Genomic DNA, 55,844 nt, shown 5'->3' on the forward strand with positions numbered 1-55,844 from the left:
CAAGACCCCGGCGGCGCTGGCGCTGTTCGACCACTAAGCGCCGATCACTGACTCTCGACACCTAACCCTTGCCCCCTGAAAGCCGATCACTGAGAAGGTTGTCATGACTCCCTTGCCTGCATCCCTGCGCTGGCTGTACTCCCTTGAATGGCGCCGGGGGTTCTTCGACTGGGCACGCAGCGACGGCGTGACCTGGGTGTATATCTTCAAGGTGCTGGCCGCCGCGTTCCTCACCCTGTGGCTGGCCATGCGCCTGGAGTTGCCGCAGCCGCGCACGGCGATGATCACCGTGTTTATCGTCATGCAGCCGCAGAGCGGGCAGGTGTTCGCCAAGAGCTTCTACCGCTTTCTCGGCACCCTGGCCGGGTCGGCGGTGATGGTGGCGCTGATCGCCCTGTTCGCCCAGAACACCGAGCTGTTCCTCGGCTCGCTGGCGATCTGGGTTGGCATCTGCTCGGCTGGCGCCGCGCGTTATCGCAACTTTCGCGCCTACGGTTTCGTGCTCGCCGGCTACACCGCGGCGATGGTCGGCTTGCCGGCCCTGGCCCACCCCGACGGGGCCTTCATGGCGGCGGTGTGGCGGGTGCTGGAAATCTCCCTGGGGATTCTCTGCTCCACGCTGGTCAGCGCCGCGATCCTGCCGCAGACCGCCAGCGCGGCCATGCGCAATGCCCTGTACCAGCGTTTCGGCGTGTTCGCGTTGTTCGTCACCGACGGCTTGCGCGGGCGCAGCCAGCGCGATGCCTTCGAGAGCGGCAACGTGCGTTTTATCGCCGAGGCGGTGGGCCTGGAAGGCCTGCGCAGCGTCACGGTGTTCGAGGACCCGCACATGCGTCGGCGCAACGGTCGCTTGAGCCGTTTGAACAGCGAGTTCATGGGCATCACCACGCGCTTCAATGCCTTGCACCAATTGCTCGAACGCCTGCGCAACAGCGCCGCCGAGCATGTGCTGGTAGCGATCAAGCCGGGCTTGCAGGACCTGGCCGAGCTGCTCGACGGTTTCTCCGGCCGGGCCCTGACCAGCCCCGACGCCGCGCGCCTGGCCACGCAGTTGGCGAGCTACAAGGCCGAGCTGCCGGCGCGGGTGCGCAGCATGCGCGCGCTGTTCCAGGAGCACGAACCGAGCGACGCCGAGCAGCTGGATTTCCACACCGCCTATGAGTTGCTCTATCGCTTCGTCGACGAGTTGCACAGCTACGCCCAGACCCACGCCTCACTGGCCGAGCACAGCCACGAGCGCGAGCGCTGGGACGAGCCCTACACCCCGCAGACCAACTGGCTGGCTTCGGCCGCCTCGGGCATCCGCGCCTCGTTCATCCTGATCGTGCTCGGCAGCTACTGGGTTGCCACCGCCTGGCCCAGCGGCGCCACCATGACTCTGATCGCGGCGGCCACCGTCGGCCTGTCGGCGGCCACGCCGAACCCAAAACGCATGGCCTTCCAGATGGCCTGCGGCACCTTGATCGGCGCGTTGGTGGGCTTCGTCGAAATGTTTTTCGTGTTTCCCTGGATCGACGGTTTCCCGCTGCTGTGCGTGATGCTGGCGCCGGTAATCGTGTCCGGTGCGTTCCTCGCCTCGCGGCCGCGGTACGCCGGCGTCGGCCTGGGGTTGCTGATCTTCTTCAGCACCGGCTCGGTGCCGGACAACCTGACCGTCTACAACCCTTACGCCTTTATCAACGACTACATCGCCATGGTCATGGGCATGCTGGTGTGCGCCGCCGCCGGGGCGATCATCCTGCCGCCCAACAGCCGCTGGCTGTGGCGCCGCCTGGAGCAGGACCTGCGCGGCCAGGTGGTGTACGCCATCAGCGGCAAGCTCAAGGGCCTGGCGTCGAGTTTCGAGAGCCGCACCCGTGACCTGCTGCACCAGGCCTACGGGTTGGCGGCGGGGCAGCCCCAGGTGCAGCGCGAGCTGTTGCGCTGGATGTTCGTGGTGCTGGAAGTCGGCCACGCGATCATCGAACTGCGCAAGGAGCAGGCGACTCTGCCGGTGCACCCGGCCTACGCCGAATCCCAGCCATGGCGCCAGGCGATCCGGGTCATGGGTCGTTCGCTGGTGCGGTTGTTCCTGCAACCGAGCCCGAGCAACCTGGAACGCGCGCTGGTCGCGGTCGACCACGCGATCGGCCGGGTCCAGGCCAGCGACGAACCCTTCGCCCCGCACTTCGACACCTCGGTCCTGCGCCGGGTGAAGAGCTACCTGCATTTCATCCGCACGTCATTGCTCGATCCGCAATCGCCGCTGGCGGTATACGCCGCCGTGCCGCCCCTCCAGGCCTCGCCCCAAGGACTTGAACATGCCTCGTGAAATCGCCTTCCACGGCGTGTACATGCCGACCATGACCCTGATGTTCTTCGTTGCCGCGGCCCTGGCCTGGGCCCTGGACCGCTTCATCTCGGGCTATGACCTGTATCGCTTCTTCTGGCACCCGGCGCTGCTGCGCCTGAGCCTGTTCTGCTGTCTGTTCGGCGCCATGGCGCTCACTGTCTACCGTTGAGAGTCCTTTGATGAAAAAGTTTTTCAGCCTGCTCGCGACCCTGCTGGTGCTGGCCCTGGCCCTGTGGATCGGCCGCACCCTGTGGGAGCACTACATGAACACCCCGTGGACCCGCGACGGCCGGGTGCGCGCCGACATCATCAACGTCGCCGCCGACGTCACCGGCGAAGTGGTAGACGTGCCGGTACGCGACAACCAGCTGGTGAAAAAGGGCGACCTGCTGATGCAGATCGACCCCGAGCACTACCAGATCGCGGTCAAGCAGGCGCAGTCGCTGGTGGCCTCGAAGAAGGCCACCTGGGAGATGCGCAAGGTCAACGCCCACCGCCGCGCCGACCTGGACAACCTGGTGATCTCCAAGGAAAACCGCGACGACGCCAGCAACATCGCCGACGCGGCCCTGGCCGATTACCAGCACGCCCAGGCGCAGCTGGAGGCGGCGGAATTGAACCTCAAACGCACCCAGGTGCGGGCGGCGGTGGACGGTTACGTGACCAACCTCAACGTGCACCGCGGCGACTACGCGCGCATTGGCGAACCGAAGATGGCCGTGGTCGATAGGCACTCGTTCTGGGTCTACGGCTTCTTCGAGGAAACCAAGCTGCCCCACGTGCGCGTGGGTGATGAGGCCGAGATGCAGCTGATGAGCGGCGAAGTGCTCAAGGGCCATGTGGAGAGCATTTCCCGCGGCATCTACGACCGCGACAACCCGGAAAGCCGCGAGCTGATCGCCGACGTCAACCCGACCTTCAACTGGGTGCGCCTGGCCCAGCGCGTGCCGGTGCGCATCCACATCGACGAAGTGCCGGACGGCGTGCTGCTGGCGGCGGGGATTACTTGCACGGTGGTGGTCAAGCAAGACAGCGAGGAGTGAGGCATTTGGTAGGAGCGAGCTTGCTCGCGATAGCGGTGTGTCAGGCAAACCGCGGCGCCAGCATCGTCAGCAAGCTGGCTCCTACAGGTCCATTAATCCCTCTTATAGCGTGCCGCCCAGGCCAAAGCGCTTCATCAATCCCTTCTCCAGCAAACCTTTGGGCAGCAGATTGGCCATCAACGGCAGCGCCCGGCTGCCGTTACCAATGCGTACCAAGCGCGGCGGCTGGCCCTGCTGCACTGCCTTGAGCAGTCTGGCGGCAAATTCGCTGGCTGGCGTCGGTTTGTCCTGGGACGCCTTGGCCCGTGCGCGGATGCCTTCGCGCAGGGGAAACCACGGCGATTGTTCGGTGATCAATTGCTCGGCCTCGTGACCGGCGTTTTTGGCGAAGCTGGATGCAATCGCGCCGGGCTGGACTTCCATCACACGGATGCCGAACGGCGCCAGCTCCATGCGCAGCGCATCGCTCAAGGCATGCACCGCCGCCTTCGAGGCGCAGTAGGCGCCGGCAAAAGGCGTCACCAGAACCCCCGACACACTGCCGATATTCACCACCAATCCCTTGCTGCGGCGCAGCACCGGGAACAGCGCCCGGGTCACCCCGACGATGGCGAACACATTGGTCTCGAACTGGCGCTGCATGGCCTCGACCCCGCCATCCAGCAACGGGCCCATGGCGCCGTAGCCGGCGTTGTTGATCAGCACATCGAGGCCGCCGTATTGCTGGTTGATCCGCTCGCTGAGCGCGCTGAGGGCCGGGCCGTCGTTGACGTCCAGTTGCACGGCGTTGAAGCCGGCGGCTTGCAGCATGGTCACATCCTCGGTCCTGCGGGCGGTGGGCAGGACGGTGAAACCGGCGGTCTTGAAAGCCTCCGCCAGGGCGCGGCCGATGCCGCTGGAACAACCGGTGATCAACGCGACGGGCATGGCGCGGTCCTTGTGCGGGTGGTCGGGGAGGGGAATCAGTCGGAGAAACTACCTTGCAAACGCTCGGCGCGAAACTCCAGGGTTTGCGGGCGATAGCCGGGGCGCAGCGGTGGCAGCGGCAAACAATCTTCCCAGTTGGCGCCGGCCTGCAGTTCACCGGGGCCGCGATAGCGTGGGGCGGTGTACTGGTTGTCGGCCAGGTTCACGGTGTCGCCCGGGGCGTAGGCCGCCACGCGCCAGCGCAATTCAGTCAGCGGCACGTCGTTGCCGTTGTTCATCTTCAGCAGCAGCGGGCGATCCGCCGGGCAATGCTCGGGGGCGTAGCTGATGCGCAACTCCAGGCGCGCCAGTTGCTGGGCTTCGCGGTTGTCCAGCCAGACCACCCACACCGCCACCAACCCCAGGCCGAAGGCCGCGGCCAGGGAGACGGGCAGGGCTTTGGCGGGGTAACGCACGAGCAGGATCAGCCAGGTGATAACCAGCAGAACGCCGATGAACATGACGCGAACCTCGGGGAAACGGGAGGGGCCATCCTACCTAAGCGTAGGTGGGGTTGGCCATGGTTGTGGCGTATCGCGGTTGCTCCTGTAGGAGCGAAGCTTGCTCGCGATGGCGTCCGTTTTGGCGCTGCACTTTTTGGATCGAGTACATATCCGTTGCTGCGGTAACGGCTGCTTATGGTTTCGCCCTTACGGCGACTCACTTTTTTCAAACGCCAAAAAAGTAAGCAAAAACGCTTGCCCCTAGCGTACGGCCTTCGCTGCGCTCAGGTTCCCTCGCTCCGGTGTCCATCAGGGGGCATCGCCTACGGTCGGCTTCGCTTCGACCTCCTCTCGATGCGTCCGGCTTCGCCGTACGGCGCTGCGCGCCATCCCCCTGATGAACACCTCCGCTCGGCCTGCCGACGGGGCGAGTGGATCAAGAGCAAGATCAAGAGCCAAAGCCAAAGCCAAAGCAGCGTCGCGAACACGATGTTGCGGTTTGATGGTGATTGGGTGGCTGGCGCTAATCTTGTAGCCGCTGCCGAGCTTGCGAGGCTGCGTACGACCGCGAAGCGGGCGCGGCGATTTTGGGTATTGAAGGGGCTTCAGGGCATCGTGGTTTGTAGAGGGGCTGAGAGCCATATAGGCCGTTTTCAGTATCAGCGAGTCAGTTTCAGCAACGCATACATGATCGAACCCCAGGTCAGTAGCACGACGTCCATCCAGTTTCTGATGGTCAACAGGCGTTGGAGATGGGGAGGGAAGTTGTCTATATCTTCCGAGGAAAGAAAGCCTCTGCGAACCGCAGGTCCAGGCCAAAGCATCGATCCTCGAACGGAGGCCAGCATAAAAAAATGGGTGAGCCGGCCCTCGTAGGGAAGGCTCTCGGCCCAGCGATAAAAGTGCTGGCTGCGTTGCAGGGCCTCCAGCATTTCTCTCAGGTAGCGACGGCTCAGGTAGTAGCTGAACGAGAGGTTTATTACGCCCAGTAGAAGTGGACTGGCGGCCAGTACGAAGCCTAACCATGAGTACCAAAAACTCTTTGCCATCATGGTCGGGTTACCCCGTAAATAACTTCCTCAGTCCTCTCCCGGTTCATCACCGGAATAGCTGTCTTGGATGCCTTCATCCAACGAAACGTGCAAAGCCCCATGAAGGTCATCAGCTATCCAGTTTCAAAAACGTATACACGACGGCTGTCCATACGATTACGATGCCGTCCAACGTATTTTTTACAGTCAGAAGGCGTTTCAGTCGTGGAGGGAAGTTGCGTACATCCTTTGCACAAAGGAAGCCTCTGCGGACTCCGGCGTTAGGGAAGAGCATCATTCCTCGAACGCTGACAAACATCAGAACGCGCTCGAACCATCCCTGATAGGGAAGCTTGTCGAGCCATCCATAGAAGTAAGAGCTCTCCTGCATGGCTACCAGCATCTCTTTCAAGTGGCGGCGACTCAGGTAGTAGCTGAATGTAAGGCTTACAAGAGCTAGCAGAATTGGACAGAGGAGCAGTACAAGAGCGATCCCTGAATACCAGAATTTCTCATCTACCATGGCTGCGCGCTCTCATAAATAATTTCCCCAACCCTTTGCCCAAGCACATCACCAGAATCTGTCCCCAGGGATGTTCCTACACCTACCAAGGTTGCAACACATATCACCCCGCCAATTGCAGTAGAGGCCCCGAGAGCAGCACAAATAAGCCTGCTTCCTGCCATTGCGGTTTCAGTACCCAGTATTCCTCCAGCGGTTGACCCCGCAAACTTCCCCGTCTCAGTAAACATCACCTTCCTGCAGCTCTCATCCCCCGAACCCGCCTGACAAACCTCCTGAACCTTTAACACCGACGAAACCCCACCCAGGGCAATCCCCACATACCCGCCTGCCTGCATGTATTTCGCCGCGCGACTGGTTGATTTTATGTGGGCGACATAACCGGGTATTTGCCCAGGCCCACCGGCCTTGTCCCATTGGTGGACCAGGCTGCGGCTGGAGAGGCCCAGGGCGGTTTTCAGCTTGGGGTGGTCGCCCAGGCTGGTGTAGCCGCGCAGGCGGGTGGAGTTCAGCAGTTGCGCGTCGAGCTGCTTTAGCAACTGCTGGCGCCGGGCGAAGAACTCGGGGGATTTGAGGTGGCCGTGTTGGCGGTAGCTGTCTTGATGCAGACGTTCCATGTCGTGCAGGGTCTCGCGCAGTTTGTCCAGGTGTTTGCCCATGGTCGCGGTGCCGATGCCCAGCCAGGTCGAGGCCTGGCCGGTGAAGCCGGCGATCTTGGCCTGGTGGCGGAGCATGAAGTCGGCTTCGGCGGGTGTCAGCGGTTCGAGGGCGATCTTAACCTGTTCGGCGGCCTGCATCAGTTGTGCTTCCTCGTAGGTGCAGGCGTGGTTGGCGGGATCGCTGAGCACGATCAGGCTGCCGGCCTTGACCGTATCGCCAAGGCCAGGATTGAGGGACAGGTATTTGGCCATGGCGCCGGGCGCGGGGCTGTCGAACAGGCGGCGCTGCAGTTCGGCCAGCGGCATGTTTTGGGGCACGATGTAGAAGCCGGGGGCCGTGGGTGGGACGGCCCCGACCGGCTCGGTGGCGGGAGATAAGGTTGGCGGCGTGCCCAGTATCGCGGCGTTCTTCGGCCGTGCTCCGGGTAGCGGCGGGTTGGGGTTGGCCGGGCGCGGCACGCGGGGCATCGGCGTTGGTTCGCCGCGGGAGTCGGTGGTGTATTTGTTGCCGGACGGTTGCTCGGCCATCGCTGTGTTCGCTGTGTGTTTTCGCCTGGCGAAACACTAAGCAGCGACAGAGATGAAGTCGTTGAGAGCTATCTGAAACGCCCGCTGGCGCTTTCTAAATGTCGCGTAGGAATGGGTGAAACACGACCCTGTAGCCGCTGCCGCAGGCTGCGTACGACCGCGTAGCGGGCGCAGGATTCGAGGGCGCCGGAGGACCTGCGGTCCTTGCGCAGCCTCGCAGGCTCGGCAGCGGCTACAGGGACCGGGGAATAGCAATATCGCGGGCAAAAAAAGCCCCGTCCAGTCGGCTGCGGATAGGGGACGCAGTCGGCTGGACGGGGGCAAGGGCTTGCTGATAACGACTCCCTGCTTTTACTTGCAGCTTGCCGCTCGAAACTCGCCGCTGCTCTTACTGGGCGATGGTTTTCACCGACACACCGCGCTCCACCGGCGTCGAGCGCCCGTAGATGTCTTCGAAACGTTCGATGTCGTCTTCGCCCAGGTAGCTGCCCGATTGCACTTCGATGATCTCCAGGGGGATCTTGCCCGGGTTGCGCAGGCGGTGCACCGAGGCGATGGGGATGTAGGTGGACTGGTTTTCGGTGAGCAGGAACACGTTCTCGTCGCAGGTGACTTCGGCGGTGCCGCTGACCACGATCCAGTGTTCGGCGCGGTGGTGGTGCATCTGCAGCGACAGACAGGCCCCCGGCTTGACCGAGATGTGCTTGACCTGGAAGCGCCCGCCCATGTCCACCGAGTCGTAGGAGCCCCACGGACGGTAGACCTCGCAGTGGTTCTGGGTCTCGCTGCGGCCCTGTTCGTTGAGGGTGTTGACCAGTTGCTTGACGCCTTGGACCTTGTCCTTGTGGGCGATCATCATGGCGTCCTTGGTTTCCACGACCACGATGTTTTCCAGGCCGATCACCGACACCAGTTTGCCGTTGCCGTGGATCATGCAGTTGCGGCTGTCCTGGATCACCACGTCGCCCTTGCTGACGTTGCCGTCGGCGTCTTTCTCATGCACATCCCACAGCGACGACCAGCAGCCGACGTCGCTCCAGCCGGCGCTCAGCGGCACCACGCAGGCGCGCTGGGTCTTTTCCATCACCGCGTAGTCGATGGAGTTGTCCGGGCAGCAGGCGAAGGTGGCGTCGTCGAAGGTCACGGTGTCGGCGTCCTGGGCGCTGCGCTCCAGGGTCAGCAGGCAGGTGTCGTAGATGTCCGGGTCGTGCTTTTTCAGCTCCTCGAGGAAGCGGCTGGCGCGGAACAGGAACATGCCGCTGTTCCAGAAGTAGCCGCCGGCCTCGACGAACTCGGTGGCGCGCTTGACGTCGGGTTTCTCGACGAAGTGCGAGACCCGGCTCACGCCTTCCGGCAGCAGCACGTCGTGGGTCGACTTGATGTAGCCGTAACCGGTTTCCGGCTTGGTCGCCGGCACGCCGAACAGCACCATCTCGCCGCGCTCGGCGGCCACGGTGGCCAGGGCCAGGGCGCGTTGCAGGGCTTTCTGGTCTTCCAGCACATGGTCGGCCGGCAGCACCAGCATCAGCTCGTCGCGGCCTTCGTTGACCAGCATCATCGCGGTCAGCGCCACGGCCGGCGCGGTGTTGCGCCCGAACGGCTCCATCAGGATGCGCTGCGCTTCGAGTTTGCGCGCCGCCAGCTGCTCGTTGACGATGAAGCGGTGGTCCTTGTTGCAGACCACGATCGGCGTGTCCATGCCCTCGAACACCAGGCGTTCGAGGGTTTGCTGGAACAAGGTGTGTTCGCCGGTCAGGGCGAGGAATTGCTTGGGGAATTGCTTGCGCGAAAGCGGCCAAAGACGTGAGCCGCTACCACCTGACAAGATTACCGGAATCATGTTGTTACTCCTTCACATATCGTTTGGGTTAGAGCTACTGCGTTCTGTCGTTTCACTCTCTTGTTGTTGTCCGGGGAGCAGCGGCAAGCGACAAGCTTCAAGCGGCAAGAAAAAGCGCTTCTCTTGCAGCTTGCAGCTTGCAGCTTGAGGCTTGCCGCTGCCGTTAACGGGTCGACACCGGGCGCTTGACCCAGACCGGCGACAGGCTGCTGCCGTTGCCGGTGACGTAGAGCACCGCGGCCTCGCCGCGCTCCAGGGCGACCGGCTTGAGGTCGCTGACTTTTTTCTCGCCCTCGTACAGCGCGAAGCTGACCTTCACCGGGTTGATCTCGCGTTCGCCGCGGCCCTTGGCGGCCACCGCCTGGACCACGTCGGTCTTGCCGTCGGCGGTCTTCAGGGTCAGGGCCTTGTCGCTCAGGTTCTGCACGCGGACCAGGGACTTCTGCTTGTTCTTGAACGGCGGTTCCTCGATCAGTTGCGGCTGGCCGCTGGCGTTGTTGACCAGGGTGTAATAGTGGTCGGCGGCGAGTTTCACCGGCACGCTCTGGCTGCCGACCTTGGCGGTGTAGTCGCCGCCGGGCATGAAGCTGAAGTCGCTGCTGGCCAGCGGCGCGACGTCGCTGACATTGGTGCTGCCGACGGTGGCGCTGACTTCCTGGTTGCTGGCGTTGTAGATGCGCACGAAGGACGAGCCTTTCGGCGCGGTGGGGCCGTAGAGGGCGGCGTCGCCGCCGGCGAAGGCCGACAAGGACAGCACGCTCATGCCGGCGGCCAGGGTGATTGCCTGGGCGAGACGACGCGGGTGGGTAGTGAAAGTCATGGGTGTCACCTCTCTTTTTTCAGTTTTGCGCCCGATCGGGCGTCTCGGATTTATTGATTGCAGCTACGTTCTGTTGGCGCGCGCCGGCTTGTTTGAGCTCTGCGACCCACTGCGGGTCGGCGTCGCCGATTTCGTTGTTGACCGGCAGATAGCGTTCGGGGAATTCCCAGATCAGCACCTGGGGCGGGCTGTTCTTGAAGGCGTCGCTTTTCAGGTAGCCGAGCATCGGCAGTACCGGGCCGTGGCCGTCCTCGGCGTAGCTGACCACGTCGCTGTGCAGGGCCTGCTTGAGGGCGCCGACGAAGTTCCAGCTGGGGTTGGCGCTGTAGCTGGTGCCCACCAGGGCCACCGGCACTTCGTGGTCGGCGAACAGCGCATCGTCGGCGGCCGGCTGCTCGTCGGCGGCACGGGTCACGCGTTTTTGCAGCGGCTCCTGGGCCGGCATCAGGTTCTCGAACAAGGGGTCCAGGGGCAGGAACAGGCGCAGGTCGCCCTTGTGCACCACGGTCTGCTCGGCTTCGGTGACGAAGCGTTGCGGCGGGCCCATCAGCGGCGCCTTGTCGGCAATCGCCTTGGCCAGCTGGTTGGCGGCGATTTCGGCGCCGGCCGGGGTCCAGTGGGTATCGGTGCGCAGGAACACTTGCTGGCCATTCTGCTTGGCCTGTTGCAGGGGGCCGAGCAGGTCGGGGGCGAGGATCTTGTCCGCCGCGACGCGGGCGTGGAAGTCCTTATAGAGGTTGGCGTGGATGCGGGCCGGCTGGACGTCGCCCAGGTGTTCCGGGTACAGGCGCGCCTTGGCCGGGACGATCGCCATCACCAGTTTCACGCCTTTGTCTTTCAGGGCCTGGCGCACGCCTTCGACCAGCGCGTAGTTGCCTTGCAGGTTGAGTTCTTCGTTGACCACCGGGTGGAATTCTTCGTCGCTGTACAGCCACTGGTCGCGGCCGAGCACCACGCCCGGACGGCCTTCGTTGAACAGCTTGAAGTCCAGCGCCGCCCACAGGTTGGTGCCCAGGCGCTTGATCGGGAACTGGTCGTCGTAGTGGGTTTCCACGGCCTTGGTCCAGCGGCCGTCGAGCACGGTGGCGTCGTTGTTGGTGCTGAAGTCGAAGAAGCTGCGCAGCGACCACAGGCCCAGGACCATCAGGGTCACCAGGAACAGGGCGATGTAGAAGATGCGTAATGAGCGGGTCATGGTCGGATCCCTCAGAACTGGAAGTAAAGGAACGGCGAGAAGCTTTGCGCCGAGAGTTTGAGAATCGAGGCGATGAATAGCAGCAGCACCAGGGCGCGCATGGCATAACGCGGCCAGTCGGCGACCCAGTAGGCCGGCTGGACCTGGGCTTCGACGCCGACGCTGTAGCCCGGCTGGTGGATGCTGCCCGGCTTGTCCCCCGGTACCGCCTTGATCAGGCCGGGCAGGGCAGCGGCCGGGCCGTCGGTGTCGGCCTCAGGCTTGCGCTTGACCGGCGCCGGGTTGCGGTACAGGTCGCGCAGGCCGAAGAACGCCAGGGTGGCGTAGGCCACGACCAGGGTCGCCACTTGCAGGCCGGTGAGGCTGGCGCGGTTGAGTTCCGACAGCGACCAGTCGCCGAAGCTGAACATGGCGCCGTACATGCGCCCGGCCACGTGCAGGTTCTCGGCGCGGAAGATCACCCAGCCCATCACCACCAGCAGGAAGGTCAGGGCCCAGCGGACCGGGTTCAGGCGGCGCGGGTTGGTGTCGATGCCCAGGGCCTTCTCGATCGCCAGCCACATGCCGTGCCAGGCGCCCCAGACGATGTAGGTGATGTTCGCGCCGTGCCACAGGCCGCCCAGCAACATGGTCAGGAACAGGTTGCGGTAGGTCATCAGCGTGCCTTGGCGGTTGCCGCCCAGGGTGATGTACAGGTAGTCGCGCAGCCAGGTGGACAGGCTGATGTGCCAGCGCCGCCAGAACTCGGTGATCGACTGGCTGATGTAGGGCTGCTTGAAGTTTTCCATGAAGCGAAAACCCATCATCAAGCCCAGGCCGATGGCCATGTCGCTGTAGCCGGAGAAGTCGAAGTACAGCTGCGCGGTGTAGGCCAGGGCGCCGAGCCAGGCGTCGCCCGTGGTCGGGTTCTGCAGGGCGAAGCAATGGTCGGCGACCACCGCCAGGGTGTCGGCGATGAACACCTTCTTGATGAAGCCCTGCATGAAGCGCGTGCAGCCTTCGGAGAACTTGTCCAGGGTGTGGGTGCGGTGGTTGAACTGGTCGGCCAGGTCGCGAAAGCGCAGCACGGGGCCGGCGATCAGGTGCGGGAAGATCGCCACGAACGCCGCGAAGTCGATCAGGTTGCGGGTCGCCGGGGTGTCGCCGCGGTAGACGTCGATGATGTAGCTGATGGACTCGAAGACGTAGAACGAGATCCCGATCGGCAGCAGCACGTGGGTCAGGATGAACGGCTCCAGGCCCATCGACTTCATCATCACGTTGATGCTGTCGACGCCGAAGTTGGCGTACTTGAAGTAGCCGAGGATGCACAGGTCCACCGCCACGCCGAGCAGCAGCCAGCGCTGGGCGGGCTTGGTGCGTACGCCAGCGGCGCCGACTTTCAGGCCGATCCAGTAGTTCCACAGGGTGACGCCGGCGAACAGCGCCAGGAAGTCCACCCGCCACCAGGCGTAGAACACGTAGCTGGCGATCAGCAGCAGCAGGTTGCGATAGCGTTGCCCGCTCAGGTAGTACAAGCCGAGAAAGATCGGCAAGAACAGGAACAGGAACACATTGGATGAGAAAACCATCCCGATCTCTCCATGTTTGACCAACAGTAAAGGGCCAGAGCCCCCCCAAACCCCCCGTGGAAAACCGGGGCGGCGTATTGCATTTCACTGACACCGTCTGGCGTTCGTCTTGAACGTTGCCGCGTCCTACAGGGTTTTGCGCTACGAACCTTTGTTGCCCTTGTCGAAGGCCGGGTCGTAGACCTTGGTCAGGTCGCCGCCCAGGCGGAAGGTCTTGAACGGCTGCATCTTGTGCTTGCGTTCGAGCACATCCGGGGCGCAGGTGTAGAGGCTGCAGAAGGGTTCGAGCCAGGCGAATTTCGAGTCGACCTTGAGGTCGGTCATGTCCTGGTCCTTGCCGTTCTTGCGCTCGAACTCGTCCGGGTCTTTGACCCCGGCCAGCACCCGCTCGCCCAGGCGTTTCAGCGCGCCGTGGTTTTCCTCGCGCAGGTCGACGCCGTTGACCTGGGCGAAGCTGGCGATCATCGCCAGCGGCGGCAGGGCGTAGTTGTGATAGGCCAGGGCGCGTTGCTGGCGCTTGAGTTCGTTGGGCAGGAAACCGTCGGCGTCGACCTGATTGACGCCGACCTTGTATTCCTTCACGGCCCAGTCGAACAGGTCGCGGCGGTTGGTCGCCACGGCGGTGGCCATCACCGACCAGGCGGCCCAGTACGAGTGGTTGTTGGTCTTGTCCAGCGGCAGGTTGTCCCAGTCGCTGACCACCTGGTCGGCCATCTTGCCGAACCAGGACTCGATCTGCTGCGCCTCTTTCTGGTGGGTGTCCAGCGGGTGCGAGTCGGAGAACTTCAGCCGCAGGTAGGCCGAAGCCATGCTGCCCAGGGCCCATTTGCGCATGGACTTGCCGGTGTGGTTGAAGTCCTTGGACATCAGCGCGTCGGCCTGGGCCCAGGCCGTGAGCCAGCTCAGGGTGCAGTCCAGTTGTTCCGGACGCCCGTCGCGCATGAATTGCATGACCCGCTTGCTGGTGCCGCGCTCGATCTTGGTGATATCGGCGGTGCTGTCGCGAAAGGCCTTTTCCGATTGCACGTTGAGGGTGGCGCGGGCCTTGTCCGAGCCTTCGTACTTGCTGCGAAATTGCAGCGAGCCGGTGTAGGGCGCGGGCATGGCGTCGCAGCCTTCGCTAGCGTCGCCACTCTTGAACTTATCCACCGGCGCGTAGTAACCCTGGGGTGGGCGCAGCGGGGCCGCGGCCTGGGTGGCGCCTGCGAACAGCGCCAGGCTCAACAGGCTGGGGGCCAATAACTGTTTCAGCGTTGTGCTTTGCATGGGAACCTCATTGCCCGATCTGCGCGGTGCGTTGCCCGGCGCTCGGGAATACGTTGCGTGTGCAAATTTTCGCTTCGACCTTTTGCGCCGCGGTGCCCGCTTGCGGGCCCTGGACTTCGACCGCCAGCAGGTTCTGCGAGGCCCAGTCTTCGTCGGTGCGCAGTTCAAAGGCGAAACGCCCGTCGGTGTCGGATGTTTCCGGCTTGTCGATCTTGATGTCCTCGTGGCGCCCGTTCATGTACCAGAGGGTGGCTTGCAGGGTTTTCACCGAGGTGTCGGCGAAGCGGATGTCGACCTGGTGGCCGCTGTTGCGCAGGTCCATGTTCTTGCTGTTGACCATCAGCTCGTTCTTGCCCGGCTTGAGGGTGGCGCTGGCGCTCATTTGCGTCGGCTTGCCTTCGCAGCCGTTGTCGAGCAGGGCCATCATCTGCCGGTAGATGGTTTCCTGGTCCAGGCGGTACAGCGGCGAGAATTCCCAGATCAGGACCTTCGGCGGCTTGCTCTGGAATTCCTCGCTGCCCAGGTATTGCAGCATCGAGCCCTCGAAGCCGCCGCCGGGGAAGGCGACGTTGAGAATGTCGGCGCCGATTGCTTCCTGCAGGAAACCGGCGAAGTTGTAGTTCTTGCCGCTGTGGCTGGTGCCCACCAGGGTGATCTGCGGGTTGCCGGAATCGCCGAACAGGTCGCCGTCGCCGGCTTCGCCCTTGGGCTCGGTGGTGAACTGGTCCATGTACTGGATCGCGTAGCTGGTGCCGCACAGTTGCCCGGCCATGTTGTGCAGGGTGCCGGTCTTGCCCATGCGTCCGGACTTGTGGGTCTCGAACTCACGCTTGGGAATGTCGGCGAAGGCCGGCAACTGCTTGACCTTCTGCGCCACGATCCTGGCCGTGCGCTGGGCGCCGTACGGGGTCCAGTGCTGGTCGCCGCGGAAGTAGAAGTCGTGGGCCGGCAGGGTTTCCGGCTGCTGCTCGTTGGTCAGCGGCGACAGGTCCGGCACCACGTAGCCCATGCGGGCGAAGCGGCCGAGCATGGCCTGGTAGTTCTTCAGCGCCTTGTCGTAGTCGAAGCTGGCCTTTTCCTGCGGGTTGAGCTTGTTGCGGTTCACCAGGCCGCGGGTCGGCTGGTAGACCAGCACCAGCTCCACGCCCTTGCTCTTGAAGGCGTCGTGCAGCTGTTGCAGGCGGCGATAACCTTGCGCCGTGGTGTCGAATTCGGTGCGCAGGTCTTCCTGGGTCCGGAACAGCCAGTCGCCCTGGGCCTGGACCAGGGTGGTGAAGTTCTGCTGGTAGCGGGTGGTGTAGTTCTTCGCGTCGTGCGCCGCCGGGCACAGGTTGCAGCAGGGCTCGGCGGTGAACTTCGGCGCAGCCGGCGAAGCGTCGGCGCGGGCGTTGTGGCCGGCGGCGAGCATGCCCGCGGTCAGGGCGGACAGGCTCAACAGTTTGATCAGGTGTGGGCGCATGACAGTCATCCTCAATCGCGCATTTCGGTCTGGCGTTCGACGGGGTCGATCAGCACCGCTTTCTGCTGGCGCACCAGCAGGTCAAGAATTTCGTCCTGGCGCTCGCCGAGGATCCCCGAGAAGCTGATGCCGCTGCTCTTGGTCGGGGCGAGCATGGACACCCGGTACAGCTCCACGCTCAGCGGCGAGTCGATGGACATCGGGCCGCTGCCGTTGGCCGCCAGCTCGCCGCCGACCACGATCAGCGACACCTGGGCGTCGAACGGGTCGAGCTTGATGTCGCGGTCGGTGTCGGAAAGGTCCTTGATGTGGCCGTAGACCCCGGTCAGGCCGTTGGCCATGGCGACGTTTTCGTACAGGCGGATGTTCACGCTGTTGCGGATGCGGATGCCGTGGCGCCGGTTGCTGATCACCTTGTTGCCCCACAGCAGGTTGTCGGCGCTCTCGTAGAGGGTGATGCCGTCGGTGTGGTTGCGGTAGATCTCGTTGTCGGCGATCACGTTGTTCACGCTGTTACGGTCGATCACCACGCCGGAGAGTTTGTTGTCGTAGCTGCGGTTGTTGAAGATGAAGCTGTCGTTCACTTCCCGGGAAATGATGATCCCGTGCTTCTTCTTGGTCCCGTACACGGTGTTGTCGGCGATGATCAGCCGGTGCGAACGGTCGTGGGGGTCGATGCCGTAGACGATGTTGTCCCGGTAGGTGTTGCCCTTGACCACGAAGTCGCGGGTTTCGTAGCAGTAGAAGCCGTACCACATGTCCGAGAACTCGGAGCCGATGATCCAGCCGGTGGGTTCGGGGCGCTTGAGCACCTTGGCCATGTTCGGCGTGTACTGGGAAATACTCACGCCGTAGGATTTACTGTTGGCATAGCCGAAGCTGGCCATCTTGCTGTTGACGATGTAGGTCTCGGTGCCGCCCCAGGCCAGCAGGAACGGCCGGAATTCCTTGGGCGAATTGAACGTCGCCGGGCCGTTGTCCTTCTCGCGCCAGCCGGTGACCTTTGTATCGCGCACGAACAGCTGGCCGTCGTTGACCAGGAACGAGCCGCCTTCCTGGGACAGGCGCAGCTCCCGGGTCTGGCCGTCGATGTCGAGGATGCCCTTGCGCCCGACCACGATCGGCAGCCGCGCCAGGTACACGCCCGGCGAGGTTTCGCTGATGTACTGCTTGGGCAGCTTCTTCACCAGTTCCTTGAGGTTGACGTAACCGTCGTCGATGAAGATCGCCTGGGGAATGCCGTGCTGGCGCACCACCCATTCGGCCATCTTGTTGTCGCCGCCGATAAAGTCCTTCAGCGCGTCTTCCTGCATCATGCGGCGCACGCTGATCTTGCCGGGCGTGCTGCGCACGATCTTCGCCGCCACCGCTTCGGCGGTGTAGCCGGAGAGGTCGGGCAGTGTGGGCTTGGCCAGCTTCAGCTGTTCGGTCGGTGCGCTGCTGACGGTATAGGTCTTGGCCTGTTGCAGCTCCTTGGCCACGGTCGGCTGCTTGCCGGGCGCGGCGGCCGGTTCGACATTGGCGAAGGCGACGCCGCTGGCCAGCAGCAGCGCGCCGGCCAGCAGGCTGATCGAGCCTCTGTTTATCGGGCTATTCATCTCGGGCACTCCCTTGGCGGCTCGCATCAGAAGCGCCAGATCACGTCGATGAAGGCGCGGTGCATGTACGAGTCGACGTTCTTGCCGTAGGCATCGCCGGGCTTGAACACGCCGCCACGGAAACGCACCAGGGCCGACGGCTCGTCGATCGACTGGCTGAGCGCGGCCGGCAGCAAGCCTTGCTTGAAGTACTTGGTGACCACCAGGTCCATCTCCTGGCCGAGGTCTTTGTTGCCGTCTTCCAGGGGCAGGGACGAGCTGGAGAGCAGGGCGCCGGTGGCGTCGTCGTAGTTGTTCTCGACGGCGTTGATGCCGTTGCTGCCCACCGGCTTGTTGCCGTCCACGCGCCAGAACTTGTGGTAGATCAGGCTGGCGTCGTATTCGTCGTTGAGCATCCAGGAACCGAACAGGGTGGCGGTCTGCATGTTGTTCATTTCGCCGCGGAAGGCTTCGCCGAAGCGGTGCACCCGCGAGCGGGTCCCGGTGTAGTTCGAGCGGTTGCTTTCCAGGCCGTTCTGTTCGTAGTCGCCGCTGGCCCGGGCATAGGCCGCGCCGACCTGCCAGTTCGGGTCCAGGCGCAGGCGCACGCCGAGGTCGGTGGCCCAGCCGTCGAGGTTCTCGCCGCTCTTGGCCTGGGCCGGGCGGGTGCCGTCGGCGTTCAGTGCGTTGACCTTGTCGCGGTCGCCGCTCATGCCGGTGACGCTGGCCCAGTAGTTCACTGTGTTGGTGTTGCGCCAGTTGTAGGCGTCGCTGTTGGCTTCCAGGCCGAGCCAGGTCAGGTCGCCGTTCTGGCGCTTGTCCAGGGAGTCGGTGGCTTCGCCCGGAACCGGGTAGTCGAGCTTGCCGTCGTCATGGCTGTGGTGGGCGCGGATCCCGGCCCAATGCCCGGGAGTCCACTGGTAGGCCACGTCGCCGTAGACGTGCAGGCGGTCCTTGTCTTGCGGCGACAGTTCCTTGAGGTCGGTGCGGTATTCGCTGAAGCGTTCGGCGAGGCCGAGGTTGGCGCGCAACAGGGTGGTGTCGAAGGTCCAGTTGAGGGCTTCGATATTGGTGTCGCGCCATTGGCCGTCGTCGTTGCGCAGGCGCTGGCGGCCGAATTTCAACTGCTCGCCCGGGTAGGGGGTGAAACCGCCGTAGCCGATCCAGAACTCGCGCAGCGCCAGGTAGTTCTTCTTGCTTTCGCGGTCGCTGTTGTTGCTGCTTTCGGTGCTGGTGCCATCGGCCTGTTGCAGGGTGTCGGTCTCGATGATGTCGGTGGAGGTCACTGCCTGGCCCATGGCGTAGGCGCTCCAGTTGCCGCTCTCGCCGTAGACCCAGGGGCGCAGGTCGAGGCCGACGCCGTTGACGTCGCCGCCGCCCATCGTGCCGAGGTCGCGGTCGTCTTCGGACTGGCCGGTGATCTTCACTTCCAGGCCGAAGTTCTTGGTCTCGGTCACGGCCGCCAGCGTCGGGTTGGACCAGACCAGAACAAACCCCAGGGCCACCCCCAGTTTCGACAGGCTGAACAGTTTCCCTGTAGCCGCTGCCGCAGGCTGCGCACGGGCGCGCAGCGGCCGCAATCCAGGCGCCCGGGAAGTATCAGGCATACCGCGTGCGCAGGTCTGTCGAGCGCTGCGCGCTCGTTCGCAGCCTGCGGCAGCGGCTACAAGAGCGGCGTTGTTGAGTGGAGTGAACTTCATAGGGATTCCTCACCGTCTTCTTCCTGCAGCGCGTGCAGTTCCAGGGTGTTCTGGCTCAAGGCGCCACGCACGGCCTGCTCCTGTTGCAGCAGGCGTTGGGCCTCGGCGCGCTGGGCAGGCGGCAGTTGGGCGTCGAGTTGTTGCGCGAGCTCGTTGGCTTGCGGGGTGTCCTGGGTCTTGGCCAGCTGGCTGAAGACATAGGCATTGAGCGGATCGGGCTTGGTGCCCTTGCCCTGGGAGAACAGCTGGGCAATGGCGAAGTCGGCGCTGTTCTGGCCGTTGCGCGCGGCGGTCAGCAGGTGGTCCAGGGCCTTTTGCGGGTAGACCTGGCCCAGGTAGCCGCGGCGGTAGATCTGGCCGAGGTAGTAGTCGGCGGCGACTTCCTTGCCCTGGGCCTGCTTGAAGTGTTGCTCGGCGACCTTGGCGTCGGCCGGGACCAGCTTGCCTTCGTAGTAGAGCTTGCCCAGCAGCAGTTCGGCGCGGGGCTGGTCGGCGGCGCGGCCGTTGTCCAGGTACTGCATCATCTTGTCGACGTCGCCCAGTTCCGGGAAGTCGTAGAGCAGTTGCGCCAGGGTGACCCAGGAGGCCGGGTAGCCGGGGGCGATCGGTTCCAGCAGCGCCTGGGCGGTTTTTTCGTCGGTCTGGCCCAGGCTGGCATCGCCCAGTACCCGGGCCACGCTGTCGACCCGCTGGGCGCCGATGGCGCCGCGGGCGTAGCCGTCTTGCAACTGCTTGATCAGCGCCGCCTGTTGTTCCGGCTGGGCGCGTTTCTGGTAGACGGTGGCGAGTTCGACGTAGCAGATGTCGGTGACGTTGAGCGCCGCCTTGCAGATGCGTTCGACCTCGGCCAGGTGCTGGTCGTAGGTGCCCTGGGTGCGGTACAGCAGCACCTGGGCTAGACCTGCCTCGGGGTAGCCGGCGCTGCGCCATTGGCTGATCTGCTGCTGCGCGTCGATGTTGGGGAAGCTCTGCGGGTATTGCAGGTAGAGCATCGCCAGGGGAATCAGGGTGTTGCCTTCGCCGTTGGCGAAAGCCTTTTTCAGCAGGCCTTCGGCTTCGTGGTGTTCGGCCTCGGTGGAGCCGGGCTTGGCCACCAGCAGGCGGCCCAGGCGTGCCTGGGCCCGCGGCGAGGTATCGGCCGCGGCGCGGTAGGTGGCCTCGGCCTCCCTGATTTTCGCCGGGTCGCGGGTCTCCATCTGGATATCGGCCAGGCCGACCTGGGCCTCGCTGTAGCCCAGGTCCGCCAGTTGGCGGTAGTTCTGTTCGGCAAGCACGGTGTCGCCGCGCTTCAGCGCTTCGTTGGCCAGGCGCTGGTCGGGCAGGCCGGCGCAGCCGGCCAGGGCGATGGCGGCCGCCAGGGGCAACAGCAACGCCGAACCCTGTAGCCGCTGCCGCAGGCTGCGCTCGGCCGCGTAGCGGACGTTATCCGCAGCACTCGGTGTTTCTGAACCAACGCGTTGCCCGCCTTTGCGAGCGCTGCGCACTCGATCGCAGCCTGCGGCAGCGGCTACAGAGGTATGTGTAGGCACTGTCATGGTTACAGACCCGCAGCCATGGCTTTGTCGATCAGCCAGTTCACCGACGGGCCGCGGTCGCTGGCGACTTCCACCGGGCGCCCGGCGAAGGCGCTGCTCAGGGGGACGTCGGGCTTGATCTGCACGCGGATGTCCGAAGACAGGTCGCTGCCGTTGAGGCTGGTGCTGCTGACGATGGTGCCGCTGCGCACGTCGTCTTCGCCGGCGATCTGGAAGCTGACCTTGGTCCCCGGACGCACGTCGGCGAACTGGCGATAGGAGAAGCGCGCTTCGATATTGGCCTGGCTGTTACGCGGGACCAGTTGGAAAATCACGTCGCCCTTGCTGGCGTACTGGCCGTCGGCAACCATCTGCTGGGCCACGGTGCAGTCGCAGGGCGAGGTCAGGGTGCCGGTCATCTGCTTGCCGAACAGCTCCTCGACCTTGGCCGGTTGCAGCTGGTCTTCGTTCAGGTGGCCCTTGAGCACGTCGAGCATGCTGGTGCTGAAGGTCGCCAGCGGAGCGCCCTTGGCTGCTACGCCGTCGGCCTGGATCAGGCTCTGCACAGTGCCGTCGCGGGGCATGGTGACGTTCATCCCCGGTGCGGCCACCAGGCCGGCCTGGGCATGGCTGACGAAGTACATGCCGTACACCGACTTGAGGATGAAACCGAAGGCCGCCAGGCCAACGATGAAGATCCCGGCGCTGAAGGTCACCGCGCGCAGGCGGCCCAGGGCGCTCATGCCGTGGCCGGCGTCCTTGGTCTTGCGCGCCTTGGTGAAGTTGTCGCGCTGCAGGGTGGCGAGCACGTCGCCCATGGTCACGATGTCGCCGGCCAGGTGCGAGGTGATCAGCTGGCGCAGGGTCGAGATGTCCTGGGGTTCGAGGTTCTGGAACTGGCAGCCGACGCGGCCTTGCTGGCGATCCACGGAACGCACTTGCAGCTCCACGTCCATGGCCAGCCCGAGGTTGTCGATGACGAATTGCAGGCGGCCCTTGTGCACGTCGCCGACCTTGATCGGCAGCTGCCCGCCGTTGAAGCTCAGGCCGCCGGCGGAAAGGTCGATGACCCGCGCTTCGACCGGGGTCCGGTCGGGGCCGAAGAAGCGCAGCTTGGCCGGGATTTTCACCCGGGCGTGTTGGCGCTGGGCTTCGGATTCATGCACTACGTTGACGTTGACTGCGGTGTTCATAGGGGCGGTTTCCTAGTTAATTCGGGCAAGGCGGGTCAGACCATCAGCAGCAAGGTGGCGACGAAAATGCTGCCGGCGGAGAAGGTCATGGTCCGAGACGACCAGGTGTTGAACCAACGCTGAAAGCTTTCGAGATCACGGGTCAGGGCAGTGGGCTGGCGGGTCCAGGACTGTTGGTCGAGGCGGAAGAACACGTAGATCTTCACCAGCGCGCCGACGATCTGGTTGTAATAGAGAATCACTGGGTAGGCCGGGCCGATCCGGTGCCCCGAGCAGGACAGCAGCAGGGTCAGCAGCAGGCGGGTGATGCCGATCCACAGCAGGTACACCAGGATGAAGGCGGTGCCGTACTTGAAGCTGGCGATCAGGGCCACGGTCAGGCCCAGCAGGGAAGTCCACATCGATACGCGCTGGTCGAACAGCACCACGCTGGTGAACAACCCCAGGCGTTTCAGGCCCAGGCCCAGGGCCCGGGAGTTCTGCCGCAGGTTGTTGCCGTACCAGCGGAACATCAGCTTGCGGCTGGCCTTGATAAAGCTCTTTTCCGGCGGGTGCTCCACGGTGTTGATCGCCGCGTCGGGCACGTAGAAGGTGTCGTAGCCCAGGCGCATCAGGCTGAACCAGCTGGACTTGTCGTCGCCGGTGAGAAACTTGAAGCGGCCCAGGCGCCAGTGTTGCAGCGAGTCGCTTTCGACGTCGGCGATGAAGTCCGGGTTGGTGACCACGCTGGCGCGGAACACCGACATGCGCCCGGTCATGGTCAGCACGCGCTTGGACAGGGCCATGGAGCACATGTTGATGTGGCGCTGGGCGAAGCGCAGCTTGTGCCACTCGCTCATGATGTAGCCGCCGCGCACTTCGCAGAATTCGTTGGTGGTCAGGCCGCCGACATTGCCGAACAGCTGGAACCAGGGCACGGTCTTGCGCACTACGCCTTCGCCGAGCACGGTGTCGCCGTCGATCACCGCGACCACAGCACGGTCGTCCGGCAGGTGGCGGGAGATGGCGCGGAAACCGAAGGCCAGGCCGTCGCGCTTGCCGGTGCCGGGGATACGCACGAAGTCGAGCTGGACGTGGGCCGGCGGGTTCATTCGCGCCCAGAGGCTTTTCACCAGCAGCTCGTCGGACATCTCCACGATCGAGCAGACCACGGTGGTGGGGAAGCCGCAGTCGATGGCTTCGCGGATCACCGAGCCGTAGACCTGGGCGGTGGTCAGGGCGTCGATGCGGAAACTGGTGACCATCAGGTACACGTGGGACGGGTCGGCGGCCTTGCCCAGCTTGCGCACCTTGCGCCGCAGGTGCGGGTAGACCACGTAGAGAAACAGCATGCCGCGCACGAAATGCGTGGCGCCCATCGAGTAGCGCCAGATGCCCACGGCGCCAATCAGGAAAATGAAGTCCTTCGATTCGGAGTCGAAGGTGGACGCGGGCAACGCCAGGGCGAGCCCCATCAGTAAACTCAAGAAAAACAGCCAACCTGCGGCCTGGAGTAGGCCGTGCTTTAGCCTGTGCATAATCTGCATCCGTCTCGAACTCGGGCGAGCCTGTGGGGTGGCCCGATGGGGTTAAGGCAGGCGAAAAGCCCAAGGAGACGCGATCCCTGTAGCCGCTGCCGAAGGCTGCGCAAGGTCCGAAGGACCTCCGGCGATTTCAAGCGCGTCGCGACCCCTTCGGGCTCGATCGCAGCCTGCGGCAGCGGCTACAGGACGGGGTGTCCCCTGTACCGCTGTTACCAGCAGATCCCTTCGGTCCGGCCGCTTGCGCTGGTGGCCTTGGACATGAAGCCGACCAGGTCGATGACCTGTTTGCCGTGCGGGACTTCCTGGGCCAGGGCGCGGAACTTCTCGTCGCGGTTGCCGAGGATGATCACGTCGCTGTTGTCGATCACCGAGTCGAAGTCCGAGTTGAGCAGGGACGAGACGTGGGGGATCTTCGACTCGATGTAATCCTTGTTGGCGCCGTGGACGCGGGCGTACTCGACGTTGCTGTCGTAGATGCTCAGGTCGAAGCCCTTGCCGATCAGCATTTCCGCCAGCTCCACCAGCGGGCTTTCGCGCAGGTCGTCGGTGCCGGCCTTGAAGCTCAGGCCGAGCAGGGCGACTTTGCGTTTGTCGTGGCTGGAGACGATGTCGAAGGCGTTCTGCACCTGGGACTCGTTGCTGCGCATCAGCGAGTTGAGCAGCGGTGCCTCGACGTCCAGGGAGCTGGCGCGGAAGGTCAGGGCGCGCACGTCCTTGGGCAGGCACGAACCGCCGAAGGCGAAGCCCGGGCGCATGTAGTACTGGGACAGGTTGAGGGTCTTGTCCTGGCAGACCACGTCCATCACTTCGCGGCCGTCGACGCCGACCGCCTTGGCGATGTTGCCGATCTCGTTGGCGAAGGTGACCTTGGTGGCATGCCACACGTTGCAGGTGTACTTGATCATCTCGGCGACGGCGATGTCCTTGCGGATGACCGGCGCGTCGAGCTCTTCGTACAGTGATTGCAGGACGTCGCCCGAGGCCTTGTCGAACTCGCCGATCACGGTCATCGGCGGGAAGTCGTAGTCCTTGATCGCGGTGCTTTCGCGCAGGAACTCAGGGTTGACCGCGACGCCGAAATCGACGCCGGCCTTCTTGCCGGAGCAATCTTCGAGGATCGGGATCACCACATTGGCCACGGTGCCCGGCAACACGGTGCTGCGCACCACGATGGTGTGGCGGGACGTCTTGTCGCGCAGGACAAAACCGATCTCGCGGCACACCGCTTCGATGTAGTTGAGTTCCAGGTCGCCGTTCTTCTTGCTCGGCGTGCCGACGCAAATCATCGACAGGTCGGTGTCGCGAATGGCCTCGGCGAAGTTGGTGGTGCCGCGCAGGCGACCGGTTTGAATACCTTGTGCCAGAAGTTCGCCAAGACCCGGTTCGACGATGGGCGATTTACCCGCGTTGATCATGTCGATCTTGTCTTTGGCGACATCGACGCCAACGACTTCATGGCCCCGTGCAGACAGGCAACCGGCACAGACTGCACCGACGTAACCCAAACCAAATATGCTGATGCGCATCGCATTTACCTCTGTGTTATTCACGCCATTAGATGGCCGGAGTTAATGTTTGCCAGCTGTAATCATGCACTCGGAAGTTCAACGTGCAGACGTTGTAATCCCGTGTATAGGCAGACTAAGTTCCGAGTGTCTAAATAAGTGCACTCAAGTTGTGCGCAACTTGGCCTTGTTGTAGGGGCTGCCCTTGAATGTCGCCGTCCTTCCTGCTGGAAGGCAGCTCCGAGGTTGGCGATATTCCTGATTTATAGAGGTAAGCCCATATTAATCAGGTGGTTGCTCGCTCCCGGAAGCATTTTAAGGCGGGCTATGCCTTGGCCTTGTAGGGGATAGTAATGGTGCATTATCTCCTGTTGATTGACCCTGAGTTCGAATCCACGAGCAGTAGGTCAGGACAATATGACAACTTCGCTACTGATCTTTGGAGCCTATGTAAGTCATCTCCTACAAACTCGTTGAGAATCGTTACCGGTGGTATGAGCGGTGGTTCAGAACATAGTTCCTAGCCGCTCATCCTGTTTTCTGAAATTTCTTGAAATATTGTAAAAGATGGCACTGCTTTCATATTGATAGCACTTACCATTTCGACCTGTAGTTATAGGGAGTTAACGCGGGGGGATATTTTTATGCCACTACCGATAAAAAAATCGTGTGCCACTACTGAAAAAAGTGACCGCTGTCGAGTGAAAGAAAAGTTATAAATTCAGAAGAAAATATTTTGACGCCAATTGTTTGGCGTATTGCGCGAATTAAATCAATAAAGCGACCGCTGGTCGATGCACTGATTGGCGTTGCGCGAAACCAGTGCGTCGATCCATTGCGTTATTGCGGTGCGTGATCGCGCAGGAATACCAGGTTGTCGGGTTTCGACTGTTCGGCGCTGTAGCGGTAACCCTGGACGTCGAATTGCTTGAGCGCCGCCGGGTCGTCGATGCGTTCTTCGATGACGAAACGGCTCATCATGCCGCGGGCCTTCTTGGCATAGAAACTGATGATCTTGTACTGGCCGTTCTTCAGGTCCTTGAACTCGGTATTGATGATCCGCGCGTTCAGTGCCGTGCGCTTGACCGCCGAGAAGTATTCGTTGGAGGCCAGGTTGAGCAGCACGTCGTCGCCCTGTTCGGCCAGGGCTTCGTTGAGCCATTCGCTGATGCGCGTACCCCAGAAAGCGTACAGGTCCTTGCCGCGGGCGTTGGCCAGCTTGGTGCCCATTTCCAGGCGGTAAGGCTGCATCAGGTCCAGCGGGCGCAGCAGGCCGTAGAGACCGGAGAGCATGCGCAGGTGCTGCTGGGCATAGTCGAAGTCGGCCTCCTTGAGGGTCTCGGCATTCAGGCCGGTATAGACGTCGCCCTTGAACGCCAGCAGCGCCTGCTTGGCATTGGCCGGGGTGAAGGCCGGGGTCCAGCTGCCGAAACGCGCGGCGTTGAGGCCGCCGATCTTGTCGGAGACGTGCATCAGCTCGCTGATCTGCGCCGGGCTCAGCTCGCGCAATTGCTGGATCAGTTCCTGGGAATGATCGAGGTACTGCGGCTGGGTGAAGCGTGGCGTGACGGGCGGGGTCTCGAAATCGAGGGTCTTGGCGGGTGAAATCACCATCAGCATGAAGTCGTCTCCTGTAAGCGTCCGGGGATTCTAGGGGGTTGGGCGGTTTGACTCCACCTATGAAGGCCATAGGCGCTGTCGCCGGCTGCTCCTACAAAGAAGGGCCGGGGATTCGGCAGATGGTTGCCTGTGGTATCGGCTATAGTGCCGCGCGGGTTTTGTCATGGAGCCATCCCTGTGCGCAGCGCTTTCTTTCTCTCTATCTGGTTGTTGAGTTTCGGCGCCCTGGCGGCGCCGGCCGGGGTGGCGACCCTGGATCGCGGCACCTGGCCGGAACAGCTCAGCAGCCCGACCCTGTTCGACGTGGCGTCGCGGGCGGAAATCCTCACCTTTGCCCGTGCCCTGCTGGTCAGCGAGGCCTGGGACGAGGAGTCGTTGAAGCAGCGCCTGGGCCTGCGCAACCTCAATATGGCGTCGATCGATGCCGTTCGTCAGCGCCTGTGGCGCCAATTGCTGGCCAACTACAACTTCGCCCAGCAGAGCTGCGACCAGGACGCGTCCTTCTGTTTCCTGGTGGAAGACATGGCTACCCTGCGCGAGCAGGCGGGCAAGTTCCAGCTCGGCGACGACTCTTATTACGCGCGCTGGGCCAGCCCCAGCCGCGACTTCCATGAACAGTATCTGGACGAGTTGCTGCGCAAGGCCGCGCTGTTTCCCCAGACCAGCAGCGAAATAGAGCTGTTTGGCGATTACGAGCGCAACGGCGACGAACTCAACGACCGGTTGTTTCTGCTGACCTTCGACAGCGCCGCCAATCTCGCCCCGGACAACACCCCCTGGCTCGCCGAGTACCTGCGCAAGTCGAACATGAGCGGCACCTTCTTCGTGCTCGGCAGCGAGTTGCAGAACCGTCTGGCGCAAGCTTCAGTGGCCAGCCTGCAGGCTTTGTATTCGCGCCAGTGCGTGGGCGTCCAGGGTTGGGAGTACCGCTCCCACAGCCATTGGCAGGACTGGCAGGACTCGATCGAGCGCAGCGTCGAACTGGCCAAGGGCAAGTTGCCGGAAAACTACGTGCCGCTGTTTCGCCCGCCCTACGGCCAGCGCCGGGCCGATGCGCAGGCCTTCTTCAATACCCAGGGGTTGCTGGTGGCGTTGTGGGACATCGATCCGCAGGACGGCGCGGGCAAACTCAAGGGTGAACAGAGCGGCCAACGGGTGCTGACCCTGATGCTGCTGTGGCGCCACGGGGTGATCAATTTCAACGCTCGTCAGGATGCGGTGAAGACGGCCTTGCCCTGGTTACTGACGCAAACCGCGCAGAGCGGGATCGGTTGGGAAGATTGCCAGGACGCCTTTCGCTAGAAAGGGCGAAAGGGCCATATTTGCGGGGCGGGGCGGTTTTTTTGCCGATTTTGCCGGTGAATTCGCGGCAGGCGGACTTCCGACTTTAACGGTGCCGGGGCAGCGCGCCAAGGGCTATTCGTCACTCTGCAAAATAAACTTAAAAAAAGCGTCAAAGTGCTTTTTCCTGTCACAGGTTTTGGAGTATTACGAAGTCAGACCGCCGAAACCTGCAGCACAGGTGGCGTCTTCCAAGACTCCTTTTGTGTGCACTTCACTCGAACCCCAGCGGGTGAATCCGGCGGTCAATTCGAGGCGCAGCACCGCCATGGTATTGCGTCGACTGGCCCCCACATAAGGTGACCGAGTATGGATGACCACGGACGTAGCCCTTCCTCCAACCAGCCAATCCTTTATGTACTCGATACCAATGTATTGATCCACGATCCAAACGCCTTGCTGAACTTCGAAGAACACCACGTCGCGATCCCGATGATCGTCCTGGAGGAACTCGACAAGCTCAAGAGTGGCCATCACAGCGTGGCGGCGGAATGTCGGCAGGCGATTCGCCTGATCGACAAGACCCTGGGCGAAGCCTCGCCGGAAGATGTCGAACTGGGCGTGCCTATCCAGCGTGGCAAGAGCGGCCCCAAAGGCTTGCTGTCGATCCTGATGAGCAAGCGCTCGGAACCCAACAGCCTGCTGCCGGAAAACCTCAACGACAACATCATCATCAACCAGTTGATCGACCTGCATGCGCGCGACAAGACGCTGCGCGTGGTGCTGGTGACCAAAGACATCAACATGCGCCTGAAGGCGCGCGCCTGCGGGATCGCCGCCGAGGACTACAGCACCGACCAGTTGGTCGACGACGTGGCCCTGCTGCCCAACGGCTTCCACAACATGACCGGTTCCTTCTGGGATCGGGTGAGCAAGGTGGAAACCCGCCAGGATCATGGCCGCACCTGGCACCAGGTGCAGCTCATCGACAACCTGCCGGCGGTGCATATCAACGAGTTCATCATCGACGAGCAGGGTTTCGTCGGCTGGATCAAGGAGATCCGCGCCGATGTGCTGCTGATTCTCGACCTGCATCAGGAACCCCTGTTGCATCAGGAAGCCTGGGGCCTGAAACCGCGCGACATCTATCAAGGCCTGGCGCTGTACGCACTGCTCGATCCGGATATCCACCTGGTCAACCTGTCCGGCGCGGCCGGCTCGGGCAAGACCATCCTGGCCCTGGCCGCGGCCATCGAGCAGACCATGGTCAGCAAGCGTTATCGGCGCATCATCGCCACCCGCAGCGTGCAGGGGCTGGACCAGGAGATCGGCTTCCTGCCGGGCACCGAAGCGGAAAAAATGGAGCCCTGGCTCGGCGCCATCACCGATAACCTCGAAGCCCTGCACATGGATGACGAAAGCACCCATGGCAGCGTCGACTACATCCTCAGCAAGGTGCCGCTGCAGTTCAAATCCCTCAACTACATTCGTGGCCGCAGCTTCCAGCAGAGCCTGATCCTGATCGACGAATGCCAGAACCTCACCCCGCACCAGATGAAAACCATCATCACCCGTGCCGGCGCCGGTTCCAAAGTGGTGTGCCTGGGCAACCTGGCGCAGATCGATACCCCTTACCTGTCCGCGACCAGTTCCGGGCTGACCTACCTCACCGAACGCTTCAAGGATTTCCCCAACGGGGTGCACATCACCCTGCAAGGGGTGCCTCGCTCGATCCTGGCCGAATACGCCGAATCCCATCTGTAGCCTTCACCGGACGGGCGCCCGCAAGGGCGCCCGTTTTCATGCCCGCCGCCTGTACTTTCCCGACGAAGCCCATCGCATCTGCGGCCTTGCCTGCGACAACGGCGACCGGCCGCCGGGCGTAATCGTGCGTGCGGAAAATTGACCCTCGGGTTTACAATCGGCCTTCCTGATCAGGAGTAAGGCTGTGCTGACTCATCTCGATTCCCAAGGTCGCGCCAATATGGTCGACGTCACCGACAAAGCCATGACGTCCCGCGAAGCCACGGCCGAAGCGCGGGTACGCATGCTCCCGCAAACCCTGCAAATGATCGTCGCCGGCGGTCATCCCAAGGGCGACGTGTTCGCCGTGGCGCGCATCGCCGGCATCCAGGCGGCGAAAAAGACCAGCGACCTGATTCCCCTGTGCCATCCGTTGATGCTCACCAGCGTCAAGGTCGAGCTCAACGCCGAAGGCGAGGACAGCGTGCGGATCGTCGCCCGCTGCAAGCTGGCCGGGCAGACCGGGGTGGAAATGGAAGCCCTGACCGCCGCCAGCGTCGCCGCCCTGACCATCTACGACATGTGCAAGGCCGTGGACCGCGGCATGACCATCGAGGGCGTGCGCCTGCTGGAGAAGCTGGGCGGCAAGAGCGGCCATTACCAGGCGGACCCGCAATGAACCTGACCGTGAAGTTTTTCGCCCGTTACCGCGAGGCGCTGGGCGTGGATTCGTTGCGCGTCGCCGGCGATTTCGCCACCGTCGACGATGTGCGCGCCTTGCTGGCCCAGCGCGAGGGCGCCGAGGTGCTCAGCGAGCAGAACCTGATGTGCGCCCGCAACGAAGACCTCTGCCAGCTCGACGAGCCGGTGAGCGACGGCGACGAAGTGGCGTTTTTCCCTACCGTGACCGGGGGCTGACATGGCCATTCGCGTGCAGTCCGCCGCCTTCGATCCGGGGGCGGAAGTCAATGCGATGCAGGCGGCGAACGTCGGCGTCGGCGCGGTGGTGAGCTTTGTCGGCTACGTGCGCGACTTCAACGATGGCCTGGACGTGGCGGGGATGTTTCTCGAGCACTACCCGGGCATGACCGAAAAGGCCCTGGGCAAGATCGCCCTCGAGGCCGAACAGCGCTGGCCGCTGCTCAAGCTGGAAGTACTGCATCGCATCGGCGCGCTGGAGCCGGGCGAGCCGATCGTCTTCGTCGGCGCCGCCAGCGCCCACCGTCAGGCGGCGTTCGACGCCTGCGCCTTTGTCATGGATTACCTGAAGACCCGCGCGCCGTTCTGGAAAAAGGAAACCACCGCCGATGGCCCGCGCTGGGTGGAAGGCCGCGACAGCGACCATGCGGCGGCAGATCGCTGGAAAAAGTGACCCTCTGATCCTGCTGTATTGACTGCACGTCCGTCATCGCGGGCAAGCCTCGTTCCTACAGAAACGCCGTCGTCCCTGTAGGAACGAGCTTGCTCGCGATAGCACCTCTCGCCACCCCGCCTATTTCCCTTCTGCCCTTCGACCAAAGGCACGCCGAGTCGTCTCGGCTCCATTGACGATATATACATAAAAGTCCAGTATGGATTTACAAGTACAAATAAAGCACTGCCCGTTTTCCTCCTTTCTTCTGTCTTGCCAAACCAACAACAACCCGCGAGAGAACGAACATGAAGAAACTCCCCCTCATCAGTGGCCTGGCCCTGAGCCTGTTGGCGTGCAGCAGCCTGTTCGCCGCCGAGAAAACCCTGCGCATTGGCATCGAGGCGGCTTATCCGCCGTTCGCCTCGAAAACCGACAAAGGTGAAATCGTCGGTTTCGACTACGACATCGGCAATGCCTTGTGCGCGCAGATGCAGGTCAAGTGCCTATGGGTCGAGGGTGAATTCGACGGCCTGATTCCTTCGTTGAAAGTGAAGAAGATCGACATGGCGCTGTCGTCGATGACCATCAACGAAGACCGCAAGAAGTCGGTCGACTTTACCCACAAGTACTACTTCACTTCCTCGCGGCTGGTGATGAAGGAGGGCGCGACGGTCGATGACCAGTACGCCAGCCTCAAGGGCAAGAATGTCGGCGTGCAACGGGCGACCACCACCGATCGCTACGCCACCGAGGTGTTCGAGCCCAAGGGCATCAACGTCAAGCGCTATAGCAACAACGAAGAAATCTACATGGATTTGGCGGCCGGGCGTCTCGATGCGATTTTTGCCGACACTATTCCGCTGAATGACTTTCTGTCGATGCCGCGGGGCAAGGGCTATGGGTTTGTCGGGCCGGAGCTGAAGGACCCGAAATACGTGGGCGAGGGTGCAGGGATTGCGGTGCGCAAGGGCAATACCGAGTTGGTCAGCCAGTTGAACGCCGCCATCGATGGCATCCGTGCCAGCGGTGAGTACCAGAAGATTTCCGAGAAGTACTTCAAGGCCGATATCTACGGCGATTGAGGTTCTGCGGCGTCTGTAAGGACGCTATCGCGAGCAAGCTCGCTCCTACAAGGACCACACATTCCCTGTAGGAGCGAGCTTGCTCGCGATGCTTTCCTGGGCCCTCAGCCTTTCAATTCCTTCAGGTGCTTGTACACCGTCGCCCGCCCCATGTTCAGCACGTTGGCCACATAGTTGGCGGCGCTCTTGCCCTTGAACGCGCCTTCGGCGTGCAGCGCCAGCACCAGTTCGCGCTTGTGTTCGCGGGTCAGCAGGTTCAGGCCCAGCTGGCGCTCGCGCAGCCAGTTGTGCAGGAAGGTGTTGATGCGTTCCTGCCAGTCGTCGCGAAACAGCGAGTCCGGCTGCGGGATCAGTTTGCTCGGCGAGAGGAACAGGTCCAGCGCCGCCTTGGCATTCTCGAACAGTGAAATATTCAGGTTGATGCACAGCACCGCCAGCGGCTGGCCCGCGGCGTCGCGCAGCACGCTGCTGAGGCTGCGGATCTTCTGGCCGTCCCAGTTGAGCTTTTCATAGGGGCCGATATTCCGTTCGTCGATGTCCTCGCCGAGCATGTCGTCCAGGGCCGCGTCGTCGCCGACCTCGCGCTTGGAGATGTTGTTGGCGATGTAGTCGATCTTCTGCGTGCGCAGGTCGTGGAGCACCACTTCGGCATGGGGAAAGAACAGCGTGGCGATGGCGTCGGCGATCGCCCGGAAATTGTCCAGGACAGGGTCCTGCGCGGGTGCGGTCATGGGTGGTTCTCCAGGCGGTGGCGGCGCCCTGTGTGGCAGGGCGCTGCGAGTGTGCCGCAATCGCGGGGGCGCGTCATCTGAGCCGGGTCAGCCGAGGCGGGCGGGGGAGAGCATGGCGCTATCCAGGCCAAAGCGCGCCAGCTGTTCCGGCAGGGCTTCGCCGCGCACCAGGGCGGCGCTGGCCTGGCCCATGGCAGGCGAGGTCTGGATGCCGTAGCCGCCTTGCGCGGCGACCCAGAACAGCCCTGGCACCTGGGTGTCGAAGCCGGCCAGCAGGTCGCCGTCGCTGACGAAACTGCGCAACCCGGCCCAGGTCCGGGTCGGGCGGCGAATGGTCAGGGTGGTGGCTTCTTCGATCTGGTAGATGCCCATGGCGATGTCCAGTTCTTCCGGCTGCACGTCGTGGGGTTCCACCGGGTCGGCGTTGGCCGGCGAGCCGAGGAACATGCCGGCGTCGGGCTTCATGTAGAAGGATTCGTCGAGGCTCACCAGCATCGGCCAGCGATGGCTGTCGACGCCTTCGGGCCCGGCGAAGATAAAGGCCGCGCGGCGTTTCGGCTGCAGGCCCAAAGGCCGGGCGCCGGCCATTACGCCGAGCTGGTCGGCCCAGGCGCCGGCGGCGTTGATCAGGATCGGCGCGCTGAAGGTCTGGCCGGCGGTTCGCACCTGCCAGAGGCCCTGTGCGTCGCGGCTCAGCCCTAGCACTTCGCAGTCGGTGCGGATTTCCCCCTGGTTGCGGCGGATGCCGCGCAGGTAGCCCTGGTGCAGGGCGTCGGTATCGATGTCGCTGGCGCTCGGGTCGTACAGCGCGCCATGGACTTTCTCGCGGCGCAGGATCGGCAGGCGCGCGCAGGCTTCGTCGGCGCTGAGCAGCTGTACTTCCGGCACCGTGGCCTTGGCGCTGAGGTACTGGTTGTTCAGCTCGGTGGGGTCGCCGGTGAAGTCCACGGTCATTTCGCCGCGCGGGGTCAGCAGCGGATGTTCGCAGAAGCCTTCGGGCGGGGCGTCGAAAAAGTCTCGGCTGGCCAGGGTCAGGGCGCGTACCTGGGCGGTGCCGTAGGCGGCGGTGTAGAGGGCCGCGGAGCGTCCGGTGGAGTGGTAGGCCGGATGGGATTCGCGCTCCAGCACCAGTACCAGGCCATGGCGCGACAGCCAGTAGCCGGTGGATGCCCCGGCGATCCCGCCGCCGATGATGATGAAGTCTGCCTGGGTCATTCGAGCCTCCGTAAATGAGGGGGAAATCAGGTTCTGTAGGAGCGAAGCTTGCTCGCGATCGATCTTGAACGTGCCGCCATGGTCCGTTCGGAACGACCTCATCGCGAGCAAGCTTCGCTCCTACAGGTCAGGGTTCAGAGCGTGCCTTGCAAACGGTACAGGGCATTGGCCAGGGCGATGTCTTCCAGGCCCAGGCCGATGGAGCGGAAAAACACGTGGCGTTGTGGGTCCGGACGCTGGGCCTGGTCGCTGAGCAGTTCGGGCAGATCGCCGAGAATCGCCCGCTTGTCCCAGCCGTGCTGTTCGCCGGCGAGCAGCATCTCGCCGGCCGAGCCGGGAGTGGTCTGACGATAGTCGCAATACACCTGCATGTCCTTCAGCGCCGCCGGCGGCACTTCATGGGCCCGTGGCGCGTTGGTGCTGATGGAGGTGATCAGCGCCGGCTTGCTCAGGGTGCCCGGGTCGATCACCGGCCCGGCCGAAGAGGTGCAGAGCAGGATCACGTCGGCGTCTTCCAGGGCCTGCTGCAACTGGCTGACGACCTGCAGGCGCAGGTCGAGGGCTTGCAGGTGCGCGCCGGCCTCGGCGGGCTTCTGGCTCAGGCTGGGGGAATACAGGCGGATGGACTGCCACTCGCGCAGGTCTTTCACGTAATGCAGGTGCGCCTGCGCCACCGGCCCGCTGCCGATGATCGCCAGGCGCTGGGCCTCGGCCGGCGCCAGGGCGTCGACGGCCACGGCGGTGGTGGCCGCGGTGCGCGCGGTGGTCAGTTCGCCGGCGTCGCACAGCAGCAAGGGCTGGCCGCTGTCCATGGACATCAGCAGGGTCCAGGCGGTGACTAGCGGGCCTTCGGCGCGAACGATATAGGGCGAGGTCTTGACCCCGTAGACCCGGTCTTCGGCCAGCACGCCCAGGTAGTTGATGAAGTCGCCGGCACCCTGGGGAAACTCCACCAGCTGTTGCGCCGGTTGCACCGCGAGCCCGGCCGCCAGGTCGCGGAACAGCTTGCGCAGGGTCTGCGGCACATCGACCTGCGCCAGCCATTGACGGGCTTGAGATTGGGCGATCACGTAAGGCGTGCTGGACATGCGGGCGCTCTCAAAGAATAAACTAATTTGTCCATTATGGACTTTTAGTTTTTATGGGCAATATCCAGGCGAAAAAAAACGCAGCCTGTGGTCGGGCTGCGTTTTTTCGTTCGGGAGGTTCCGTCGCAACCCCCCATCGCGAGCAAGCTCGCTCCTACAAGGTAGGGTGCATCAGGTTTTCGGGTGTTTACGCTGCACCGGGCGCAACAGCTCGGTCGGCGGCATTTCGCAGCTGATCTTGCGCCCCAGCAGCGCCTCGATCGACGGCAGCTGATAGGAGTCGTCTTCGCCGGCGAAGCTGATGGACACGCCGTCGGCGCCCGCCCGGCCCGTGCGGCCGATGCGGTGCACGTAGTCGTCCGGCACTTCCGGCAGGGTGAAGTTGATCACGTGGCTGATGCCGTCGATGTGGATGCCGCGACCGGCTACGTCGGTGGCCACCAGGACGCGGATCTTGCCTTCGCGGAAACCTTCCAGGGTCTTGATGCGCTTGTGCTGCGGCACATCGCCGGACAACTGGGCGGCATTCACGCCGTCGCGGACCAGGCGTTCTTCGATGCGCCGCACTTCGTCCTTGCGGTTGGCGAAGACCATGACCCGCTCCCAACCGTTGTCGGTGACCAGGTTGTACAGCAGCTTGTACTTGTCGGCGCCGGCCACCGCATAGATGTGCTGTTCGACGTTGGCGTTGGCCACGCTCTCGGCTTCGATCTCGACGATGGCCGGGTCGGTGGTCCATTGCTTGGCCAGGTTCATCACGTCGTCGGTGAAGGTGGCGGAGAACAGCAGGGTCTGGCGTTCGCTTTTCGGCGGGGTCTGGCGAATGATCTGGCGTACCTGGGGGATGAAACCCATGTCGAGCATGCGGTCGGCTTCGTCCAGCACCATCACTTCAACCATGTCCAGGTGCACGTCGCCGCGCTGGTTGAAGTCCAGCAGGCGGCCCGGGGTGGCCACCAGGATGTCGCAATGGCGGGCTTCGAGGTGCTTGAGCTGCTTGTCGAAGTCCATGCCGCCGACAAAGGTCATCACGTTCAGGCCGGTGTATTTGGTCAGCGCCGCGGCGTCCTTGGCGATCTGCACCACCAGCTCACGCGTCGGGGCGATGATCAGCGCCCGCGGCTCGCCCATGTAGCGCTCTTTCGGCGGCGGGGTCTGCAGCAGTTGGGTGATGATCGAGATCAGGAACGCAGCGGTCTTGCCGGTGCCGGTCTGGGCGCGGCCGATGGCGTCTTTGCCGGCCAGGGTGAAACCCAGGACCTGCGCCTGGATCGGTGTGCAGTAAGGAAAGCCCAGGTCCTGGATTGCGTGCATCAGTTCCGGCGCAAGCTTGAAGTCGTGGAAGCGGGTCTTGCCTTCCTGGGGTTCGACGACGAAGTCTTCCAGTTTCCAGGGGGCCACTGGCGGTTTTGGCGCGCGCGGACGGCGCGGCTGTTCGGCCTTGGGCGTGGCGTCGCGTGGCGCGGCCTGGGCAGCGGTAGCTGGGGGCGTCGGCTCTTTCCGGGCGGCGGTGGCAGGCGCGGTCCGTTCCGGCTGATGGCCGTCGGTACGGCTGCCGGGGGTGGAAGAAGAAGGGCTGGGGTTTGGCGCGAGCTGCTCAGCCTCGCTTTTACCGAAGATTTTCTTGAGTGCTTTGAGCACGGTCATCTCATCAATTGGTTAAGGAATGTACGCCGGGCAGTGTAATGCAAGAATCGGGCGCGGCGTAGTGGCTTGCTCAACGGGCTACAGGCAAGGGCTCGATTCAGCGCAAACGCTCGCCGAGCCAGGCGCCGATGTCGCGAATTTCCTCGGGTAACACTTCATGCCCCATTGGGTACTCCTGCCATGTCACGGTGACACCATGGTGTTTCAGGTATTCGTAGGCCGTGCGGCCCATCGAGTTCTGCACCACTTCGTCGTACTGGCCGTGCAGGCACAGCGCCGGAATCCGCTGCTGGCTGGCGGACAATTGCAGTTCGTCGCTGAAGGTCGGGGCATAGGTGGAAAGGGCAAGCACGCCACCCAGGGCACCCTGCCATTTGACGAAGGCGGTATGCAGGACCACCGCGCCGCCCTGGGAAAAACCGGCGAGGAAAATGCGCGAAGGGTCTATTCCGCCGGCGCGCTGTTCTTCGATCAGGTCGCCCAGGCGTTTGGCCGACTCGTCCAGTTGCTCGCGGTTGATCGCCCGGGCCGGGCTCATGGCCAGGATGTCGTACCAGCTGGGCATGGCATAACCGCCATTGATGGTCACCGCACGGGTCGGCGCCTGGGGCAGGACGAAACGGGTGCTCAGCAGGCTTTCCTGCAACGCCTCGGCGACCGGCAGGAAGTCGTAGCGGTCGGCGCCCAGGCCGTGAAGCCAGATCACGCAAGCGTCGGCGGGCTTGCTGGGCTGAAGAATCAAGGGTTCGCTCATGGTTGCTCCAAAGTTGTGCGCACGCGCCTCGGTGGTGCGTGATGACGGTGCGCGGTCGATCGATCAGTGAAGAAGATGTCGCAAGGCTGAAAGTTTTGCTCTTGACCCGTAGCCCAGGCGCCTTGGCCGGCACTCTGGTACGGGCTTTGCTATAGCCGTTCGGTGAAGTGATTGCGCTCACCCTGGCGGTAACACTATCAGGCTACCGATGGGTGTGGGATAGCAAAGATCCGGTGATGGACGTTCGCCAGTGGCCGCTACGGGCTTCGCGAATATGCATGGGGCTACAGCCCGTTCGGTCGCTTGGTGAGTATGGGTTTTCTCTTAAATGGATTTTCTCCTACTAGACTCATAGCTAAAGTCTTACGCCGCTTGACCCTAAAAAAAGCCAACACGGGTCAACAGCGCCTCATAAGGGTGCGGCAAGACTCAAGCTCCGACACAACAAGAGCAAAACTGGAGGTTTGAATGAAGATGTTGAAATCCACCCTGGCTGTGGTCACGGCCGCCGCGGTACTGGGCATGAGCGGCTTCGCGCAGGCGGGTGCGACCCTCGACGCGGTGCAGAAGAAAGGTTTTGTGCAGTGCGGCGTGAGCGACGGCCTGCCGGGCTTCTCGGTACCGGACGCCACCGGCAAGATCCTCGGCATCGACGCCGATGTCTGCCGCGCCGTAGCCGCCGCAGTATTCGGCGATGCGAGCAAAGTGAAATTCAGCCAGTTGAACGCCAAGGAGCGTTTCACCGCCCTGCAATCGGGCGAAATCGATGTCCTGTCGCGCAACACCACCATGACCAGCTCCCGCGATGCGGGCATGGGCCTGAAATTCCCGGGCTTCATCACCTACTACGACGGTATCGGCTTCCTGGTGAACAACAAGCTGGGCGTCAAGAGCGCCAAGGAACTGGACGGTGCGACCATCTGCATCCAGGCCGGTACCACCACCGAGCTGAACGTTTCCGACTACTTCCGCGGCAACGGCCTGAAATACACCCCGATCACTTTCGACACCTCCGACGAAAGCGCCAAGTCGCTGGAATCTGGTCGTTGCGACGTGCTGACCTCCGACAAGTCCCAGCTGTTCGCCCAGCGCAGCAAGCTGGCCTCGCCGAAGGACTACGTGGTCCTGCCGGAAACCATTTCCAAGGAACCGCTGGGCCCGGTCGTGCGTAACGGCGACGACGAGTGGCTGGCCATCATCCGTTGGACGGGTTACGCCATGCTCAACGCCGAAGAGGCCGGCATCACCTCGAAGAACGTCGAGGCCGAAGCCAAGTCCACCAAGAACCCGGACGTTGCGCGCCTGCTGGGTGCCGACGGTGAATACGGCAAGGACCTGAAGCTGCCGAAGGACTGGGTCGTACAGATCGTCAAGCAAGTAGGCAACTACGGCGAAGTGTTCGAGAGAAACCTCGGCAAGAGCACTCCGCTGGAGATCGATCGCGGTCTGAACGCCCTGTGGAACAACGGCGGCATTCAATACGCACCACCAGTGCGCTGATGGTTCTATCACCCGGCGGGCCAACCGCCGGGTGATGTTCTGGTTCCATTATTTGCGGGGCACTTCATGCAAAACTCAATCGGCGCACCAAAGCAGAGACTCAGTCTCAGCGATCCACGAGTGCGTGCGTGGTTATTCCAGATCATCACGATCGTCGCGGTGATCTCGCTGGGCTGGTTCCTGTTCAACAACACTCAGACCAACCTTGCGCACCGGGGCATCACCTCCGGTTTCGACTTCCTCGAGCGCAGCGCCGGCTTCGGCATCGCCCAGCACCTGATCGCCTACACCGAAGCGGACAGTTATGCCCGGGTCTTCGTGATCGGCTTGCTCAACACCCTTTTGGTGACGTTCATCGGGGTGATCCTGGCGACCATCCTCGGGTTCATCATCGGGGTGGCGCGTCTGTCGCAGAACTGGATCATCAGCAAACTGGCGACCGTGTATGTGGAAGTGTTCCGCAACATTCCGCCGTTGCTGCAAATTCTGTTCTGGTATTTCGCGGTGTTCCTGACCATGCCGGGGCCGCGCAACAGCCATAACTTCGGCGACACCTTCTTTGTCAGCAGCCGCGGCCTGAACATGCCGGCGGCCCTGATGGCCGAAGGGTTCTGGCCGTTCGTGGCGAGCATCGTCGTGGCCATCGTCGCTATTGCGCTGATGGCTCGTTGGGCTAACCGGCGCTTCGAGGCGACCGGCGTGCCGTTCCACAAGTTCTGGGCCGGGCTGGCGCTGTTCCTGGCGATCCCGGCGTTGTGCATGCTGGTCTTTGGCGTCCCGGTGCACTGGGAAATGCCGAAGCTGGCGGGTTTCAACTTCGTCGGCGGCTGGGTGCTGATCCCGGAACTGCTGGCCCTGACCCTGGCCCTGACCGTCTACACCGCGGCGTTCATCGCCGAGATCGTGCGTTCGGGGATCAAGTCGGTCAGCCACGGCCAGACCGAGGCGGCCCGTTCCCTGGGCCTGCGCAACGGCCCGACGCTGCGCAAGGTGATTATCCCGCAGGCCCTGCGCGTGATCATTCCGCCGCTGACCAGCCAGTACCTGAACCTGGCGAAGAACTCGTCCCTGGCCGCCGGTATCGGCTACCCGGAAATGGTTTCGCTGTTCGCCGGCACCGTGCTCAACCAGACCGGCCAGGCCATCGAAGTCATTGCCATCACCATGAGCGTGTACCTGGCGATCAGCATCAGCATTTCCCTGCTGATGAACTGGTACAACAAGCGCATTGCGCTGATCGAGCGGTGAGGAAACGCGCATGAGTACCCATACCTTCAAACCCGACATGCCCCCGCCGAGCAGCAGCATCGGCGTGCTGGCCTGGATGCGGGCCAATATGTTCTCCAGCTGGCTCAACACCCTGCTGACCCTGTTCGCCTTCTACCTGATCTGGCTGGTGGTGCCGCCGATTCTCAGCTGGGCGATTTTCGACGCCAACTGGGTCGGCACCACCCGCGCCGACTGCACGAAGGAAGGCGCCTGCTGGGTGTTCATCCAGCAGCGTTTCGGCCAGTTCATGTACGGCTACTACCCGAGCGAGCTGCGCTGGCGCGTCGACCTGACCGTGTGGCTGGCGGTCATCGGCGTGGCGCCGCTGTTCATCTCGCGCTTTGCGCGCAAGGCGATCTACGGCCTGGGCTTCCTGGTGCTGTACCCGATCGTTGCCTACACCCTGCTGCACGGTGGGCATTTCGGCCTGAGCAACGTGGCGACCAGCCAATGGGGCGGCCTGATGCTGACCCTGGTGATTGCCACCGTCGGCATCGCCGGCGCCTTGCCATTGGGCATCGTGCTGGCCCTGGGGCGGCGCTCGAACATGCCGGCCATTCGCGTGGTCTGCGTGACCTTCATCGAGTTCTGGCGCGGCGTACCGTTGATCACCGTGCTGTTCATGTCCTCGGTGATGCTGCCGCTGTTCCTGCCCGAAGGCATGAACTTCGACAAGCTGCTGCGGGCGCTGATCGGGGTGATCCTGTTCCAGTCGGCCTATGTCGCCGAAGTGGTGCGCGGCGGTTTGCAGGCGATTCCCAAGGGGCAGTACGAAGCCGCCGCGGCGATGGGCCTGGGCTACTGGCGCGCCATGGGCCTGGTGATACTGCCGCAAGCCCTGAAGCTGGTGATTCCCGGCATCGTCAATACCTTCATCGCCCTGTTCAAGGACACGAGCCTGGTGATCATCATCGGCCTGTTCGACCTGCTCAACAGCGTCAAGCAAGCGGCCGCCGATCCGAAATGGCTGGGCATGGCCACCGAAGGCTACGTGTTCGCCGCCCTGGTGTTCTGGATTTTCTGTTTTGGTATGTCGCGCTATTCCATGCATCTGGAACGCAAGCTCGACACTGGCCACAAGCGTTAGGAGTTTCTCGATGAGCGAAGCAATCAAAAAGCCTGTGGGCCCTGAAGGCATTATTCAGATGCAGGGCGTGAACAAGTGGTACGGCCAGTTCCACGTGCTCAAGGACATCAACCTCAATGTCAGGCAGGGCGAGCGTATTGTCCTGTGCGGGCCTTCGGGCTCGGGCAAGTCCACCACCATCCGCTGCCTCAACCGCCTGGAAGAACACCAGCAGGGCCGCATCGTGGTCGATGGCGTGGAGCTGACCAACGACCTCAAGCAGATTGAAGCGATCCGCCGCGAAGTCGGCATGGTGTTCCAGCATTTCAACCTGTTCCCGCACCTGACCATCCTGCAGAACTGCACCCTGGCGCCGATGTGGGTGCGCAAGATGCCCAAGCGCAAGGCCGAGGAAATCGCCATGCATTACCTGGAGCGCGTACGCATTCCGGAGCAGGCGAACAAGTACCCGGGCCAGCTCTCCGGCGGCCAGCAGCAACGCGTGGCGATTGCCCGCGCGCTGTGCATGAAACCGAAGATCATGCTGTTCGACGAGCCGACCTCGGCCCTCGACCCGGAAATGGTCAAGGAGGTGCTGGACACCATGATCGGCCTGGCCGAAGACGGCATGACCATGCTCTGCGTGACCCACGAAATGGGTTTCGCCCGTACCGTGGCCAACCGGGTGATCTTCATGGACAAAGGCGAAATCGTCGAACAGGCCGCGCCGAACGACTTCTTCGACAACCCGCAGAACGACCGCACCAGGCTGTTCCTGAGCCAGATCCTGCACTGATCCGGGCGCGGCCCTGAAAATGAACCCGGCCTGGCGCCGGGTTTATTTTTGCCCAGGATTTACGAGGCTGCGATGCGTGCCTCATGCTGTTCGCTGCCGGTGGCGGGTTCCTGCTGTTCGCTGAGCGCCTGCACCTCGGCCAGCAAGTGCGGGTGACGATCGAGCAGGCGCATCAGCACGAACAACGGCTGGGGAGGGGCGACCTCGCCGCGTTCGTAGCGCGAGAACGCGTTGTGCCCGCCGCCTGAGAGCAGCTTCACGGCTTCTTTCTGCGACAGGTGCAGCTTGCGGCGGATGCGTTTCATCTCGCTGGCCATGAACTGCCGGCAGTCTTCGAGCAACTGGTCGCTGGCGCTGGCATAGCGTTCGGCGCTGGCCGCGTCGAACTCGATTTCCCCGCAGGCCTGGCATTCCCAGCCTGCCAGACCATGGACCTGACGCAGCATGTGCTTGTAGTCGATCGGTTCGCTGCGATCCTGGAACGGCTGCATGCCCGCCGGGGCACCGCAGCTGACGCATTGCCTGTGTTTCATGGGCGTTTCTCCTTGAAGGAGATCACTGGGAGACCGCCGCCGGGGCGGTAGGTGACCTTGATGTACAACTCCACGGATTCGATGTGCGTGCAATACACGTCCTGCCAGATCCGCTGATCGAGGTAGGTGGTCATCGACTTGTAGAGCATTTTTCCCTGCAGTCCGGCAATCACCTGCTGCATGTCCCTGCTGGTCAAGCCGAGGTGCCGGCCGCTGGCCAGGGTGCTGCGGGTAAAGGCCGCTGGCCCCAATCGGGTGACATCAGCCTTGATCACCGACAGGTCGTAATGAGGTGTGTGCTTTTCCATAAGACACCTGAATTGAAATTAAATTACCCTTAAAGGGTTTTTTAGCGAGCGGATTTCCATTCGTTTGCGCCCTTCATGCAGCGGTTTTGTTGTTCCTGCGCGCGAAGCTGACTAATATGCCGCAAAAATTCATCCGATGATTGGATGAAAAGGCGACTGCATATGACAGACATTTCCCCATTGATCAAACGTTCCCTGGTCGACCAGGCCCTGGAGCAATTGCGCCAGCGCATCAACGACGGCGCCTGGTGCATCGGCCAGCGCCTGCCGACCGAGCCTGAGCTGGCGGCGGAACTGGGCATCAGCCGCAATACCGTGCGCGAGGCAATGCGGGTCCTGGCGTTTTCCGGGTTGATCGAGATTCGCCAGGGCGACGGCAGCTACCTGCGCGCCGTGATCGACCCGCTGGACACCCTCAAGGTGCTGTCCCAGTGCTCGCTGGAGCAGGCGCGCGAGACCCGGCAGATCATCGAGACCGAGGCCATTGGCCTGGCGGCCCTGCGGCGCACCGACCAGGACCTCGAGGCCCTGCGCGAAGCCCTGGCGCTCAGCGGCAGCCACTACCATGGCGACCTGGACAGTTACATCGCCTGCGACCTGGCGTTTCACGCGCGCCTGGTGGATGCGGCCCACAACCCCACCCTCAGCGAGTTGTACCGTTATTTTTCCAGCGTGGTCGGCGCGCAGCTGCGCCAGACCTTGAACATCCATCCCCGGCGCCAGGCCGTGTTCGATCTGCATATCGAGTTGCTGGATGCCGTCGAGCAGCGCGACCCGGAGCGGGCCAAGGCCCTTTCGCGGCAGTTGATCAATGAACCTTGAGAGCGAGAGCGCTATGTCCAGCCCGCAGGCCGATAACCCGATTGTTGCTCCCCGGCGCGAGGCCGAGCTCGAAGAGCTGTTGATCGACGCCGAAGCCGACGATGCTGAAGTCCAGCAGAGCCACCCGGCCCCGCGGCGCCCGTGGTTGTTGCTGCTGGGGCTGATCCTGGTGGCGCTGAACCTGCGCCCGGCGCTGTCGAGCATGGCACCGATGCTCAGCGAGGTCTCGCGCAGCCTCGGGCTGTCGGCCTCCCAGGCCGGCCTGCTGACCACCTTGCCGGTGCTCTGCCTGGGGCTGTTCGCCCCACTGGCACCGGTGCTGGCCCGGCGTTTCGGTGCCGAGCGGGTGGTGCTGGGCATTCTGCTGACGCTGGCGGGCGGGATTATCCTGCGCAGCTCCCTGGGCGAAGTCGGGCTGTTTGCCGGCAGCGTCCTGGGCGGCGCCAGCATCGGCGTGATCGGGGTCTTGCTGCCGGGGATCGTCAAGCGCGACTTCGCCAAGCACGCGGGCACCATGACCGGCGTCTACACCATGGCTTTGTGCCTGGGCGCGGCGATGGCCGCCGGGGCTACGGTGCCCCTGAGCCAGCACTTCGGCGACAGCTGGGCGCTGGGGCTGGGGTTCTGGGTGCTGCCGGCGCTGGTCGCGGCGCTGTTCTGGCTGCCCCAGGTCGGCAAGCGCCAGGGCGCGCACCACGCGGCCTATCGAGTGCGCGGCTTGCTGCGCGATCCGTTGGCCTGGCAGGTGACGCTGTACATGGGCCTGCAATCTTCGCTGGCCTATATCGTCTTCGGCTGGCTGCCGTCGATCCTCATCGGCCGCGGCCTGAGCCCGACCCAGGCCGGGCTGGTGCTGTCCGGCTCGGTGATCGTGCAACTGGCCAGTTCCCTGGCCGCGCCCTGGCTGGCGACGCGGGGCAAGGATCAGCGCCTGGCGATCGTGGTGGTGATGTTGCTCACCCTGGGTGGCTTGTTCGGCTGCCTGTACGCGCCGGTCGACGGCCTCTGGGGCTGGGCGATCCTGCTGGGCGTGGGGCAGGGCGGCACGTTCAGCCTGGCGCTGACCCTGATCGTCTTGCGCTCGAAGGACGCGCACGTGGCGGCCAACCTGTCGAGCATGGCCCAGGGCATCGGCTACACCCTGGCCTCCATGGGGCCGTTCGCGGTCGGCCTGGTGCATGACTGGACCGGCGGCTGGGCCGCCGTGGGCTGGATTTTCGCGGTGATCGGCCTGGGGGCGATCATCGCCGGCCTGGGGGCCGGGCGTGCGCGTTACGTGCAGGTTGCAAGCGAAAAGATCTGATCGGTCCCACTGTCGGTATTTGCGCGGCGAATGCCGATAGTGTTTCCCGGGTTTGCAGACTATCGTGCAGGCATCCTTTTTCGAGTCGGAGCCTGTTCATGAGTGAAGCCCACCGCGCCTTGATCGCTGAGTTCTATAGCGCCTTCCAGCGCCTGGATGCCGAGGCCATGGCCGCCTGCTACACCGAGGACGTGCTGTTCAGCGATCCGGCGTTCGGCGAACTGCGCGGCCGCGATGCCGGCGACATGTGGCGCATGCTCACCACCCGCGCCAAGGACTTCTCCCTGACCTTCGACAGCGTGCGCGCCGACGAGCGCGGCGGCGGCGCCCACTGGGTGGCGACCTACCTGTTCAGCCAGACCGGCAATACCGTGGTCAATGATATCCAGGCGCGTTTTGTATTCCGCGACGGCAAGATTTGCGAGCACCACGACCATTTCAATATGTGGCGCTGGGCCCGCCAGGCCCTGGGGACCAAGGGCCTGATCCTCGGCTGGACGCCGCTGCTGAAAAACGCCGTGCGCGCCCAGGCCCGCAAAGGCCTGAAAGCCTTCCAGGCCGGTCGCTGAACCTTCGCCTCTGCTAAGATCGCGGCTTGCCAACCATATGCCGCGATCGACGTGACCCGCACCAGCCCATCCCCCGCCAGCGAATCCGAGCCGTTACCCGAGGCGAGCAAACCCTGGTTCGTCTACCTGGTACGCGCCGCCAACGGCGCCTTGTACTGCGGCATCAGCGACGACCCGGCCAAGCGTTTCGCCAAGCACCAGAGCGGCAAGGGCGCGCGTTTCTTCCTCTCCAGCCCGGCCGTCGCGCTGGTCTACACCGAAGCCTGTCGCGACAAGAGCGAAGCCCTGCGCCAGGAGCGGCTGATCAAGAAACTGCGCAAAAGCGCCAAGGAATGCCTGGTGGCCAGTTCGGGTCTGGCCAGCTGATTCCGCTTGGGCTGCTTCTCAACCCTGAAGCCAGCGCCACAGTGCTTTCAGGTTGTTCAACACCGGATTGTTGCTTTGCAGCGCCTGGCTCCAGTCGATGACTATGGCCGCCAGGACAACCTGGAGCAGGGCCAGGCCGGCGACTATCCAGGAATAGAAACGATTGAACTTCAGGTTTTCGAATTGCACCTGATCGTTGCTGAGGGATTTGCGCTGGGCGATGCGCTTTTTCAGCAATTCGACTTTCCCGGTGAGGGTTTGCAGTTCGGCTTCTGTCCCGCTTCGAAATGCTTGGCCATAACCCTGTTCGATGAGCGGTGTCAGGGCCTCTATTTTTTCCTCGATATGCTCGATCTGCATGCTCGCTTCCAGCAGTGTCTGCAAACTCTCGGCAGTGTTCTGGCTGATGGCTGAGAGAACCGGGTTCACAGCGTCCCGGCAGCGGTTGTACTGCTGCCAGGTTTCCTTTATGAGCGAGAGGCCAAGGTAGTCGGCCAAGTAGTCCTTTATGTCATCAGGGTCGTTGAAGTGATCAACGAAGAGCGCCTCTACGTTCAATGAACTCAAATAGAAATCATGGATGTAGTTGGCGCTGCCTGCTTCGTTGCTGTAATAGCTGTAGTCGGCATTGGGGTAACGACTGATCAGGGTGTAATGATCGTAGTCACTGGTGGTTGCATCGCTGCTGATGTACTGGTCGCCCAGCTTGCTCTTGAGTCGCCCGGTAGTAATGCGCGAGCGGGCTTCTACATTGATACCCCAAAGCTTGAACAGCCTTTCCTCGACCCGGTGGGCATCACCGACAATCCTGTTGACCTCCTTGTTCAGCAGCTCTTCTACATAGTGGCTGGAGTGAACGATGCGGAAGTCTTTTGAAAAGGGATTGATCGTTTGGAAGGCGTGGTAGTCGTGGATGTGCGACGTATCAATGTCGAACAGTTTTGTTTGATGCTCGGCTTCCAGGGAGAAATCGAGCGCCAGGTAAGTGACGCTGTTGGTCAGTTCGATGGTGGTGACAGTACAGGTCCGGAAAGCGCCGGTTTTTACGGATATCCGGCTTGGGTCATAAGGATTGGTGTCATTGAACGGGATATAGCCAAGTCCTTTGACTGGAAAAATGGCTGCCTCGGTGTGTGACATAGAGCTTTCAGGGCCTTCTCTATGGTGCACAAACTCTTTTCCATGAAACCACTTTCGAACAGACATCAACTCGTCGGGCGTGATGGGCGTGATGATGTTTACCGAACGCCATTCTCCTGGCCCTTCCAGAAGGCCTGCCCGCTGATAGACCGCCGCGCTTTCCTTGCGGTCGCGTAACTCCATTGAATAATGGAAGAAATGGCTTCTGAACCTATAGGTGAAGAGCTGCGGAAACTTGCACACGCAAAAAAACAAGCAACGGGTGTAATACACCCGTACGAGGTTGATGTTCTTAAAGGCCAAAGTCTGGATTTCCTATCATGCTCAGGCGGCAGGGCGGGTGAAGCGCGGTGCCCGATCAATGTCGGTGATGGCGGATGATCGGACAGGTTATATAGGCTACCCGGGCTTTGCACGCTAAGCTGGTTGCTCCTACTCATCCAGTGGACCCCCAGCATGTCAGAGTTGATTCTGCACCATTACCCGACTTCTCCTTTCGCGGAAAAAGCCCGGCTGCTGCTGGGGTTCAAGGGCCTGTCCTGGCGCTCGGTGAAGATTTCGCCGGTGATGCCCAAGCCTGATCTCACGGCGCTTACCGGCGGTTATCGCAAGACTCCGGTGCTGCAGGTCGGCGCCGATATCTATTGCGACACGGCGCTGATCGCGCGGCGGCTGGAGCAGGAAAAGGCCTTGCCCGCGTTGTTCCCCGAGGGCCGGGAAATGGTCAGCGCGACCTTCGCTGCCTGGGCCGACTCGGTGGTGTTCCAGCATGCGGTGAGCCTGGTGTTCCAGCCCGAGTCGGCGGCCGTGCGTTTCGGCCATTTGCCGGCGGAGGCGGTGAAGGCGTTCATGGCCGACCGCGCCGGATTGTTCAGCGGCGGCAGTTCCACCCGGGTGCCGCTGGAATTGGCCAAGCATCAATGGCCGACGCTGATGGCGCGCCTGGAGCAGCAGTTGCAGCGCGAGGAGGGTGACTTCCTGTTCGGCGAGCCGTCGATCGCCGACTTCGCCCTGGCCCATCCGCTGTGGTTCCTCAAGGGCACGCCGGTGACCGCGCCGCTGGTGGATGCCTACCCGGCGGTGGCGGCGTGGCTCGGGCGGGTGCTGGGGTTCGGCCATGGCGCGTCGAGCGCGATGACCTCCGAAGAGGCGCTCGACGTGGCGCGTGAGGCCACGCCGGCCGTGTTGCCGGATGAAACCTTCGTCGATCCGAACGGTTTCCAGGCCGGCCAGCCGGTGCGGATCGCAGCGACCGACTATGGCGTCGATCCGGTGGCGGGGGACTTGCTGTTCGCCGGCAGCGAGGAGTTGATCCTGCGTCGCGAAGACCCGCGTGGCGGGGTGCTGCATGTGCACTTCCCGCGCTTGGGTTTCCGTATCGAAGCGCAATAGCTTTTGTAGGAGCGAGCTTGCTCGCGATGAACGATAACGCGGTTCGCGTCGTGGCTATCGCGAGCTCGCTCCTACAGGGGATTGGCGACGGGAGGTTTCAAGGCGCCGAGGATGGCGTCGGGGTCGTAGGTGCGGATCAGCGTGCCGTTCACATCCAGGATCGGAATCCCCCGTCCGCCCAGGGCTTCATAGGCCTTGCGCGCCTCGGCGTCCTTCTCGATATCGAACTCGCGAAAGGCAATGCCCTTCTGGTCGAGAAAGCGCCGGGTGGCCTTGCAGTAGCCGCACCAGTCGGTGGCGTAGAGCACCACCCGGGCATTGGCCCGGATCTGCTCCGAGGCCACTTGCGAGGGGTTGAGCAGGCGCTCGATCTTGCCCCAGTTCTGGTAGGCCACGACCACCAGCAGGATCAGCAGGAACTTCTTCAGCACGCCCTGCAGCATCAGTTACGGCGCTTGAGCTGGTCGGTCAGTTGGGTCGGCAGGCCCTTGATGATCAGGGTGCCGGCCTCTTCGTCATACTCGATCTTCGAGCCCAGCAGGTGCGCCTCGAAGCTGATGGACAAGCCTTCGGCGCGGCCGGTGAAGCGACGGAACTGGTTGAGGGTGCGCTTGTCGGCCGGGATTTCCGGCGACAGGCCGTAGTCCTTGTTGCGGATATGGTCGTAGAACGCCTTGGGGCGTTCTTCGTCGATCAGTTCCGAGAGCTCTTCCAGGCCCATGGGTTCGCCGAGCTTGGCCTGGCTGCTGGCGTAGTCCACCAGGGTCTTGGTCTTTTCCCGGGCCGAGTCTTCTGGCAGGTCTTCGCTTTCCACGAAGTCGCTGAATGCCTTGAGCAGGGTGCGGGTTTCGCCCGGGCCGTCGACGCCTTCCTGGCAGCCGATGAAGTCGCGGAAGTACTCCGAGACTTTCTTGCCGTTCTTGCCCTTGATGAACGAGATGTACTGCTTCGACTGCTTGTTGTTCTGCCACTCGGAAACGTTGATCCGCGCCGCCAGGTGCAACTGGCCCAGGTCCAGGTGGCGCGACGGGGTCACGTCCAGCTCGTCGGTCACCGCCACGCCTTCGCTGTGGTGCAGCAGGGCGATGGCCAGGTAGTCGGTCATGCCTTGCTGGTAGTGGGCGAACAGCACGTGGCCGCCGACCGAGAGGTTGGACTCTTCCATCAGTTTTTGCAGGTGTTCGACCGCCACGCGGCTGAAGGCGGTGAAGTCCTGGCCGCCATCGAGGTATTCCTTCAGCCAGCCGCTGAAGGGAAACGCGCCGGACTCGGGATGGAACAGGCCCCAGGCTTTACCCTGTTTGGCGTTATAGCTTTCGTTGAGGTCGGCGAGCATGTTCTCGATGGCCGCGGACTCGGGCAACTCCTGGTCGCGGGCATGAAGAACCGCGGGTGTGCCGTCGGGTTTCTTGTCGATCAGGTGGACGATGCAATGACGGATCGGCATGGGCTTCTCGGCTGGTTGGCGGGAGAGGGCATGGCTCCCCGAAAAAGTGCCCAGTGTACCGCACCCGCTGGTTTTGGCGCTGTTTGAAGGGGGCGGAAGGAGGCGTGGGTCAAGCTTATGCATTTTTTTACGGATTTAGAGCAATAAAGCTGACCAAATGGCTAGGTAGAGGCGGATATTTCCCCGTCTCTGTGCTAGTTTTGCCCCGTCTTACGCGATGTCTCGGCGTTAAGCGTGCATTCAGCATTTGTCGGGTCGAACCAAACCCTGATTTCGGTATCTATAACCCCGATCTTTCGTGGTTGTGACCGGGGTGCCAGGTCCACAAGATCTGGCTCGATGGCTGACACTGCACTCATGCAATCCAAATGAATTTGATAGGGAAGGAACACCACAATGGCTATTACTAAAGACCAACTGATCGCTGATATCGCTGAAGCTATCGACGCGCCGAAAACCACCGCGCGTAACGCTCTGGACCAACTGGCCCAAATCGTTGCTGATCAATTGGAAAATGGCGGCGAAATCACTCTGCCAGGTATCGGCAAACTGAAAGTGACCGAGCGTCCTGCCCGTACTGGCCGTAACCCATCGACTGGCGCTGCCATCGAAATCGCTGCGAAGAAAGTGATCAAGCTGGTTGTGGCTAAAGGCCTGACCGACTCGATCAACAAGTAAGACTGCGATAGAACCGTGCCACGGAGACCTTCCGGGCACGGTTTGCCGGCTTAAGGCCAAACGATTTACGCAAGGTAAATCGGTGTTTTTCCCCCTCGCTTCTATCCCTTCCGAACCCAACGCTCCTGGCGCCAGGCCTGTTGCTGTGCCTTGTCCTTGAAGGTCCAGGCGACGAAGCGGCTCTGTTTTTGCCCCTGGGACATTTCCACCACCTGGCTTTCCAGCGCTCCGGCCTTTTTCAGGGCGGCCTGAATCGCCGGCAGGTTCGAGGCTTTCGACACCAGGGTGCTGAACCACAACACCTGTTGCGCCACCTGGGCGCTTTCGGCGATCAGCTGGGTCACGAAACGCGCCTCGCCGCCTTCGCACCACAGTTCCGCCGCCTGGCCGCCGAAGTTCAACACCGGCAGCTTGCGCTTGGGGTCGGCCTTGCCCAGGGCTCGCCATTTACGCTGGCTGCCGCGGGTGGCCTCGTCCAGGGAGGCGTGGAACGGTGGGTTGCACATCGTCAGGTCGAAACGCTCGTCGTTCTCCAGCAGCCCCAGCAGGATCTGCTTGCGGTGGGGCTGTTGGCGCAGGCCGATGGCCTTGTTCAGGCCGTTGGCCTGGACGATGGTCTTGGCGGCGGCGAGGGCGGTGCTGTCGATGTCGGAGCCGAGGAACTGCCAGCGGTAGTCGCAGTGGCCGATCAGCGGGTAGACGCAGTTGGCGCCGACGCCGACATCCAGTACTCGCACCGCCGCGCCACGGGGAATTTCGCCCTCGTTATGGGCGGCCAGCAAGTCGGCGAGAAAGTGCACATAGTCGGCGCGACCCGGGACCGGAGGGCACAGGAAGTCGGCCGGAATGTCCCAGTGGGCGATGCCGTAGAAGGCCTTGAGCAAGGCGCGGTTGAACACCCGTACCGCCGCCGGGTTGGCGAAGTCGATACTTTCCTTGCCGTAGGGATTGATGATCACGAAAGCCCCCAGCTCCGGGGTGCTCTTGATCAGTTGCGGGAAGTCGTAGCGGCCTTGATGGCGATTGCGCGGGTGCAGGCTGGCTTTTTCCCGCGGCGCGGCGGCCTTGGCCGGAGCCTCGGGTTGTGGCTTTTTGCGCGGGGCTTTGGGAGGGCGGGGGGCGGTCATGGGCGAGGTCGGTTCGGGTATGGCTCAAAGTGGCGGGTATTGTCCCATATCTGCCTGTCCGGCGCGGCGTCTGTAGGTGCCAACGCGGTGAGCCAGGGCCAAGGTCTCGCGAGCCAGCTCGCTCCTACAGGAGTTGGCGTACGTCTGTAGGAGCGAGCTGGCTCGCGATGGCGTCCCTCCAGGCAACAAAAAAGGGAGGCCTGTGAAGGCCTCCCTTTTTCGTATCGCAGCAATCGCCGTTACAGGCTGGAGATCCGCGCGTGCTGCTCGGCCAGCTTGCCCAGGGCCTGTTCGGCTTCGGCCAGCTTGGCGCGTTCCTTCTCGATCACTTCGGCTGGGGCCTTGTCGACGAAGGCGGCGTTGGACAGCTTGCCGCCGACCCGCTGCACTTCGCCTTGCAGGCGCTGGATTTCCTTGTCCAGGCGCGCCAGTTCGGCGCCCTTGTCGATCAGGCCAGCCATTGGCACCAGCACTTCCATCTCGCCGACCAGGGCGGTGGCGGACAGCGGCGCTTCTGCACCGGCAGCCAATACGGTGATCGACTCCAGCTTCGCCAGCTTCTTGAGCAGAGCGTCATTTTCGGTAAGCCGGCGCTGGTCTTCGGCACTGGCGTTCTTCACGAACACCGCCAATGGCTTGCCTGGCCCGATGTTCATCTCGGCGCGGATGTTGCGCGTGCCGAGCATCAGGGTCTTGAGCCATTCGATGTCGCTTTCGGCGGCTTCATCGATACGTGCTTCATTGGCCACCGGCCACGGCTGCAGCATGATGGTCTTGCCCTGGATGCCGGCCAGCGGCGCGAGGCGCTGCCAGATTTCTTCGGTGATGAACGGCATGAACGGGTGGGCCAGGCGCAGCGCCACTTCCAGTACGCGCACCAGGGTGCGACGGGTGCCGCGCTGGCGCTCGATCGGCGAGTTTTCGTCCCACAGCACTGGCTTGGACAGCTCCAGGTACCAGTCGCAGTACTGGTTCCAGATGAACTCGTACAGCACCTGGGCGGCCAGGTCGAAGCGGAACTGGTCGAGTTGGCGGGTCACTTCGGCTTCGGTGCGTTGCAGCTGGGAAATGATCCAGCGGTCCGCCAGCGAGAGCTCGTAGGCTTCGCCGTTCTGGCCGCAGTCTTCGCCCTTGTCCAGCACATAGCGCGCGGCGTTCCAGATCTTGTTGCAGAAGTTGCGATAGCCTTCGACGCGGCCCATGTCGAACTTGATGTCGCGGCCGGTGGAGGCCAGCGAGCAGAAGGTGAAGCGCAGGGCGTCGGTGCCGTAGCTGGCGATGCCGTCGGCGAACTCCTGGCGGGTCTGCTTCTCGATCTTCTTCGCCAGTTGCGGCTGCATCATGCCGGTGGTGCGTTTCTGCACCAGGGCTTCGAGCTCGATGCCGTCGATGATGTCCAGCGGGTCAAGGACGTTGCCCTTGGACTTGGACATCTTCTGGCCCTGGCCGTCGCGTACCAGGCCGTGGACGTACACGGTCTTGAACGGAACCTGCGGCGTGCCGTCTTCGTTCTTCACCAGGTGCATGGTGAGCATGATCATCCGGGCGACCCAGAAGAAAATGATGTCGAAACCGGTCACCAGCACGTCGGTCGGGTGGAAGGTCTTGAGGAAGTCGGTCTGCTCCGGCCAGCCCAGGGTGGAGAAGGTCCACAGGCCCGAACTGAACCAGGTGTCGAGAACGTCGTTGTCCTGTTGCAGGGCGACATCCGGGCCGAGGTTGTGCTTGGCGCGCACTTCGGCTTCGTCGCGGCCGACATAGACCTTGCCCGACTCGTCGTACCAGGCCGGAATCCGGTGGCCCCACCACAGTTGGCGGCTGATGCACCAGTCCTGGATATCGCGCATCCAGGAGAAGTACATGTTTTCGTACTGCTTGGGCACGAAGGCGATGCGGCCGTCTTCTACGGCGGCAATGGCCGGCTCGGCCAGCGGCTTGGTGGAGACGTACCACTGGTCGGTCAGCCACGGCTCGATGATGGTGCCCGAGCGGTCGCCCTTCGGTACTTTCAGCGCGTGATCGTCAACGCTGACCAGGAGGCCCGCGGCGTCGAACGCGGCGACGATCTGCTTGCGCGCCTCGAAACGGTCGAGGCCGGCGTATTCGGCCGGGATCTTGCCGTCGATGCTGTCGTTCAGCGTGCCGTCCAGGTTGAACACCTGGGCGGCCGGCAGTACGGCGGCGTTCTTGTCGAAGATGTTCAGCAGCGGCAGGTTGTGGCGTTTGCCGACTTCGTAGTCGTTGAAGTCGTGGGCCGGGGTGATCTTCACGCAGCCGGTGCCGAACTCGGGGTCGCAGTAATCGTCGGCGATGATCGGGATGCGGCGACCCACCAGCGGCAGTTCGACGAACTTGCCGATCAGTGCCTTGTAACGCTCGTCTTCGGGGTTCACGGCCACGGCGGAGTCGCCGAGCATGGTTTCCGGGCGAGTGGTGGCGACGATCAGGTAGTCGTTGCCTTCAGCGGTCTTGGCGCCATCGGCCAGCGGGTAGCGCAGGTTCCACAGGAAACCTTTCTCGTCGTGGTTTTCCACTTCGAGGTCGGAGATCGCGGTGTGCAGCTTGGTGTCCCAGTTGACCAGGCGCTTGCCGCGGTAGATCAGGCCGTCTTCGTGCAGGCGCACGAAGGCTTCCTTGACGGCTTCGGAGAGGCCGTCGTCCATGGTGAAGCGCTCGCGGCTCCAGTCCACGGAGGAGCCCAGGCGGCGGATCTGACGGCTGATGTTGCCGCCGGACTGATCCTTCCATTCCCAGACTTTCTCGAGGAATTTTTCCCGGCCCAGATCGTGGCGATTCTGGCCCTGGGCTTCGATCTGGCGCTCTACCAGCATCTGGGTGGCGATACCAGCGTGGTCGGTACCCGGCTGCCACAGGGTGTTGCGGCCCTGCATGCGGCGGAAACGGATCAGGGCGTCCATGATCGCGTTGTTGAAGCCATGGCCCATGTGCAGGCTGCCGGTGACGTTCGGCGGCGGGATCATGATGGTGTAGGAGTCGCCCGCGCCTTGCGGGGCGAAGTAGTTCTCTGACTCCCAGGTCTGGTACCAGGAAGTTTCAATGGCGTGCGGCTGGTAGGTCTTATCCATGCGCGGCGGGACCCTATTGGCATTTATTCAGGAAAAGCCGGGAAGTATAGCGGGGGCGAGAGGTAGGAGCGAGCTTGCTCGCGAAGATCGTCAATGATTGCGCGGGCATTCTGGAGACGGGGGCTCTTGGAGTCTTCGCGAGCAAGCTCGCTCCTACAGGGGGCGGCTTAGTCCTGATATTGACTGAGCAGCCGCTCCATCCGCGCGTCGAGGCGGCGCTTGATCTCGGTCTCGATATGCGGGGCGAAGTCGTCGATCACGTCCTGCATGATCAATTGCGCGGCCGCGCGCAGTTCGCTGTCCAGGTGCAGCAGGGTGTCCTGGTTTTTCGCGGCCGGAGCCGGCGCTGGCGTGAGGGCGGGAGGCGGTGCCGGAGTGGCAACTGCGGGCTCGGGTTGCGGTTCGGCGGCCTGGACAGGCAGCGGTTGCGGGGGCGCGGCGGGCTCTTCGACGGCGGCGGCTGCGTTGCCGCCAACCATATCGAACAGCAGGGGAATCTGGACTTCGCTGTCGACGGTCTCGGTCAGCAGCGGAGGTTGCAGGTTTTCATCACCGAGCAGTTGGCGGATGGACTCGAGGTCATCCAGCAGGTGCGCGGACTTTTGCAGCGGTTTTGGAGTGTCCATCGAGGGCTCAGAGTCGCGGTAAACGGTGATCTTGCAGAGGATAGCCCTGTTCGCGGTAGAAACGGAAACTGTCGCGAGCGGCCTGGCGGATAGTCGGGTCTTCCACCACCACTTCGGCGATGCGGGCAAAGCGCTGGGCAAATGCCGGGACTTTCAGGTCCAGGTTGACCAGCAGGTCCTGGTGTTCGCCGGGGTCGTCGCCCAGGCCCAGTACGATCAGGCCGTCCGGTTCGCTTTCGGCGGGGCCGTGGGGCACGAAGGTTTCGCCCTTGAAGCGCCACAGGCGGGCATCGAGGTCATCGCGCTGGGCTGCGTCGCTGCAATGCAGGTAGATGCGGTGCCCCATGCGCCAGGCTTTCTCGGTGAGCTTGCAGGCGAAGTCCAGCCGTGCCGAAGGGGCCGGGCTGGGTAGGATATAGAAGTCGACTTTGGTCATTGCGGTTCCTGAGCCCGGGAGCGCGCCGCTGGTGGGCGGCGCGTCCCGGGGTCATAGGTTTCAGGCTTTGGCGCGGTCCAGCAGGTACTGGGTCAGCAGGGGAACGGGACGGCCAGTGGCGCCCTTGTCCTTGCCGCCGCTGGTCCAGGCGGTACCGGCGATATCCAGGTGCGCCCA

General features: G+C 63.0%; 53 protein-coding genes (2 of these 53 running past the window's edge). 20 read left to right on the forward strand and 33 right to left on the reverse strand.

The annotated features are described in order from the left end of the window. From BTN82_RS04505 to BTN82_RS04520, 4 genes are all read left to right on the forward strand, one after another. Positions 1 to 37, forward strand: partial view of an efflux transporter outer membrane subunit gene (locus BTN82_RS04505; RefSeq protein WP_075117963.1) — the 3' end only. The gene continues 1,475 nt to the left of window position 1, outside the view; only the last 37 of its 1,512 coding nucleotides appear in the window; the start codon falls outside the window, past its left edge; it ends in the stop codon at positions 35 to 37. A gap of 66 nt (positions 38 to 103) precedes the next feature. Next, positions 104 to 2,311 carry an FUSC family protein gene (locus tag BTN82_RS04510; protein WP_075117964.1) on the forward strand — a complete coding sequence of 736 codons (2,208 nt, stop codon included), beginning with the start codon at positions 104 to 106 and terminating at the stop codon, positions 2,309 to 2,311. Continuing rightward, positions 2,301 to 2,501, forward strand: a complete 201-nt coding sequence (locus tag BTN82_RS04515) for a DUF1656 domain-containing protein (protein ID WP_075117965.1) — start codon at positions 2,301 to 2,303, stop codon at positions 2,499 to 2,501. Before BTN82_RS04510 ends, BTN82_RS04515 begins: the two co-directional genes overlap by 11 nt. Positions 2,502 to 2,511: 10 nt before the next feature. Then, entirely contained in the window at positions 2,512 to 3,375 is an 864-nt protein-coding gene (locus BTN82_RS04520) for an HlyD family secretion protein (RefSeq protein WP_075117966.1), read from the forward strand. A gap of 102 nt (positions 3,376 to 3,477) precedes the next feature. On the opposite strand, the gene BTN82_RS04525 is transcribed toward BTN82_RS04520, so the two are convergent. The 18 genes from BTN82_RS04525 to yaaA all read right to left on the reverse strand — a co-directional run bounded on the left by BTN82_RS04525 (position 3,478) and on the right by yaaA (position 26,308). Then, complete coding sequence (locus tag BTN82_RS04525; protein WP_075117967.1) at positions 3,478 to 4,302, reverse strand: SDR family oxidoreductase; 825 nt, start codon at positions 4,300 to 4,302, stop codon at positions 3,478 to 3,480. Positions 4,303 to 4,337: 35 nt separating this feature from the next. Continuing rightward, entirely contained in the window at positions 4,338 to 4,802 is a 465-nt protein-coding gene (locus BTN82_RS04530) for a hypothetical protein (RefSeq protein ID WP_045885544.1), read from the reverse strand. Between the two features lie 641 nt (positions 4,803 to 5,443). Continuing rightward, positions 5,444 to 5,836, reverse strand: a complete 393-nt coding sequence (locus BTN82_RS04535; RefSeq protein WP_075117968.1) for a hypothetical protein — start codon at positions 5,834 to 5,836, stop codon at positions 5,444 to 5,446. Between the two features lie 109 nt (positions 5,837 to 5,945). After that, positions 5,946 to 6,338, reverse strand: a complete 393-nt coding sequence (locus BTN82_RS04540; protein WP_075117969.1) for a hypothetical protein — start codon at positions 6,336 to 6,338, stop codon at positions 5,946 to 5,948. After that, on the reverse strand, positions 6,332 to 7,525 hold the full coding sequence (locus BTN82_RS04545) for a hypothetical protein (RefSeq protein WP_081375409.1): 1,194 nt from the start codon (positions 7,523 to 7,525) through the stop codon (positions 6,332 to 6,334). The genes BTN82_RS04540 and BTN82_RS04545 overlap by 7 nt, the downstream gene beginning before the upstream one ends. Before the next feature lie 388 nt (positions 7,526 to 7,913). Continuing rightward, positions 7,914 to 9,365 carry a mannose-1-phosphate guanylyltransferase/mannose-6-phosphate isomerase gene (locus tag BTN82_RS04550; RefSeq protein WP_075117970.1) on the reverse strand — a complete coding sequence of 484 codons (1,452 nt, stop codon included), beginning with the start codon at positions 9,363 to 9,365 and terminating at the stop codon, positions 7,914 to 7,916. 163 nt (positions 9,366 to 9,528) lie between these two features. Next, a complete protein-coding gene (locus tag BTN82_RS04555) occupies positions 9,529 to 10,185 on the reverse strand; it encodes an alginate O-acetyltransferase AlgF (protein ID WP_075117971.1) in 657 nt (218 codons plus the stop codon). A gap of 19 nt (positions 10,186 to 10,204) precedes the next feature. Beyond that, positions 10,205 to 11,380 carry an alginate O-acetyltransferase gene (locus tag BTN82_RS04560; protein ID WP_075117972.1) on the reverse strand — a complete coding sequence of 392 codons (1,176 nt, stop codon included), beginning with the start codon at positions 11,378 to 11,380 and terminating at the stop codon, positions 10,205 to 10,207. Positions 11,381 to 11,391: 11 nt separating this feature from the next. After that, positions 11,392 to 12,951, reverse strand: coding sequence for an MBOAT family O-acyltransferase (locus tag BTN82_RS04565; RefSeq protein ID WP_075117973.1), 1,560 nt, complete (start codon positions 12,949 to 12,951; stop codon positions 11,392 to 11,394). 141 nt (positions 12,952 to 13,092) lie between these two features. Continuing rightward, entirely contained in the window at positions 13,093 to 14,217 is a 1,125-nt protein-coding gene (locus BTN82_RS04570) for a mannuronate-specific alginate lyase (protein ID WP_075117974.1), read from the reverse strand. A 7-nt stretch (positions 14,218 to 14,224) separates the two neighbouring features. Next, entirely contained in the window at positions 14,225 to 15,676 is a 1,452-nt protein-coding gene (locus BTN82_RS04575; protein ID WP_075117975.1) for an alginate O-acetyltransferase, read from the reverse strand. 11 nt (positions 15,677 to 15,687) lie between these two features. Next, positions 15,688 to 17,274, reverse strand: coding sequence for a mannuronan 5-epimerase AlgG (gene algG, locus BTN82_RS04580; RefSeq protein ID WP_075117976.1), 1,587 nt, complete (start codon positions 17,272 to 17,274; stop codon positions 15,688 to 15,690). Between the two features lie 26 nt (positions 17,275 to 17,300). Further along, the gene (locus tag BTN82_RS04585; RefSeq protein WP_261792930.1) at positions 17,301 to 18,953 is read right to left on the reverse strand and encodes an alginate export family protein; all 1,653 of its coding nucleotides are present in this window, start codon (positions 18,951 to 18,953) and stop codon (positions 17,301 to 17,303) included. Continuing rightward, positions 18,950 to 20,488, reverse strand: coding sequence for an alginate biosynthesis TPR repeat lipoprotein AlgK (gene algK, locus BTN82_RS04590; RefSeq protein ID WP_075117977.1), 1,539 nt, complete (start codon positions 20,486 to 20,488; stop codon positions 18,950 to 18,952). The genes BTN82_RS04585 and algK overlap by 4 nt, the downstream gene beginning before the upstream one ends. A 2-nt stretch (positions 20,489 to 20,490) precedes the next feature. Beyond that, entirely contained in the window at positions 20,491 to 21,660 is a 1,170-nt protein-coding gene (locus BTN82_RS04595; protein ID WP_075117978.1) for an alginate biosynthesis protein Alg44, read from the reverse strand. 35 nt (positions 21,661 to 21,695) lie between these two features. Next, entirely contained in the window at positions 21,696 to 23,177 is a 1,482-nt protein-coding gene (gene alg8, locus BTN82_RS04600) for a mannuronan synthase (protein ID WP_410002783.1), read from the reverse strand. 215 nt (positions 23,178 to 23,392) lie between these two features. After that, complete coding sequence (locus BTN82_RS04605; protein WP_075117980.1) at positions 23,393 to 24,709, reverse strand: nucleotide sugar dehydrogenase; 1,317 nt, start codon at positions 24,707 to 24,709, stop codon at positions 23,393 to 23,395. 819 nt (positions 24,710 to 25,528) lie between these two features. Continuing rightward, complete coding sequence (gene yaaA / locus BTN82_RS04610) at positions 25,529 to 26,308, reverse strand: peroxide stress protein YaaA (RefSeq protein ID WP_075117981.1); 780 nt, start codon at positions 26,306 to 26,308, stop codon at positions 25,529 to 25,531. Between the two features lie 177 nt (positions 26,309 to 26,485). Between yaaA and BTN82_RS04615 the strand changes: the two genes are divergently transcribed. The 6 genes from BTN82_RS04615 (at position 26,486) to BTN82_RS04640 (ending at position 31,768) form a co-directional block, all read left to right on the forward strand. After that, positions 26,486 to 27,610 (forward strand): polysaccharide deacetylase family protein, encoded by a 1,125-nt coding sequence (locus tag BTN82_RS04615; RefSeq protein ID WP_075117982.1) that lies wholly within the window; start codon positions 26,486 to 26,488, stop codon positions 27,608 to 27,610. Between the two features lie 348 nt (positions 27,611 to 27,958). Then, positions 27,959 to 29,353 carry a PhoH family protein gene (locus BTN82_RS04620; protein WP_075117983.1) on the forward strand — a complete coding sequence of 465 codons (1,395 nt, stop codon included), beginning with the start codon at positions 27,959 to 27,961 and terminating at the stop codon, positions 29,351 to 29,353. Positions 29,354 to 29,537: 184 nt separating this feature from the next. After that, positions 29,538 to 30,011 carry a cyclic pyranopterin monophosphate synthase MoaC gene (moaC, locus tag BTN82_RS04625; RefSeq protein WP_075117984.1) on the forward strand — a complete coding sequence of 158 codons (474 nt, stop codon included), beginning with the start codon at positions 29,538 to 29,540 and terminating at the stop codon, positions 30,009 to 30,011. After that, the gene (moaD, locus tag BTN82_RS04630) at positions 30,008 to 30,250 is read left to right on the forward strand and encodes a molybdopterin converting factor subunit 1 (RefSeq protein ID WP_007932097.1); all 243 of its coding nucleotides are present in this window, start codon (positions 30,008 to 30,010) and stop codon (positions 30,248 to 30,250) included. Before moaC ends, moaD begins: the two co-directional genes overlap by 4 nt. Before the next feature lies 1 nt (position 30,251). Next, the gene (moaE, locus tag BTN82_RS04635; RefSeq protein ID WP_075117985.1) at positions 30,252 to 30,704 is read left to right on the forward strand and encodes a molybdopterin synthase catalytic subunit MoaE; all 453 of its coding nucleotides are present in this window, start codon (positions 30,252 to 30,254) and stop codon (positions 30,702 to 30,704) included. Positions 30,705 to 30,991: 287 nt separating this feature from the next. After that, positions 30,992 to 31,768: an ABC transporter substrate-binding protein gene (locus tag BTN82_RS04640; RefSeq protein WP_075117986.1), complete on the forward strand. Its 777-nt coding sequence runs from the start codon at positions 30,992 to 30,994 to the stop codon at positions 31,766 to 31,768. Between the two features lie 104 nt (positions 31,769 to 31,872). Here the strand turns inward: BTN82_RS04640 and BTN82_RS04645 are convergent, their stop codons facing one another. The 5 genes from BTN82_RS04645 to BTN82_RS04665 form a co-directional block, all read right to left on the reverse strand. After that, on the reverse strand, positions 31,873 to 32,499 hold the full coding sequence (locus tag BTN82_RS04645; RefSeq protein ID WP_075117987.1) for a transcriptional regulator: 627 nt from the start codon (positions 32,497 to 32,499) through the stop codon (positions 31,873 to 31,875). 87 nt (positions 32,500 to 32,586) lie between these two features. Next, positions 32,587 to 33,714: an NAD(P)/FAD-dependent oxidoreductase gene (locus BTN82_RS04650; RefSeq protein WP_075117988.1), complete on the reverse strand. Its 1,128-nt coding sequence runs from the start codon at positions 33,712 to 33,714 to the stop codon at positions 32,587 to 32,589. Between the two features lie 134 nt (positions 33,715 to 33,848). Then, on the reverse strand, positions 33,849 to 34,802 hold the full coding sequence (locus BTN82_RS04655; RefSeq protein WP_075117989.1) for an ornithine cyclodeaminase family protein: 954 nt from the start codon (positions 34,800 to 34,802) through the stop codon (positions 33,849 to 33,851). A 171-nt stretch (positions 34,803 to 34,973) separates the two neighbouring features. Then, a complete protein-coding gene (gene rhlB / locus BTN82_RS04660) occupies positions 34,974 to 36,449 on the reverse strand; it encodes an ATP-dependent RNA helicase RhlB (RefSeq protein ID WP_075117990.1) in 1,476 nt (491 codons plus the stop codon). A 97-nt stretch (positions 36,450 to 36,546) separates the two neighbouring features. After that, positions 36,547 to 37,203: an alpha/beta hydrolase gene (locus BTN82_RS04665; protein ID WP_075117991.1), complete on the reverse strand. Its 657-nt coding sequence runs from the start codon at positions 37,201 to 37,203 to the stop codon at positions 36,547 to 36,549. A gap of 468 nt (positions 37,204 to 37,671) precedes the next feature. On the opposite strand from BTN82_RS04665, the gene BTN82_RS04670 reads away from it, so the two are divergent. The 4 genes from BTN82_RS04670 to BTN82_RS04685 all read left to right on the forward strand — a co-directional run bounded on the left by BTN82_RS04670 (position 37,672) and on the right by BTN82_RS04685 (position 41,834). Then, complete coding sequence (locus BTN82_RS04670; protein ID WP_075117992.1) at positions 37,672 to 38,703, forward strand: amino acid ABC transporter substrate-binding protein; 1,032 nt, start codon at positions 37,672 to 37,674, stop codon at positions 38,701 to 38,703. A gap of 66 nt (positions 38,704 to 38,769) precedes the next feature. Beyond that, positions 38,770 to 39,951 carry an amino acid ABC transporter permease gene (locus BTN82_RS04675; protein WP_075117993.1) on the forward strand — a complete coding sequence of 394 codons (1,182 nt, stop codon included), beginning with the start codon at positions 38,770 to 38,772 and terminating at the stop codon, positions 39,949 to 39,951. A 10-nt stretch (positions 39,952 to 39,961) separates the two neighbouring features. Then, entirely contained in the window at positions 39,962 to 41,059 is a 1,098-nt protein-coding gene (locus BTN82_RS04680; protein WP_075117233.1) for an amino acid ABC transporter permease, read from the forward strand. 10 nt (positions 41,060 to 41,069) lie between these two features. Continuing rightward, positions 41,070 to 41,834 carry an amino acid ABC transporter ATP-binding protein gene (locus BTN82_RS04685; RefSeq protein WP_075117232.1) on the forward strand — a complete coding sequence of 255 codons (765 nt, stop codon included), beginning with the start codon at positions 41,070 to 41,072 and terminating at the stop codon, positions 41,832 to 41,834. Between the two features lie 59 nt (positions 41,835 to 41,893). Here the strand turns inward: BTN82_RS04685 and BTN82_RS04690 are convergent, their stop codons facing one another. Continuing rightward, a complete protein-coding gene (locus tag BTN82_RS04690; protein ID WP_075117994.1) occupies positions 41,894 to 42,367 on the reverse strand; it encodes a type II toxin-antitoxin system MqsA family antitoxin in 474 nt (157 codons plus the stop codon). Continuing rightward, positions 42,364 to 42,675 carry a type II toxin-antitoxin system MqsR family toxin gene (locus BTN82_RS04695; RefSeq protein WP_075117995.1) on the reverse strand — a complete coding sequence of 104 codons (312 nt, stop codon included), beginning with the start codon at positions 42,673 to 42,675 and terminating at the stop codon, positions 42,364 to 42,366. The genes BTN82_RS04690 and BTN82_RS04695 overlap by 4 nt, the downstream gene beginning before the upstream one ends. 162 nt (positions 42,676 to 42,837) lie before the next feature. Here BTN82_RS04695 and BTN82_RS04700 point away from each other — a divergent pair, with 162 nt between their 5' ends. From BTN82_RS04700 to BTN82_RS04715, 4 genes are all read left to right on the forward strand, one after another. Beyond that, the gene (locus tag BTN82_RS04700; protein ID WP_075117996.1) at positions 42,838 to 43,497 is read left to right on the forward strand and encodes a FadR/GntR family transcriptional regulator; all 660 of its coding nucleotides are present in this window, start codon (positions 42,838 to 42,840) and stop codon (positions 43,495 to 43,497) included. Further along, on the forward strand, positions 43,487 to 44,800 hold the full coding sequence (locus BTN82_RS04705; protein WP_075117997.1) for a CynX/NimT family MFS transporter: 1,314 nt from the start codon (positions 43,487 to 43,489) through the stop codon (positions 44,798 to 44,800). Before BTN82_RS04700 ends, BTN82_RS04705 begins: the two co-directional genes overlap by 11 nt. Before the next feature lie 98 nt (positions 44,801 to 44,898). Next, a complete protein-coding gene (locus BTN82_RS04710; protein ID WP_075117998.1) occupies positions 44,899 to 45,369 on the forward strand; it encodes a nuclear transport factor 2 family protein in 471 nt (156 codons plus the stop codon). A gap of 51 nt (positions 45,370 to 45,420) precedes the next feature. Further along, a complete protein-coding gene (locus BTN82_RS04715) occupies positions 45,421 to 45,735 on the forward strand; it encodes a GIY-YIG nuclease family protein (RefSeq protein WP_075117999.1) in 315 nt (104 codons plus the stop codon). 18 nt (positions 45,736 to 45,753) lie between these two features. Here BTN82_RS04715 and BTN82_RS04720 read toward each other — a convergent pair whose 3' ends face one another. Further along, positions 45,754 to 47,178, reverse strand: a complete 1,425-nt coding sequence (locus tag BTN82_RS04720; RefSeq protein ID WP_075118000.1) for a flagellar basal body-associated FliL family protein — start codon at positions 47,176 to 47,178, stop codon at positions 45,754 to 45,756. Positions 47,179 to 47,331: 153 nt separating this feature from the next. Between BTN82_RS04720 and BTN82_RS04725 the strand changes: the two genes are divergently transcribed. Continuing rightward, entirely contained in the window at positions 47,332 to 48,267 is a 936-nt protein-coding gene (locus tag BTN82_RS04725; RefSeq protein ID WP_075118001.1) for a glutathione S-transferase family protein, read from the forward strand. Between the two features lie 71 nt (positions 48,268 to 48,338). Here BTN82_RS04725 and BTN82_RS04730 read toward each other — a convergent pair whose 3' ends face one another. Further along, positions 48,339 to 48,710, reverse strand: coding sequence for a glutaredoxin family protein (locus BTN82_RS04730; protein ID WP_075118002.1), 372 nt, complete (start codon positions 48,708 to 48,710; stop codon positions 48,339 to 48,341). Further along, the gene (gene yejK / locus BTN82_RS04735; RefSeq protein ID WP_075118003.1) at positions 48,710 to 49,714 is read right to left on the reverse strand and encodes a nucleoid-associated protein YejK; all 1,005 of its coding nucleotides are present in this window, start codon (positions 49,712 to 49,714) and stop codon (positions 48,710 to 48,712) included. The genes BTN82_RS04730 and yejK overlap by 1 nt, the downstream gene beginning before the upstream one ends. Positions 49,715 to 50,110: 396 nt before the next feature. Here yejK and BTN82_RS04740 point away from each other — a divergent pair, with 396 nt between their 5' ends. Then, on the forward strand, positions 50,111 to 50,392 hold the full coding sequence (locus BTN82_RS04740; RefSeq protein WP_007932138.1) for an HU family DNA-binding protein: 282 nt from the start codon (positions 50,111 to 50,113) through the stop codon (positions 50,390 to 50,392). A gap of 101 nt (positions 50,393 to 50,493) precedes the next feature. On the opposite strand, the gene rlmF is transcribed toward BTN82_RS04740, so the two are convergent. The 5 genes from rlmF to BTN82_RS04765 all read right to left on the reverse strand — a co-directional run. After that, the gene (gene rlmF, locus BTN82_RS04745) at positions 50,494 to 51,519 is read right to left on the reverse strand and encodes a 23S rRNA (adenine(1618)-N(6))-methyltransferase RlmF (RefSeq protein WP_075118004.1); all 1,026 of its coding nucleotides are present in this window, start codon (positions 51,517 to 51,519) and stop codon (positions 50,494 to 50,496) included. A gap of 239 nt (positions 51,520 to 51,758) precedes the next feature. Then, positions 51,759 to 54,605 (reverse strand): valine--tRNA ligase, encoded by a 2,847-nt coding sequence (locus BTN82_RS04750; protein WP_075118005.1) that lies wholly within the window; start codon positions 54,603 to 54,605, stop codon positions 51,759 to 51,761. Positions 54,606 to 54,772: 167 nt separating this feature from the next. Next, complete coding sequence (locus BTN82_RS04755) at positions 54,773 to 55,231, reverse strand: DNA polymerase III subunit chi (protein ID WP_075118006.1); 459 nt, start codon at positions 55,229 to 55,231, stop codon at positions 54,773 to 54,775. Positions 55,232 to 55,238: 7 nt separating this feature from the next. After that, positions 55,239 to 55,667 carry a DNA polymerase III subunit chi gene (locus tag BTN82_RS04760; protein WP_075118007.1) on the reverse strand — a complete coding sequence of 143 codons (429 nt, stop codon included), beginning with the start codon at positions 55,665 to 55,667 and terminating at the stop codon, positions 55,239 to 55,241. Between the two features lie 60 nt (positions 55,668 to 55,727). Then, positions 55,728 to 55,844: the end of a leucyl aminopeptidase gene (locus BTN82_RS04765; RefSeq protein ID WP_075118008.1), read on the reverse strand. 1,374 nt of this gene lie beyond the right edge of the window; only the last 117 of its 1,491 coding nucleotides appear in the window; its start codon lies beyond the right edge, outside the window; the stop codon is at positions 55,728 to 55,730.

The sequence above is a fragment of the Pseudomonas chlororaphis genome (genome assembly GCF_001921865.1).
Lineage (GTDB): Bacteria > Pseudomonadota > Gammaproteobacteria > Pseudomonadales > Pseudomonadaceae > Aquipseudomonas > Aquipseudomonas chlororaphis_D.

Excerpts from the sequence above, each read along its gene's own strand:
- BTN82_RS04620 (WP_075117983.1), top strand. The coding sequence starts at position 27,959 with ATGGATGACCACGGACGTAGCCCTTCCTCCAACCAGCCAATCCTTTAT.
- alg8 (WP_410002783.1), bottom strand. The coding sequence starts at position 23,177 with ATGCACAGGCTAAAGCACGGCCTACTCCAGGCCGCAGGTTGGCTGTTT.
- BTN82_RS04755 (WP_075118006.1), bottom strand. The coding sequence starts at position 55,231 with ATGGACACTCCAAAACCGCTGCAAAAGTCCGCGCACCTGCTGGATGAC.
- BTN82_RS04690 (WP_075117994.1), bottom strand. The coding sequence starts at position 42,367 with ATGAAACACAGGCAATGCGTCAGCTGCGGTGCCCCGGCGGGCATGCAG.
- rlmF (WP_075118004.1), bottom strand. The coding sequence starts at position 51,519 with ATGACCGCCCCCCGCCCTCCCAAAGCCCCGCGCAAAAAGCCACAACCC.
- BTN82_RS04665 (WP_075117991.1), bottom strand. The coding sequence starts at position 37,203 with ATGAGCGAACCCTTGATTCTTCAGCCCAGCAAGCCCGCCGACGCTTGC.
- moaE (WP_075117985.1), top strand. The coding sequence starts at position 30,252 with ATGGCCATTCGCGTGCAGTCCGCCGCCTTCGATCCGGGGGCGGAAGTC.
- BTN82_RS04545 (WP_081375409.1), bottom strand. The coding sequence starts at position 7,525 with ATGGCCGAGCAACCGTCCGGCAACAAATACACCACCGACTCCCGCGGC.
- rhlB (WP_075117990.1), bottom strand. The coding sequence starts at position 36,449 with ATGACCGTGCTCAAAGCACTCAAGAAAATCTTCGGTAAAAGCGAGGCT.
- BTN82_RS04520 (WP_075117966.1), top strand. The coding sequence starts at position 2,512 with ATGAAAAAGTTTTTCAGCCTGCTCGCGACCCTGCTGGTGCTGGCCCTG.
- BTN82_RS04540 (WP_075117969.1), bottom strand. The coding sequence starts at position 6,338 with ATGGTAGATGAGAAATTCTGGTATTCAGGGATCGCTCTTGTACTGCTC.
- algK (WP_075117977.1), bottom strand. The coding sequence starts at position 20,488 with ATGACAGTGCCTACACATACCTCTGTAGCCGCTGCCGCAGGCTGCGAT.
- yaaA (WP_075117981.1), bottom strand. The coding sequence starts at position 26,308 with ATGCTGATGGTGATTTCACCCGCCAAGACCCTCGATTTCGAGACCCCG.
- BTN82_RS04585 (WP_261792930.1), bottom strand. The coding sequence starts at position 18,953 with ATGAAGTTCACTCCACTCAACAACGCCGCTCTTGTAGCCGCTGCCGCA.
- BTN82_RS04555 (WP_075117971.1), bottom strand. The coding sequence starts at position 10,185 with ATGACTTTCACTACCCACCCGCGTCGTCTCGCCCAGGCAATCACCCTG.
- BTN82_RS04595 (WP_075117978.1), bottom strand. The coding sequence starts at position 21,660 with ATGAACACCGCAGTCAACGTCAACGTAGTGCATGAATCCGAAGCCCAG.
- BTN82_RS04740 (WP_007932138.1), top strand. The coding sequence starts at position 50,111 with ATGGCTATTACTAAAGACCAACTGATCGCTGATATCGCTGAAGCTATC.
- BTN82_RS04570 (WP_075117974.1), bottom strand. The coding sequence starts at position 14,217 with ATGCAAAGCACAACGCTGAAACAGTTATTGGCCCCCAGCCTGTTGAGC.
- BTN82_RS04565 (WP_075117973.1), bottom strand. The coding sequence starts at position 12,951 with ATGGTTTTCTCATCCAATGTGTTCCTGTTCCTGTTCTTGCCGATCTTT.
- BTN82_RS04655 (WP_075117989.1), bottom strand. The coding sequence starts at position 34,802 with ATGTCCAGCACGCCTTACGTGATCGCCCAATCTCAAGCCCGTCAATGG.
- BTN82_RS04560 (WP_075117972.1), bottom strand. The coding sequence starts at position 11,380 with ATGACCCGCTCATTACGCATCTTCTACATCGCCCTGTTCCTGGTGACC.
- BTN82_RS04640 (WP_075117986.1), top strand. The coding sequence starts at position 30,992 with ATGAAGAAACTCCCCCTCATCAGTGGCCTGGCCCTGAGCCTGTTGGCG.
- BTN82_RS04705 (WP_075117997.1), top strand. The coding sequence starts at position 43,487 with ATGAACCTTGAGAGCGAGAGCGCTATGTCCAGCCCGCAGGCCGATAAC.
- yejK (WP_075118003.1), bottom strand. The coding sequence starts at position 49,714 with ATGCCGATCCGTCATTGCATCGTCCACCTGATCGACAAGAAACCCGAC.
- BTN82_RS04695 (WP_075117995.1), bottom strand. The coding sequence starts at position 42,675 with ATGGAAAAGCACACACCTCATTACGACCTGTCGGTGATCAAGGCTGAT.
- BTN82_RS04645 (WP_075117987.1), bottom strand. The coding sequence starts at position 32,499 with ATGACCGCACCCGCGCAGGACCCTGTCCTGGACAATTTCCGGGCGATC.
- BTN82_RS04650 (WP_075117988.1), bottom strand. The coding sequence starts at position 33,714 with ATGACCCAGGCAGACTTCATCATCATCGGCGGCGGGATCGCCGGGGCA.
- BTN82_RS04550 (WP_075117970.1), bottom strand. The coding sequence starts at position 9,365 with ATGATTCCGGTAATCTTGTCAGGTGGTAGCGGCTCACGTCTTTGGCCG.
- moaD (WP_007932097.1), top strand. The coding sequence starts at position 30,008 with ATGAACCTGACCGTGAAGTTTTTCGCCCGTTACCGCGAGGCGCTGGGC.
- BTN82_RS04515 (WP_075117965.1), top strand. The coding sequence starts at position 2,301 with ATGCCTCGTGAAATCGCCTTCCACGGCGTGTACATGCCGACCATGACC.
- BTN82_RS04760 (WP_075118007.1), bottom strand. The coding sequence starts at position 55,667 with ATGACCAAAGTCGACTTCTATATCCTACCCAGCCCGGCCCCTTCGGCA.
- BTN82_RS04730 (WP_075118002.1), bottom strand. The coding sequence starts at position 48,710 with ATGCTGCAGGGCGTGCTGAAGAAGTTCCTGCTGATCCTGCTGGTGGTC.
- BTN82_RS04525 (WP_075117967.1), bottom strand. The coding sequence starts at position 4,302 with ATGCCCGTCGCGTTGATCACCGGTTGTTCCAGCGGCATCGGCCGCGCC.
- BTN82_RS04670 (WP_075117992.1), top strand. The coding sequence starts at position 37,672 with ATGAAGATGTTGAAATCCACCCTGGCTGTGGTCACGGCCGCCGCGGTA.
- BTN82_RS04605 (WP_075117980.1), bottom strand. The coding sequence starts at position 24,709 with ATGCGCATCAGCATATTTGGTTTGGGTTACGTCGGTGCAGTCTGTGCC.
- BTN82_RS04680 (WP_075117233.1), top strand. The coding sequence starts at position 39,962 with ATGAGTACCCATACCTTCAAACCCGACATGCCCCCGCCGAGCAGCAGC.
- BTN82_RS04750 (WP_075118005.1), bottom strand. The coding sequence starts at position 54,605 with ATGGATAAGACCTACCAGCCGCACGCCATTGAAACTTCCTGGTACCAG.
- BTN82_RS04530 (WP_045885544.1), bottom strand. The coding sequence starts at position 4,802 with ATGTTCATCGGCGTTCTGCTGGTTATCACCTGGCTGATCCTGCTCGTG.
- BTN82_RS04535 (WP_075117968.1), bottom strand. The coding sequence starts at position 5,836 with ATGATGGCAAAGAGTTTTTGGTACTCATGGTTAGGCTTCGTACTGGCC.
- BTN82_RS04510 (WP_075117964.1), top strand. The coding sequence starts at position 104 with ATGACTCCCTTGCCTGCATCCCTGCGCTGGCTGTACTCCCTTGAATGG.
- BTN82_RS04685 (WP_075117232.1), top strand. The coding sequence starts at position 41,070 with ATGAGCGAAGCAATCAAAAAGCCTGTGGGCCCTGAAGGCATTATTCAG.
- BTN82_RS04575 (WP_075117975.1), bottom strand. The coding sequence starts at position 15,676 with ATGCGCCCACACCTGATCAAACTGTTGAGCCTGTCCGCCCTGACCGCG.
- BTN82_RS04675 (WP_075117993.1), top strand. The coding sequence starts at position 38,770 with ATGCAAAACTCAATCGGCGCACCAAAGCAGAGACTCAGTCTCAGCGAT.
- BTN82_RS04700 (WP_075117996.1), top strand. The coding sequence starts at position 42,838 with ATGACAGACATTTCCCCATTGATCAAACGTTCCCTGGTCGACCAGGCC.
- BTN82_RS04725 (WP_075118001.1), top strand. The coding sequence starts at position 47,332 with ATGTCAGAGTTGATTCTGCACCATTACCCGACTTCTCCTTTCGCGGAA.
- BTN82_RS04710 (WP_075117998.1), top strand. The coding sequence starts at position 44,899 with ATGAGTGAAGCCCACCGCGCCTTGATCGCTGAGTTCTATAGCGCCTTC.
- algG (WP_075117976.1), bottom strand. The coding sequence starts at position 17,274 with ATGAATAGCCCGATAAACAGAGGCTCGATCAGCCTGCTGGCCGGCGCG.